Origin of the sequence: Actinoalloteichus fjordicus, assembly GCF_001941625.1 — a bacterium.
GTDB lineage: Bacteria > Actinomycetota > Actinomycetes > Mycobacteriales > Pseudonocardiaceae > Actinoalloteichus_A > Actinoalloteichus_A fjordicus.
In genome coordinates this window covers 5,764,095-5,820,938 of sequence record NZ_CP016076.1, presented here as the reverse complement: position 1 = coordinate 5,820,938, position 56,844 = coordinate 5,764,095, and the positions used below count along the sequence as shown (strand labels likewise).

50 protein-coding genes, 2 pseudogenes and 1 CRISPR repeat array (2 of these 53 running past the window's edge) are annotated in these 56,844 nt (G+C 71.6%); of the genes and pseudogenes, 28 read left to right on the top strand and 24 right to left on the bottom strand.

Annotated elements, in window-relative coordinates:
* Together mptB and UA74_RS24795 are read right to left on the bottom strand one after the other, a co-directional pair.
* Nucleotides 1-1,397: the 5' portion of a polyprenol phosphomannose-dependent alpha 1,6 mannosyltransferase MptB gene (mptB, locus tag UA74_RS24800; RefSeq protein ID WP_083684152.1), read on the bottom strand. 223 nt of this gene lie to the left of the window's left edge; the window shows 1,397 of its 1,620 coding nt (coding positions 1-1,397); the start codon lies at nt 1,395-1,397; its stop codon lies beyond the left edge, outside the window.
* A gap of 143 nt (nt 1,398-1,540) precedes the next feature.
* A complete protein-coding gene (locus UA74_RS24795; protein ID WP_075742397.1) occupies nt 1,541-2,656 on the bottom strand; it encodes a polyprenyl synthetase family protein in 1,116 nt (371 codons plus the stop codon).
* Nucleotides 2,657-2,771: 115 nt separating this feature from the next.
* Here UA74_RS24795 and metF point away from each other — a divergent pair, with 115 nt between their 5' ends.
* Nucleotides 2,772-3,656: a methylenetetrahydrofolate reductase [NAD(P)H] gene (gene metF / locus UA74_RS24790; protein WP_075742396.1), complete on the top strand. Its 885-nt coding sequence runs from the start codon at nt 2,772-2,774 to the stop codon at nt 3,654-3,656.
* 262 nt (nt 3,657-3,918) lie between these two features.
* On the opposite strand, the gene UA74_RS24785 is transcribed toward metF, so the two are convergent.
* Nucleotides 3,919-4,503 carry a DUF3153 domain-containing protein gene (locus tag UA74_RS24785; RefSeq protein ID WP_157434429.1) on the bottom strand — a complete coding sequence of 195 codons (585 nt, stop codon included), beginning with the start codon at nt 4,501-4,503 and terminating at the stop codon, nt 3,919-3,921.
* A gap of 596 nt (nt 4,504-5,099) precedes the next feature.
* On the opposite strand from UA74_RS24785, the gene UA74_RS24780 reads away from it, so the two are divergent.
* Both UA74_RS24780 and UA74_RS32410 read left to right on the top strand, forming a co-directional pair.
* Nucleotides 5,100-6,803, top strand: a complete 1,704-nt coding sequence (locus UA74_RS24780; protein WP_075742394.1) for a DUF885 domain-containing protein — start codon at nt 5,100-5,102, stop codon at nt 6,801-6,803.
* A 448-nt stretch (nt 6,804-7,251) separates the two neighbouring features.
* Entirely contained in the window at nt 7,252-7,485 is a 234-nt protein-coding gene (locus tag UA74_RS32410; protein ID WP_157442324.1) for a hypothetical protein, read from the top strand.
* 61 nt (nt 7,486-7,546) lie between these two features.
* Here the strand turns inward: UA74_RS32410 and UA74_RS24770 are convergent, their stop codons facing one another.
* Entirely contained in the window at nt 7,547-8,059 is a 513-nt protein-coding gene (locus tag UA74_RS24770; protein ID WP_075744199.1) for a GNAT family N-acetyltransferase, read from the bottom strand.
* A gap of 53 nt (nt 8,060-8,112) precedes the next feature.
* Entirely contained in the window at nt 8,113-8,619 is a 507-nt protein-coding gene (locus UA74_RS24765; RefSeq protein WP_075742393.1) for a YbaK/EbsC family protein, read from the bottom strand.
* 198 nt (nt 8,620-8,817) lie between these two features.
* Between UA74_RS24765 and UA74_RS24760 the strand changes: the two genes are divergently transcribed.
* From UA74_RS24760 to UA74_RS24745, 3 genes are all read left to right on the top strand, one after another.
* The gene (locus UA74_RS24760) at nt 8,818-9,210 is read left to right on the top strand and encodes an SAV_6107 family HEPN domain-containing protein (RefSeq protein WP_075744198.1); all 393 of its coding nucleotides are present in this window, start codon (nt 8,818-8,820) and stop codon (nt 9,208-9,210) included.
* Nucleotides 9,207-9,986 (top strand): maleylpyruvate isomerase N-terminal domain-containing protein, encoded by a 780-nt coding sequence (locus UA74_RS24755; RefSeq protein ID WP_075742392.1) that lies wholly within the window; start codon nt 9,207-9,209, stop codon nt 9,984-9,986. The genes UA74_RS24760 and UA74_RS24755 overlap by 4 nt, the downstream gene beginning before the upstream one ends.
* A 276-nt stretch (nt 9,987-10,262) precedes the next feature.
* Nucleotides 10,263-11,033, top strand: coding sequence for a hypothetical protein (locus UA74_RS24745; RefSeq protein WP_075742390.1), 771 nt, complete (start codon nt 10,263-10,265; stop codon nt 11,031-11,033).
* A 244-nt stretch (nt 11,034-11,277) separates the two neighbouring features.
* Here UA74_RS24745 and UA74_RS24740 read toward each other — a convergent pair.
* Nucleotides 11,278-15,573 (bottom strand): annotated as a pseudogene (locus UA74_RS24740) (Lhr family helicase); the annotation flags it as partial.
* 191 nt (nt 15,574-15,764) lie between these two features.
* Nucleotides 15,765-16,551: pseudogene (locus tag UA74_RS34375) on the bottom strand (DEAD/DEAH box helicase); the annotation flags it as partial.
* Nucleotides 16,552-16,828: 277 nt separating this feature from the next.
* Between UA74_RS34375 and UA74_RS24735 the strand changes: the two are divergent.
* A complete protein-coding gene (locus UA74_RS24735; protein ID WP_075765568.1) occupies nt 16,829-18,799 on the top strand; it encodes an Hsp70 family protein in 1,971 nt (656 codons plus the stop codon).
* 416 nt (nt 18,800-19,215) lie between these two features.
* On the opposite strand, the gene UA74_RS24730 is transcribed toward UA74_RS24735, so the two are convergent.
* From UA74_RS24730 to UA74_RS24725, 3 genes are all read right to left on the bottom strand, one after another.
* Nucleotides 19,216-19,410 carry a DUF3046 domain-containing protein gene (locus UA74_RS24730; protein ID WP_075742387.1) on the bottom strand — a complete coding sequence of 65 codons (195 nt, stop codon included), beginning with the start codon at nt 19,408-19,410 and terminating at the stop codon, nt 19,216-19,218.
* Nucleotides 19,411-19,605: 195 nt separating this feature from the next.
* Nucleotides 19,606-19,734, bottom strand: coding sequence for a hypothetical protein (locus tag UA74_RS34070; RefSeq protein WP_257787487.1), 129 nt, complete (start codon nt 19,732-19,734; stop codon nt 19,606-19,608).
* A 300-nt stretch (nt 19,735-20,034) separates the two neighbouring features.
* The gene (locus UA74_RS24725; protein ID WP_075742386.1) at nt 20,035-20,790 is read right to left on the bottom strand and encodes a DUF4383 domain-containing protein; all 756 of its coding nucleotides are present in this window, start codon (nt 20,788-20,790) and stop codon (nt 20,035-20,037) included.
* A gap of 110 nt (nt 20,791-20,900) precedes the next feature.
* Between UA74_RS24725 and UA74_RS24720 the strand changes: the two genes are divergently transcribed.
* Both UA74_RS24720 and UA74_RS24715 read left to right on the top strand, forming a co-directional pair.
* Nucleotides 20,901-21,926 (top strand): NAD(P)H-dependent flavin oxidoreductase, encoded by a 1,026-nt coding sequence (locus tag UA74_RS24720; RefSeq protein WP_075744197.1) that lies wholly within the window; start codon nt 20,901-20,903, stop codon nt 21,924-21,926.
* Nucleotides 21,927-22,115: 189 nt separating this feature from the next.
* A complete protein-coding gene (locus UA74_RS24715; protein ID WP_075742385.1) occupies nt 22,116-22,760 on the top strand; it encodes an MOSC domain-containing protein in 645 nt (214 codons plus the stop codon).
* A gap of 78 nt (nt 22,761-22,838) precedes the next feature.
* Here UA74_RS24715 and UA74_RS24710 read toward each other — a convergent pair whose 3' ends face one another.
* Both UA74_RS24710 and UA74_RS24705 read right to left on the bottom strand, forming a co-directional pair.
* Nucleotides 22,839-23,366 carry a GNAT family N-acetyltransferase gene (locus UA74_RS24710; protein ID WP_075742384.1) on the bottom strand — a complete coding sequence of 176 codons (528 nt, stop codon included), beginning with the start codon at nt 23,364-23,366 and terminating at the stop codon, nt 22,839-22,841.
* On the bottom strand, nt 23,363-24,328 hold the full coding sequence (locus UA74_RS24705) for a zinc-binding dehydrogenase (protein WP_075742383.1): 966 nt from the start codon (nt 24,326-24,328) through the stop codon (nt 23,363-23,365). The genes UA74_RS24710 and UA74_RS24705 overlap by 4 nt, the downstream gene beginning before the upstream one ends.
* Nucleotides 24,329-24,358: 30 nt before the next feature.
* On the opposite strand from UA74_RS24705, the gene UA74_RS24700 reads away from it, so the two are divergent.
* Both UA74_RS24700 and UA74_RS24695 read left to right on the top strand, forming a co-directional pair.
* Nucleotides 24,359-24,610 (top strand): hypothetical protein, encoded by a 252-nt coding sequence (locus UA74_RS24700; RefSeq protein ID WP_157434427.1) that lies wholly within the window; start codon nt 24,359-24,361, stop codon nt 24,608-24,610.
* Between the two features lie 73 nt (nt 24,611-24,683).
* Nucleotides 24,684-25,034, top strand: a complete 351-nt coding sequence (locus UA74_RS24695) for a barstar family protein (RefSeq protein WP_075742382.1) — start codon at nt 24,684-24,686, stop codon at nt 25,032-25,034.
* A gap of 193 nt (nt 25,035-25,227) precedes the next feature.
* On the opposite strand, the gene UA74_RS24690 is transcribed toward UA74_RS24695, so the two are convergent.
* From UA74_RS24690 to UA74_RS24630, 12 genes are all read right to left on the bottom strand, one after another.
* On the bottom strand, nt 25,228-26,001 hold the full coding sequence (locus UA74_RS24690) for a class I SAM-dependent methyltransferase (RefSeq protein WP_157434426.1): 774 nt from the start codon (nt 25,999-26,001) through the stop codon (nt 25,228-25,230).
* Between the two features lie 270 nt (nt 26,002-26,271).
* Nucleotides 26,272-27,111 (bottom strand): class I SAM-dependent methyltransferase, encoded by an 840-nt coding sequence (locus UA74_RS24685; RefSeq protein WP_075765566.1) that lies wholly within the window; start codon nt 27,109-27,111, stop codon nt 26,272-26,274.
* 254 nt (nt 27,112-27,365) lie between these two features.
* Nucleotides 27,366-27,699: direct repeats of the CRISPR family, unit length 28 nt; unit sequence GGAACACCCCCGCGTACGCGGGGAAGAC.
* Between the two features lie 181 nt (nt 27,700-27,880).
* Nucleotides 27,881-28,684: an enoyl-CoA hydratase-related protein gene (locus UA74_RS24680; protein WP_075742379.1), complete on the bottom strand. Its 804-nt coding sequence runs from the start codon at nt 28,682-28,684 to the stop codon at nt 27,881-27,883.
* A 222-nt stretch (nt 28,685-28,906) separates the two neighbouring features.
* Nucleotides 28,907-29,632, bottom strand: coding sequence for a sirohydrochlorin chelatase (locus tag UA74_RS24675; RefSeq protein ID WP_232237430.1), 726 nt, complete (start codon nt 29,630-29,632; stop codon nt 28,907-28,909).
* 149 nt (nt 29,633-29,781) lie between these two features.
* A complete protein-coding gene (locus UA74_RS24670) occupies nt 29,782-30,696 on the bottom strand; it encodes an ABC transporter permease (RefSeq protein ID WP_075742377.1) in 915 nt (304 codons plus the stop codon).
* Nucleotides 30,683-31,669, bottom strand: coding sequence for an ABC transporter ATP-binding protein (locus tag UA74_RS33810; RefSeq protein WP_232237429.1), 987 nt, complete (start codon nt 31,667-31,669; stop codon nt 30,683-30,685). The genes UA74_RS24670 and UA74_RS33810 overlap by 14 nt, the downstream gene beginning before the upstream one ends.
* 24 nt (nt 31,670-31,693) lie before the next feature.
* Nucleotides 31,694-32,791: an ABC transporter substrate-binding protein gene (locus UA74_RS24655; RefSeq protein ID WP_075742376.1), complete on the bottom strand. Its 1,098-nt coding sequence runs from the start codon at nt 32,789-32,791 to the stop codon at nt 31,694-31,696.
* Nucleotides 32,792-32,901: 110 nt separating this feature from the next.
* A complete protein-coding gene (locus tag UA74_RS24650; RefSeq protein WP_083683594.1) occupies nt 32,902-34,281 on the bottom strand; it encodes a sulfate adenylyltransferase subunit 1 in 1,380 nt (459 codons plus the stop codon).
* Nucleotides 34,281-35,246: a sulfate adenylyltransferase subunit CysD gene (gene cysD / locus UA74_RS24645; protein ID WP_083683592.1), complete on the bottom strand. Its 966-nt coding sequence runs from the start codon at nt 35,244-35,246 to the stop codon at nt 34,281-34,283. The genes UA74_RS24650 and cysD overlap by 1 nt, the downstream gene beginning before the upstream one ends.
* Before the next feature lie 8 nt (nt 35,247-35,254).
* Nucleotides 35,255-35,986 (bottom strand): phosphoadenylyl-sulfate reductase, encoded by a 732-nt coding sequence (locus UA74_RS24640; protein WP_083683591.1) that lies wholly within the window; start codon nt 35,984-35,986, stop codon nt 35,255-35,257.
* Nucleotides 35,983-36,321, bottom strand: a complete 339-nt coding sequence (locus tag UA74_RS33120) for a hypothetical protein (protein WP_075742375.1) — start codon at nt 36,319-36,321, stop codon at nt 35,983-35,985. Before UA74_RS33120 ends, UA74_RS24640 begins: the two co-directional genes overlap by 4 nt.
* Entirely contained in the window at nt 36,318-38,003 is a 1,686-nt protein-coding gene (locus UA74_RS24630; RefSeq protein ID WP_075742374.1) for a nitrite/sulfite reductase, read from the bottom strand. The genes UA74_RS33120 and UA74_RS24630 overlap by 4 nt, the downstream gene beginning before the upstream one ends.
* Nucleotides 38,004-38,783: 780 nt before the next feature.
* On the opposite strand from UA74_RS24630, the gene hemW reads away from it, so the two are divergent.
* The 17 genes from hemW to UA74_RS24545 form a co-directional block, all read left to right on the top strand.
* Entirely contained in the window at nt 38,784-40,010 is a 1,227-nt protein-coding gene (gene hemW, locus UA74_RS24625; protein WP_075742373.1) for a radical SAM family heme chaperone HemW, read from the top strand.
* A 306-nt stretch (nt 40,011-40,316) separates the two neighbouring features.
* Nucleotides 40,317-41,339, top strand: coding sequence for a heat-inducible transcriptional repressor HrcA (gene hrcA / locus UA74_RS24620; RefSeq protein WP_075742372.1), 1,023 nt, complete (start codon nt 40,317-40,319; stop codon nt 41,337-41,339).
* A gap of 145 nt (nt 41,340-41,484) precedes the next feature.
* Nucleotides 41,485-42,648, top strand: a complete 1,164-nt coding sequence (dnaJ, locus tag UA74_RS24615) for a molecular chaperone DnaJ (RefSeq protein ID WP_075742371.1) — start codon at nt 41,485-41,487, stop codon at nt 42,646-42,648.
* Between the two features lie 468 nt (nt 42,649-43,116).
* The gene (locus tag UA74_RS24610) at nt 43,117-43,857 is read left to right on the top strand and encodes a 16S rRNA (uracil(1498)-N(3))-methyltransferase (RefSeq protein WP_075744193.1); all 741 of its coding nucleotides are present in this window, start codon (nt 43,117-43,119) and stop codon (nt 43,855-43,857) included.
* 520 nt (nt 43,858-44,377) lie between these two features.
* Nucleotides 44,378-44,761, top strand: coding sequence for a histidine triad nucleotide-binding protein (locus tag UA74_RS24605; RefSeq protein WP_075742370.1), 384 nt, complete (start codon nt 44,378-44,380; stop codon nt 44,759-44,761).
* A 455-nt stretch (nt 44,762-45,216) separates the two neighbouring features.
* Nucleotides 45,217-46,236: a PhoH family protein gene (locus tag UA74_RS24600; RefSeq protein ID WP_075744192.1), complete on the top strand. Its 1,020-nt coding sequence runs from the start codon at nt 45,217-45,219 to the stop codon at nt 46,234-46,236.
* Nucleotides 46,237-46,241: 5 nt separating this feature from the next.
* A complete protein-coding gene (ybeY, locus tag UA74_RS24595; protein WP_075744191.1) occupies nt 46,242-46,829 on the top strand; it encodes an rRNA maturation RNase YbeY in 588 nt (195 codons plus the stop codon).
* A gap of 27 nt (nt 46,830-46,856) precedes the next feature.
* Nucleotides 46,857-48,215, top strand: coding sequence for a hemolysin family protein (locus tag UA74_RS24590; protein WP_075742369.1), 1,359 nt, complete (start codon nt 46,857-46,859; stop codon nt 48,213-48,215).
* The gene (locus UA74_RS24585) at nt 48,208-48,594 is read left to right on the top strand and encodes a cytidine deaminase (protein ID WP_232237427.1); all 387 of its coding nucleotides are present in this window, start codon (nt 48,208-48,210) and stop codon (nt 48,592-48,594) included. The genes UA74_RS24590 and UA74_RS24585 overlap by 8 nt, the downstream gene beginning before the upstream one ends.
* Nucleotides 48,595-49,455: 861 nt before the next feature.
* Complete coding sequence (locus tag UA74_RS24580) at nt 49,456-50,190, top strand: DUF3592 domain-containing protein (protein ID WP_075765564.1); 735 nt, start codon at nt 49,456-49,458, stop codon at nt 50,188-50,190.
* Nucleotides 50,191-50,272: 82 nt separating this feature from the next.
* Nucleotides 50,273-51,181, top strand: a complete 909-nt coding sequence (gene era, locus UA74_RS24575; RefSeq protein ID WP_075742367.1) for a GTPase Era — start codon at nt 50,273-50,275, stop codon at nt 51,179-51,181.
* Between the two features lie 375 nt (nt 51,182-51,556).
* Nucleotides 51,557-52,330, top strand: a complete 774-nt coding sequence (recO, locus tag UA74_RS24570) for a DNA repair protein RecO (protein WP_075744189.1) — start codon at nt 51,557-51,559, stop codon at nt 52,328-52,330.
* A gap of 658 nt (nt 52,331-52,988) precedes the next feature.
* On the top strand, nt 52,989-53,357 hold the full coding sequence (locus UA74_RS24565; RefSeq protein WP_075742366.1) for a GntR family transcriptional regulator: 369 nt from the start codon (nt 52,989-52,991) through the stop codon (nt 53,355-53,357).
* A complete protein-coding gene (locus UA74_RS24560; protein ID WP_075742365.1) occupies nt 53,354-54,232 on the top strand; it encodes an ATP-binding cassette domain-containing protein in 879 nt (292 codons plus the stop codon). Before UA74_RS24565 ends, UA74_RS24560 begins: the two co-directional genes overlap by 4 nt.
* Nucleotides 54,229-54,957, top strand: a complete 729-nt coding sequence (locus UA74_RS24555) for a hypothetical protein (RefSeq protein ID WP_075742364.1) — start codon at nt 54,229-54,231, stop codon at nt 54,955-54,957. The genes UA74_RS24560 and UA74_RS24555 overlap by 4 nt, the downstream gene beginning before the upstream one ends.
* Before the next feature lie 256 nt (nt 54,958-55,213).
* Nucleotides 55,214-55,945 carry a hypothetical protein gene (locus tag UA74_RS24550; RefSeq protein ID WP_075742363.1) on the top strand — a complete coding sequence of 244 codons (732 nt, stop codon included), beginning with the start codon at nt 55,214-55,216 and terminating at the stop codon, nt 55,943-55,945.
* A 48-nt stretch (nt 55,946-55,993) separates the two neighbouring features.
* A protein-coding gene (locus tag UA74_RS24545; protein ID WP_075742362.1) for an ABC transporter ATP-binding protein crosses the window boundary here: on the top strand, nt 55,994-56,844 show its 5' portion. 82 nt of this gene lie beyond the right edge of the window; only the first 851 of its 933 coding nucleotides appear in the window; its start codon is at nt 55,994-55,996; its stop codon lies off the right edge, out of view.

Genomic DNA, 56,844 nt, shown 5'->3' with positions numbered 1-56,844 from the left:
TTGAGCGCCGCCGCCAGCGCGAGCGGCCAGCTGAAGTACCAGGGCAGTGTCGCGGGGGAGAGCAGCGCGAGCGCGAAGAGGGTGATCGTCGCGTGATAGACGGCCTGGGGGCCGCCGTGCCGCGCCTTCCACCACTGCCAGACGGCGACGCCCGCGAACGCCACGAAGCCCAGCAGCCGAGTGACGGTGAGGAAACCGGGCAGACTGGCGGTGACGAACCAGCCGGCCACCAGGTGCGCGATCTGCGCCACCGCCGTGGGCACCGAGAGCCAGTTGACGATGAGCGAGGACGTCTGCAGTGCGCTGATCCAGCCGAGATCGACGCCCGCCACCAGCGTGCACGCGGTGAACACCGCCAACGACACCGCCGTGGTCGCCCCCGCCGCGCGCAGGAAGCGCGACCGGGCCGAGCCGTGCAGCCTCGCCGCCCAGATCCACACCATGAACGGCAGCGCGATCACCGCGGTCGCCTTCATCGCGGCGGCCAGCATGATCAGGACGATTCCCCAGACATGGCGGCGATTCAGGGTGACCAGCACCCCGGCCGCCAGCAGACCCACCATGAGCAGGTCGTTGTGCGGCCCGCCGACCAGGTGAACGAGCATCAGCGGGTTCGCCGCCGCCATCCACAGGGCCTGGTCGCCGCGTCCGCCGAGATGCCGGGCCAGGCCGGGCAGCGCCCAGCACATCAGCACCAGGCCGAGGACCATCACCAGACGCATGAGCAGCACGCCCAGGATCAGGTTCTGCCCGGTGATCATCACCACCGTCTTCGCGACCAGGATGAACAGCGGACCATACGGAGCGGGCGTGTTCTGCCAGACCCAGCTCACGTTGTCGGCGAGCGGGCCGGGCAGCGCGGCAGGCCCCATCTCGTAGGGATCGATGCCGTGCGCGGCGAGGTTGCCCTGCGCCAGATAGCTGTAGGCGTCGCGACTGAACAGCGGCGGCGTGAACATCAGCGGCAGCAGCCAGCCGCCGATCGCGGCCAGCACACCGTGGGTGCCGACTCGTTCGATCCGCACCTCGCGGCCCAGCCGAACCCAGGCCCAGACGAGCAGGCCGAGCCCGAGATAGAGCAGGCCGGTCGCCAGATCGCGCCCGTGTCCGAAGCGGACCCAGCTCAGTCCGGAGCCCGCCAGGAGCGGATCGTGGTTGAGCACGCCCGCCGCGCCGACCGCGCCGAGGGCGATCAGCACCGATCCGGTCGCGCCGATCAGCACGATGCGCAGCGGAACCAGCCTGCGGAAGACGGCCAGCCTGCGGAACAGGCGGAGTCGATCGGGCGAGTTGCTCACGGCGTGTTCTCTCGACGGGTGATTCGGGGGGCTGAGTGCGGTGTGGCCTGCTGCCGAAGTCGTCACGGCGGCGGTACGGGAGGTGTCAGGGCTGCGCATCGCGGCCCCATGGTCCCACAGGCCGCCGGTCGCACTCGGCCTGCCGCAGTCCTGATTCCATGATCGTGTGTCCATCAGTGTCGATATGATCACCGAGGGTGTCGACCCTACGGCTGAACGGGTGAGGGCGTTCGGTACTCCGGTCAGTGGTCACGTCGGGTGGCGCTGGCCGCCAGCCTGGTGAGTCCCTCCCGCGCGTCCGACACGATCGGCGTCGCCGCCAACTCGGTCAGCGCCTGCTCGGTCAACCGGTCGATCTCCTTCTCGACCTCCGCCACAGCACCGAGGTCGATCAACACGGCGCGAGCGGCGGACACGCCGTCCTCGTCCAGCTCGGCATTGCCCACGGCAGCCCGCAGGATCGCCGAGGCCGAATCGTTCACCCGTTCAGCGGCTCGGCGCATCCCGATCGACAGCAGCAGCGTCCGCTTGCCCTCGCGAAGGTCGTCACCCGCGGGCTTGCCGGTGACGGCGGGATCGCCGAAGACGCCGAGCTGGTCGTCACGAAGCTGGAAGGCCACCCCGATGGCCGTGCCGAAGCCGCGCAGCCCGGCGACGACCGCCGCAGGCGCGTCGGCGATCGCCGCGCCGAGGTGCAACGGCCGCTCCACGGTGTAGGCCGCGCTCTTGAGCCGGTTTACCCGCAGTGCGGTCTCCGGGTCCTCGTCCCCGCGTACCTGCGCGAGCATGTCGAGATACTGGCCCGCGAGCATCTCGGTGCGCATCGCCTGCCAGGGCTCGGCCGCCCTGGTCGCCGCCGCCGCCGAGAGCCCCGACTCCCGCAGCATGTCGTCGGCCCAGGCGAGCGAGAGGTCGCCGAGCAGCACCGCCGCAGCCATCCCGAACCGGTTCGATCCCGTGGCCCAGCCCGCCTGCCGATGCCGTTCGGCGAAGGTGACGTGGACCGTCGGCAGGCCTCGGCGCCGGGGCGAGTCGTCCATCAGGTCGTCATGGACCAGCGCGCAGCCCTGGATCAGCTCCAGGGCGCTCGCGGCGCGGATCACCGCGCCCGCCTGGGCGCCCGTCGGGTCGCCGCCCGCCGCCCGCCAGCCCCACCAGGCGAAGGTGGGTCGCAGGCGTTTCCCCCCGCTCAGCACGAGTTCGATCAGCGAGTCCGTCGCGTCGGCGAACTCGCCTGCCGTCGCCCGCTGCACGGCCTGCCTGGTTTCGAAGAACGACACGAGTTCGTGTCGTACCAGGTCGGGAAGGTCGTCGTCGGGGGTGCGCAACGATCGGGGGGAGGAATGCACGACGCCCATCCTCCGAAAGGTAATCGTGGTCACTCCACGCGGGGTCGTGATCGAGTCGAGAAGCGCGTGTGCATCGTCCGCGCCTCCAGTCGTTCACGATGTGGACGCCCTTAGTCTGGAAATCATGACGGCCGTCGTGGATCGATTGAGAGCGCAACGTCCGGTGTTCTCCGTGGAGTTCTTCCCGCCACGCGACGATGAGAGTGAGCGCAGGCTCTGGCGTGCGGTTCGAGAGCTGGAGCCGTTGGACCCCGCCTTCGTGTCCATCACCTATGGGGCGGGGGGATCCAGTCGGGATCGCACCATCCGAACCACTGGGCGCATCGCCCAGGAGACGACCCTGGTGCCGATGGCACATCTGACCGGCGTGAACCACTCGCTGGCGGAGCTGCGCAACGTCATCGGCTGGTACGCGGCCGTCGGCGTGCACAACGTGCTGGCGGTGCGCGGCGACCCGCCCGGCGACCCGCTGGGCGAATGGGTGCCGCATCCCGAGGGCATCACCTACGCGGAGGAGCTGGTGCGGCTGGTCCGCGAGCTGGGGCCGTTCTGCGTCGGGGTGGCGGCCTTTCCCTATGGTCATCCTCGATCGGCCGATCTGGAGGTCGACGCCGACCATCTCGTGCGCAAGATCCGCGCGGGCGCCGATTTCGCCATCGCCCAGCTCTTCTTCCAACCGGACGACTTTCTTCGACTGCGGGACCGACTCGCCGCCAGGGGATGTGACGTGCCGCTGCTGCCCGGTGTCATGCCCTTGACCACTCAGCGCATGCTGACCAAGACCGTCGAGCTGTCCGGCGCGGACGTGCCCGTCGCACTGGCACGCAGGCTGGAGCGACATGCCGACGACCCGGCGGCCTTCCGCGCGGAGGGCATCGAGATCGTGACGGAGCTGTGCTCGAACCTGCTCGCCGAGGGCGTCGACGCGCTGCACTTCTACACGCTCAATCGGGCGACGGCGACGCGGGAGGTGGTCGCCAGGCTCGGGCTGCTTCCGGTCCGGCCCTGAGCGGGCTGTCCGAGGCACGGCGACCCGTCGGCCTCAGGGGACCTGCGGAGTCCTTCGAGGCTGATCGGGTCGTCGCCGTTGCGTCGGCTTCGTGCTCCCGGCGTCGGCACGGCGCAGCGCGGAGGGTGGATCTGGATCGGCCGCCTCGGCACTGGCCGCGTCGCGCCTGGTCCGGGGCCTCCGCCGGGGGGTTCTCGGCTGCTCGGGTGCGCGCCTTCGCCGTCCCGGCAGGCCTGCCGTCGTGCGCTCGCCGGGGCCGTGATCAGCGGTGGATCAGGCGGCGGCTGTACCGATGGGCGTTCAGCGCGAGGATGCCGACCAGCACCGAGGCGCTGCCGGTCAGAGCGCCGACCGTCACGGCCCCCCAGATCCAGGTGTCGCCCGCCCCGCCGTGCTGGAGCGATGCCTGCAGAGTGTTCAGCCCGCCCGCGCGCGGCCGCCAGGTCACGGTCCGCCCCTCGGCGCGACCGTTGGTGTTGTCCACCTCGGCGGGGAAGGTGACGGCGACGCGGATGTCGGCGTTCTCCTTGGTCACCTGGCTCAGATCCATCGTGGTGTTGAACGACAGGTTCTCGCCGATCTGTCGCAGGCTGAAGCGGTAGCGGCTGGCTTGCGGTCCGTTGCCGACCAGCTCCTGGAGCTGTTCGAAGGTCAGGCTGTCGAAGGTCAGCAGGGTGCCGACGTACCCGTCGGAGTCATACGGCTCGACGGTGATGAGCTGGTCCATCCCCGGCGGCACCTGGATCACGGGGCCGACGTCGTCGGGCCGGGTGGGCAGCGCGGCGACGACGAATCGCCCCGAGACGCGGTCCTGGTCGTTGATGTCCATCACGATGTCGAGCCGCATGCAGCCGCAGGCGAACACGGCGACGAACGACAGAATCAGCGCAAGTGCCGACGCCCTTCGACGAGTGGGCGTCACGGGGATCAGCGGGGCCACCGGCTCATCTTCGCAGGAGATTCCGGCGTCTCGCCCGAGATGCGCGGGCGTCCACTCGAGAGTATGAGTATGTCTCGCTTTCTGTCGTCGAGGCCCGTCTGAGCTCGCGCGGGCCGCTCGCCGGGGCTGCCCGGCCTGCCTGCCATGGACGCGGCGGCGGCACCGCGAGGCCGGATCTCGGGTCACCTCCTGGACGGGGGGAGGGCCCTGGTCGCGGACCGGACTTCCGATGCGGACGGTTCGCGCCGAACCACCCGTCGGGGCGAGATCCGACGGTTCGAAGCGGCACGGACTCTTGCTTCGACGCCTGCGGGCGAGACTGACGGGACTGCGGACGGCGGTCGCCGCACCGACGGACGTCTTAACCGTGGCGGCACGGTGTCGGCCTGCGCGATGCGGTTCCTTCCCGGCCGGAAGACGCGGCGCATCACCCCTGCCGCCCGCTTCGTCGGCCGTCACGAAAACCTGCCGACCGCCGACGAGCAAGCAGGTAGCGTGCCCGCATGTCCTCCACTCCTCCTCCGGCCAAGGGCGTCCACGAGATCAGCGATCGATTCGTGGACGACTTCGTCTCCCTCGCTCCGAGCGACGCCACCTTCATCGGCATCTCGGGATACGACGACAAGTTGACCGACTACTCGCCGGAAGGCTTCGCGGCCAGGGGAGAGCTGGCCGCGACGGCGTTGCGGGCGATGGCGGCGGCCGAACCGGCCGATGCGGCGCAGCGGGTCGCCAAGGCCGTGTTCCAGGAGCGGATCGGTCTCGACAGCGAGCTGCATCAGGCAGGGCTGGACTCCGCGGCGTTGAACGTCATCGCCAGCCCGGTGCAGGAGATCCGAGAGGTCTTCGACCTGATGCCCACCGAGAGCACGGAGCACTGGGAGAACATCGCCGCCCGGCTGCGGTCCGTTCCCGACGCGCTCGCGGGACTGCGCGTGTCGCTGGGTGCGGGTGCCGCCGCGGGCCGCTGCGCAGCGTTGCGGCAGGTTGAGAAGGTCGCCGGACAGTGCGACACCTGGTCGGGTGGCGGCGACGTCGACTCCTTCTTCGGCTCGCTGATCGGCGGCGCCGACGGCCGGGCGGACGTGAACGCCACCCTGCGCACCGAGCTCCAGGCGGGCGCGGACGCCGCCGCCCAGGCCTACGCCGACTTCGCCCGATTCCTCCGTGCCGACCTCGCCCCGAAGGCACCGACCAAGGACGCCGTGGGCCCGGAGGCATACCAGCTGTGGTCGCGCTACTTCATCGGCGCGCGCCTGGACCTGGCCGAGGCCTACGCCTGGGGCTGGGAGGAGTTCTTCCGCATCGAGACGGAGATGAAGGAGGTCGCGGGCCGCGTCGTGCGCCCCGGCGCCACGCTCGCCGAGGCCGCCGCCGCCCTGGACGTCGATCCTCGCTACCAGGTGACCGGGCAGGACGCCTTCCAGCAGTGGATGCAGAACCTCTCCGACGCCGCCCTGCGGGAACTGCGCGGCGTGCACTTCGAGATCCCCGACGAGCTGATGAGCCTGGAGTGCCGGATCGCCCCGCCCGGCGGCGGCAACGGCGCCTACTACACCGGCCCCGCCGACGACATGTCCCGACCGGGCCGCATGTGGTGGTCGGTGAACACCGGCCAGGCCGACTTCGCCACCTGGCGTGAGGTCACCACCGTCTACCACGAGGGCGTGCCGGGCCATCACCTCCAGGTGGCCACGGCCGTGCATCTGCGGGAGCGCCTCAACAAGTTCCAGCGCCTGCTGTGCTGGGTGTCCGGACACGGCGAGGGCTGGGCGCTGTACTCCGAGCGGCTGATGCGCGAGTTGGGCTACCTCTCCGACGACGGCGACCTGATGGGCATGCTCAACGCCCAGCTGCTGCGGGCGGCCAGGGTGATCGTCGACATCGGCATGCACCTGGAGCTGGAGATCCCGAAGGGCACCGGCTTCCACGAGGGCGAGCGCTGGACGCCGGAGCTGGGCCTGGAGTTCATGCTCACCAGGACCATCGAGGCCCGAGACCACGTGTACGACGAGGTCGACCGCTACCTCGGCTGGCCGGGCCAGGCGCCCTCCTACAAGCTCGGCGAGCGGCTCTGGCTGGCGGCAAGGGACGACGCCAGGAAGCGAGGCGGCGCGGACTTCGACATCAAGGCCTTCCACCGGCAGGCCCTGGAGATGGGCGCGCTCGGCCTGGACGACCTTCGGGAGCAGCTCGCGCAGCTGTGAGGCGGGTCGCCTCGGCTGTGGAGTCGCCGGGGCGCCTTGGTCGGCTGCTCGCGGGCGGTGACCAGCGCAGGACGTGGTCATCGCCCGCGAGGGCGCCGAGCGCAGAGCCGAACGCCGGGCAGAGCGAATTCCGGGCAGAGCCGAACTCCGGTGCGACGGCCGCGACCGTCGGTTCGGCCCGGTCCCCGCGTCGCTCCTCGGCCTGGCTCGCTTCGGACGGGAGAAGATCGCGAGATCCCCTGCGGAGCCGTTCGATCCGTCGATCCCACCGGACTGAATCGGCTGCCCGCCGGCAGCGCCCGGGCGCGACGGTCCGGGTCCGGGTCCGGGGCGCTCGGCGATTGCGAGTGAGTGGCTAGGCTGGTCCTCGTGCCTGCCGATCGGTTTCCTCTCCTATCCGGAGTGAATGAGAATCCGGTTACCGTCCGGTAAGATCCCAGGTCAGCAAGTGTCCTCCCCGCGCACGCGGGGCTGTTCCGGCGTGCTGCACCGCCGCGTCGGCGGACCGGACGTCCTCCCCGCGCACGCCGGGCCTGGTCCGGAAGCTGTGCTGACGGCGCGGTATCTCGAACTCGCGGAGTCGTCCCACACCGGTGAGGTCGTTCTCGGTCTGGTCCTGATCGGCTCGTTGCCGTCCCTACCTGCCCGGCACGCGCAGCGCCGTCCCACGGTGTCGGCGTGAGCTGCGGAGGCCGAGAATCGGCGATCGAGTCGATCACCGAGCGACCGGGCTGCGGAGCCCGTCAGTCCAGCGGCAGGGTGCGGCCCAGTACCGCGAAGGGGCGGGGGTCGCCCGCGAAGCGGTAGTTGCGCAGGACGTCCTCGAAGCCGACACGGCGGTACAGCCGCCAGGCCCGGCTGGGGCCCTCCGGCGTGGAGAGCAGCACGTTGGCCCCCTCGGCCTGGTCCAGCAGCATCCGCAGCAGCGTCTCGCCGACGCCGTGTCCCTGCGCCGTGGGCAGCACGTGCAGTTCGGTCAGCTCGAAGTAGTCGGGCAGCCAGTGCTGGGCGCCCGCGGCGTGGCCGGTGTCGAGCAGCCCGTGGTTCACCTGTTCGTACCACCACTGGCCGGGGGCGCCGCGATAGCCGTAGGCCACCCCGACCATCGCGCCCCGGTGATCGAGGGCCGCGACGCCGCGCCAGCCCTCGCGGACGGCGTGGGAGAGCCAGGTCGGGCCCCGATGGTGCATGGCGCTGGGGGGATAACGCATCGCGGTGACGTAGACCTGGAGTGCCTCGGTGAGCCTGAGCCGCATCTCCTCGGCGGACAGCTCGACGAAGCGTTCCCAGCCCGCTGCGGCGGCGGCGCTCACCTGCTGGTGCCCCCCGCTTCGGCGACGGCCAGCACCCGGCCGCCGGTCAGTGCGACCAGCTCGGCAAAGGTGATGGGGAACAGTGCTTTGGGATGTCCGCCTGCTGCCCAGATCACCGGGTGATCGGCCAGGCTCGCGTCGATCAGCGTGGTGATCGGCGCGGGATGCCCCACCGGGGAGACGCCGCCGATGGCCTGGCCGGTATGGGTGCGCACGAACTCGGGCGTCGCTCGGCCGACCTTCTCGACGCCGATCGCCGAGGCGAGCAGCGCGGTGTCGGCGCGGTGCGCGCCGGAGGTCAGGGCCAGCAGCGGTGCCGAGTCGGCGTCGAAGATCAGGCTGTTGGCGATGGCGCCGACGTCGACGCCCACCGCCTCGGCGGCCTGGGCGGCCGTGCGGACGTCGGCGTCCAGGACGCGAATGCCCTCCGCCGCATCGGGCAGGCCTGCCTCGGCCAGTGCCGCCGCGACCTTGCGTACACCGGGGTGCTCGATCGAGCTCACCCGTTCATCAGATCACGCCTGGCGCGTTGTCGGCATCTCGGGTTAGTGTGGGGATGTTCGAACATCAGTTCGAATGCAGTCCGACTCGTCCTCGCGAGCAAGCTCCCTTCGGAGGCCGCCGTGTCCGTTCAGTACGACTCCGCCGTGATTCACCCCGGGCCCGCCCATCAGGTCCTTCCCCTTCGGACAGTCCCGGCGATGCGGCCTGCTCCCGCGCCCTCCTCCTCGGCGCTCGCTCTTCTCGACCAGGCCCGCTTCGCGCTGGGCGAGTCCTGCCGCGCGGTGAGCCACCACGACCGCTTCCTGCACTCCTATCTGAGCGCCCTGCGGGCAGGCGCGGCGGTGCTGGCCACCAGGACCCGCCCGGCGCCCGGCCTCAGCAGGCCGCGCAGCGTGTGGTGGCTGCTCTCCCAGGCCGCGCCGGAGTTCGCCGAATGGGCGGGCTTCTTCGAGTCCTGCTCGGCCCGGCGGGCCGCCGTGCAGGCCGGTGTCCTGCGGGTCGTGTCGGTCCGCGACGCCGATGATCTCGAACGTCAGGTCCACCAGTTCCTGGCGCTGGCCGAATCGGCAGTGTGGGGAGGCAGGCGATGAAGCGGGTGACGGCGATCGACTACGAGCGTTTCCTCGACGTCCTGTCCATCGACGGCGAGCGGCTCGCGTCCTGCGTGGGCAGCGCGCCGGGGAACAGCCCGGTCCCCGGCTCCCCGGGGCTGACTCTCGCCGAGACGGTGCGGCGCCTCGGCGACGTCTACCGCTCCACAGCCGACTGGACCCGCTCGCCGGACGGGACGCCCGTCCCGCCTCGCGAGGTGCACATTCCCCGGCAGGGTGACGATCGGCGGCTGGCCGAGTACCTGCGGGCCGGGCTGGCCGAGGTGGCGGGCGAGCTGTCCGCCCATCGGCCGGAGGAGCGCTGCCCGACCTGGTGGCCCGCCGACGCCAGCTTCGGCTTCTGGGCGCGACGGCTGACCCACGAGACGATCGTGCACCGGGTCGACGTGCAGGCCGCCGCGGGCCTGCGGTGCGATCACGTCGACACCGACATCGCGGTGGACGGCGTCGACGAGGTCCTCACCCTGTGGTTCGATCACCGGCTCGGCGAGTTGGCCATCACGGCCTCTCGCCCGGCGACGGTGGCCGTGCGGACCGGGGGGCGGGTCTGGCTGACCCAGGCTGGGGCCGCCGGGACCACGGTGCGGGCGGTGCAGGCGGACGCGGTGCCCGACGTCGACGCGACGGTCTCCGGTGATCCCTTCGCCGTCTACCTCTGGCTCTGGGGCAGGCTGCCGGACTGGGCGGTCACCCTGGACGGCGACGCCGACGCGCTCGCCCAGCTCTGGGTGCTGTTGAACGTGGCCACCCGGTGAAGCCCTGGTCCGGAGCGGCGGTTCCAGCCCGCCGCTCCGGGCCGGGTGCCTGCCTGCGACGGGCAGCGACGGCGGAGGTGACGGCCCGACCCGACCGCCGCGTCAACGGCGGGCGATCCCGCCCGAGCCGGGCTCGGCGCGGCCCGTCGACAGCCCTGCCCTCGGGCTGCCGCGACGAACGGTGCTGCCGTCCGGCACCGATTCCACCGATGCCGACCGTGTCACATCTCCGTCCGTCTCGGGTGTCCACTGCCTCGGATCGGTGATGCTGAGGCCATGCACGCAGCGATTCGACGAACGACGGCAGCGGCCCTGGTGCTCGGCGCCTCGGTGCTGGCCGCAGGCTGCTCTGTCGAGTCGCGGGCGAACGCGGCGGCCGAGAACGCCGCCCTCGCCGTCGCCCAAGAGCTGGGCGTGGAGCTGCGGCACTCCTCGGCGACGCGGGCGGCGGAGTACGGGCGGCGGGCGGCGGAGTCCGTCGATCTGCTTTCCCTCGACGAGGCCCGCGACGGCGAGACCTCCTCGGTGCGGCTGGTGATCCGGACCGAGGGACGTGGTGAGGCTGCGCCTCGACCGCAGATCGTGCCGGGACAGACGACCCAGGTCGCCACCGTCGTCCGCTGCTACGAACTGGTGTTCGCAGGCGACGACGATGAGGACGGCCGGGCGCTTCCGGTCGACTGTCCTGCCGACGCGGAGCCGATCAGCTATCCGCCGCTGCCGCCGACGCCGGAGCTGCCCGAGGAGTTCGCCGATCTCCTGAGCGACGCCCTGGCCGAGGCGGCCGAGAGGGAGGCCGTGTCGGAGGAACAGGTCCGTGCCGTGGTCGACGGGCTGTCCACCGGGGAGGAGTCCACCCGCGACCTCGCCGCCTCGGACGGCGCCGTCGGGCTGGCGTTTCGGGCAGGCGACGACTGTGTGCTGGGGCGGGTCGCGCCCGGTGACTCGGCCGTCTGGACGCCGGCCCGCGTTCAACTCCAACCCGGCGAACTGAACTGCTCGGCGGGGGAGGCCCTGGGCATGCTGGGCAGCAGACCGCCGCACTGAGGCATCGGCTTCCGTGCCTCGGGACACGCCGCTACGCCTGCCCCGTCGTTCTAGCGAGACGATCTTCGGCCGAGCCGTTCTCGGATCAGGTGACGAGGCATCCGGGCGGATCGACTCGTTCTCCCCGCTGCCCGCTTCGGCCGAGGAGAACCGCGAAGGCACCCGGCGACGGCGAGGCCCCGCCGAGTCGACGCAGGTTCGCCGCCGTCGCCTGCCGCCCGCGTGCCGCCCGCCTGCCGCCTGCTCACCCACGCAGCCGCAGGCCCTTCGGCGTGGCGCGGAAACCCGCTTGCTGGAGCACGGCGGCCAGTCGGGAGCCCAATGCCTGCTCCCCGTCGGCCCGCGACAGCACCAGCGGCTCGGTCCGGCCGGAGCGCACGACGTCGACCAGCGCCGCCGTCGCCGTTCGCAGTGCGGTCTCGTCCTCGGTGAACGACAGCAGGGACTTCCCGCCGCGCTCCACGTAGAGCACCGGCTCGCCGTCGACCAGCGCGATCAGCGCCCCCGCCTTGCGCCCCGGCCGATGCCCGCCCGCGCCGATCGATGCGGGCCACGGCAGCGCCGCGCCGTAGGGCTGGGCCGGATCGGCTGCCGCCAGCACCGATGCGGCCGGTCGCCCGTCGAGCCGGCCCGCCTCCCGCGAGAAGGCCCGCAGGCCGTCCACGGCACCCGGCACCGCGAACTGCGCGCCGCCGGGACCTCGGACGAGCAGGCCTCGCCTGCACCGCCCGGACTCCTCCATGGCGCGCAGCACTCGATACACGCCCGCGAAGCCGCCCGGTACGCGCTCGCCCTCCACCGCGCCCCTGGTGAGCACGCCGTGCCGGGCGAGGAGGGCCTCGGCCTGCGCGTGGGCCCGCCGGGTCGGGTCGGTCTCCCGGACCGGCACCAGCGACCAGCGGCCCGCGACGGTCGGCGGCCCGCTCGCGCCCAGCATCGGCCTGCCGTGCCTGCTGACGCGCAGACCCGCGCGCCGTCCTCGGGGAGCCTGCCTGCGCGGGCGGTGCGTCGCCGCGCCGCCGCCGAGCAGGGCACGCAGCGGCGCGAGGGTGTCATTGGTGACCAGCCCCGCCCACACGAGCTGCCACAGCGCGGTGACCAGGTCGCCCTCGGCCTGCCGTGGCTCGCCGCGATCCGTGGACCACGCGGCGATCCGCTCGACGAGCCCTCGGAAGAACAGCCCACCCGAGGCCAGGGCGGTGAGCAGCGCCCGGTGCAGGTCCGTGTCCAGCACCGGATCCTCCGCCGCGGGCGGCGGGAGGATCAGTTCGGCGAGGTCGGCAGGCGCCAGCGCCAGCCAGCCGTCGCCCGCGCCCAGTGGGCCGCATCCGCACCACACGACCTCGCCTGCGGCCGTCAACTCGTCGAGTGCGGCGGGCCGATAATCCGGCAGCCGGGCGCCCAGGATCATCGACTCCACCGCGCTCGCGGGCAGCGGCGCCCCGGCGAGCTGCTCGATCACCGCCAGCACCTCGTCCGGACTCGCTGCATCGACCCTGGAACGGGCGGTGGACGCCGTTCCCCCGCCGTCCGCACCTCGGCCCCGGCGCGCGGCCCCGACCTCGGAATCGTCCGCGCCGACCGACGTACCGTCGAGTCCCGGCGCCGTTTCCTCGGGCCCGGCCGGGAGCGGCGGCGCGGGCAGTACTCCGTGCCAGTCGGGGAGGAACCGCCCGAGCGCGGCGGGCTCCACGGGTTCGACCTCCGCCCGGAGCCGCGCGAGCGAGCCGCGCCGGAGCCTGCGCAACACCTCGGCGTCGCAGTACTCGGTCGGCGTGCCGAGACCACCGGGGATCGCGGTCTCGGCCTCGACCGGCCGCAGCTCGCCCCGCACCAGCCTGCCGCTGACCCGCAGGCGGTCCAGCCGATCCGTCACCGGCCCGACGCCGAGTCCGAACCGAGCCGCCGCCTCCGCCGCGCGGAACGGCCCCCGGCCCCGGGCGAACCGGATCAGCAGATCACCGAGCGCATCGGCGGTCGTGGTCAGCAGCGCGGCGGGCAGCCCGGCGGGCAGCGTCGTGCCGAGCGCGTCCCGGTAGCGGGCGGCGTCCTCCACGGCGATCCAGCGACGTTCGCCCGCCACGATCACCTCGATCGCCCGCCCGGCCGCGACCAGCTCGGTCGCCCAGTCGAGCAGGCCGCCCCTGGCGATGATCTCCTCGCCACCGAGGTCGCCGAGGAAGCGCAGCAGGTCGGCGACGCCCTCCGCATCGGTGACGTGGTACTCCGGGTCGGTGCGCTGCAACGCGGCCTCGACCTCGGTCAGCACGGTCGGATCGAGCAGGTCCCGGACGGCCTCGGAGCCCAGCAGCTCGCCGAGCAGCGTCGCGTCCAGGGTGAGCCCGGCCGCCCTGCGCTCGGCCAGCGGGACGTCCTCGCCGTAGAGGAACATCGCCACGTACCCGACCAGCAGCGCGCGGGCGAAGGGCGACGGCGCCTGCGTCTCGACCTCGACGACCTCGACCCGCCGAGCCGAGGCGTCGCGGAACACGGTGACCAGGCCCGGCAGGTCGTAGACGTCGCGCAGGCACTCACGCATCGTCTCCAGCATCACCGGGAACTGGTCGTACCGGGCCGCCACCGTCAGCAGCTGCGCGGACCGCTGTCGCTGCCGCCACAGCGGGCTGCGCCGTCGCGGATCCCAGCGCGGCAGCAGCAGCGACCGCGCCGCGCACTCCCGGAAGCGGGCCGCGAACAGCGCGGAGGAGCCGACCTCCTGACTGACCAGCCGCTCCACCTCGTCGGGGTCGAAGAGGACGTCCTCGGCGGCCACCGTGTGCTCGCCGTGCTCCTCGGCCAGCTCGGCGGGCAGCCGCAGGACGATGCCGTCGTCGGAGTGCACCAGCTGCGGGTCGACGCCGAGCCGGTCCCGCAGCCGGGCGGCGATCAACAGCGCCCACGGCGCGTTGACGCGGTCGCCGAAGGGGGAGTGCAGGACCCACTGCCAGTCGCCCAGCTCGTCGCGGAACCGTTCGAGGAGCACCGTGCGGTCGTCGGGCACCCGGCCGGTGGCCGCGCGCTGCTCGGCGAGGTAGGCGAGGAGGTTGTCGCAGGCCCACACGTCCAGGCCCGCGGCCTCGGCCCGGCGGCGTGCCGAGTCGGGGTCGGCGGCGACGATCTCGCGGACGAAACCGCCCAGCGCGATGCCCAGTTCCAGCGGCCTGCCCGGCGAGTCGCCCTTCCAGAACGGCATCCGTGCGGGCAGGCCCGGCGCCGGGGTCACGATGACCCGGTCGTGGGTGATCTCCTGAACCCGCCACGAACTGGTGCCCAGTAGGAAGGTGTCGCCCACCCGTGACTCGTAGACCATCTCCTCGTCCAGTTCGCCCACCCGCGCGCCCGGCTCGCCTTCGCCGCCGGGGGTGGTCACGGTGAACAGTCCTCGATCGGGGATGGTGCCGCCGGAGGTCACCGCGAGTCGCTGCGCGCCGGGCCTGGCATGCAGCACGTCCGCCGTCCGATCCCAGACGATCCGCGCGCGCAGTTCGCCGAACTCCTCGCTGGGATATCGCCCGGCGAGCATGTCCAGGACCGCGTGCAGTGCCGAGTCGGGCAGCCCGGTGAAGGGCGCCGCCCGCCGCACCAGCGCGGCCAGCTCGGCCACCGACCACGGCTCCATCGCGACCATCGCCACGATGTGCTGAGCCAGGACGTCCAGCGGGTTGCGGGGAAAGCGGATCTCCTCGATGGCGCCGCTGCGCATCCGCTCGGCGACGATCGCGCAGGACACCAGGTCGCCTCGGAACTTCGGCAGCACCACCCCGGTGGACACCGCGTCGACGTGGTGCCCGGCCCGGCCGACCCGCTGGAGCCCGGCGGCCACGCTCGGCGGCGCCTCCACCTGGATCACCAGGTCCACCGCGCCCATGTCGATCCCCAGCTCCAACGAGGACGTCGCCACCACGCACGGCAGCATCCCCGCCTTCAGCTCCTCCTCCACCTCGGTGCGCTGCGCCCGCGCCATCGAGCCGTGGTGGGCCTTGGCGATCACCGAGGGGGCGCCCGTGGCGACGCCGGACTGCCCGACCGCCTCCGCCGGGAAGCGGACCGGCCCGGCGGGCCTGCCCGCGCCCGCCAGGGCGGCTCCGGCGCTCCCGGGGCGCGCGGCGACTGCCCGGCCGCCCGTCGCCGCTCCGGGTGTCCGCGCCGTCGTCGGCGGGCCGGTCTGCGGGCCCGAGGTCTGGTCGGTGGCTCCGCCGACGTCCGGCGTCTCCGCCGAGGGGCCTGCCGATCCGTCGCCTTCGGCCGCGTCGTCGGGTTCGGCAGGTCCGAGCGCGGCGTCTGGATCGGCTGCCGCACCGGCGCCCGCCCGCCCGTCGAGGTCCGACAGCCGGTCGAGGTCCACCCTGGCGAAGCCCTCGCCGTCCAGCTCCGGACCGGCGAGGCGCGCGCCGTCCTGCGCTGCGGTCTCCTCCGCCACCAGCTCGTTCAGCCGCGCGGTGAGCCGCTCGGCGAGCCGCCGAGAGTTGACGAAGACGATGGTGGATCGATGGGCGCGGACCAGGTCGAGCACCCGCCGCTCCACTGCGGGCCAGATCGAGGCGCTGGGCACCGAGTCGGCGGCAGGCACCGCGGCCGCCTCGCCGCCCGCCGGGGCCTTCGCGCTCGATGTCGCTCCGGACTCCTCGGCGTCCTCGACGGCGGCGCCCACAGCAGGCCGACTCGACCCCGGCCCGGCGCCGCGCCGCCGATTCGCCGGTGCGGCAGGCGGGACGGGCTCGGCCTGCTGCTCGTCGAGCCGCGACATGTCGGCGACCGGAACCTCCACCCGGACCGCCACCTCCTTGGGGTGGACAGGCCGAACGACCTCCACCGGCGCCCCGGCGGCCAGGAACGTCGTGATCTCCTCCACCGGCCGAACCGTTGCCGACAGACCGATCCGCTGTGCCGGGCGGACCAGGAGCGCGTCCAGCCGCTCCAACGACACGGCGAGATGAGCGCCTCGTTTCCCACCCGCCACCGCATGCACCTCGTCGACGATCACCGTCGCCACACCCCGCAGCGACTCGCGTGCCGCCGAGGTCACCAGCAGGAACAGCGACTCCGGCGTGGTCACCAGCACGTCGGGCGGGGTGCGGTTGAACCCTCGGCGCGTCGCCGAGTCGGTGTCGCCCGTCCGCATGCCGACCGTGATGTCGGGGGCGGGCAGGCCGAGTCGCGTCGCAGAGCGACCGATTCCGGCCAGCGGACCACGCAGGTTCCGCTCCACGTCGACCGCCAGGGCCTTCATCGGTGAGACGTAGAGCACCCGGCACCGAGCCCGAGGCTCGGCGGGCGGCCCGGTCACCGCGAGTCGGTCCAGCGCCCAGAGGAAGGCGGCGAGGGTCTTGCCCGCCCCGGTCGGCGCGATCACCAGGGCGTGTCCGCCCCGTGCCGCGGCCCGCCAGGCACCGGTCTGGGCCGAGGTCGGAGCGGGGAAGGTGGTGCCGAACCAGTCGCGAGTGGCGGGGGAGAACAGCTCGAGCCCCCGCTGCGCATCCGCGCCCGCGGGATCGCCGATGCCACTGCCTGGGCTCATCGGACCATCCTCACCCAGCACACCGACGACTTCGACTCGGTGCGAGGCTCGGACGTCGGGTGAGATCGCGGTTAGGGCAAAACCGCCGAATCCGCCGGGACGGCATGGCACCATCTCCACCGGGCCTCCCCGCATCGCCCGTGCTCGCCCGACCCGTGCTCGGCGCCGAGTGCGACATCCTTTCGGACCCGGCGGCCGTCTCGTAGCCTCCGACGACGGGCCGTCTCGTCGCCGAAGGCGACAGCGGGGGCACCGACACAGCGTCGAGGAGAGTGCAGTGCGCGTCCTGTCCGTGGACCTGGGTACGTCGAACACCGTCGCGGTGCTGTCCGCACACGGTCGAGAGCCTCGCGTCATCGAGGTCGACGGGTCCGCCACCATGCCCTCGGCCGTCTTCGCCGACGAGGACGGCACGCTGGTCGTCGGGCGGGATGCCGAGCGCCGCGCGCGGCTCGACCCGGCTCGATACGAGCCGAACCCCAAGCGCAGGGTCGACGAGGGCTCATTGCTGCTGGGGACCAGCGTCGTCTCGGTCACCGAGGCGATGTCCGCCGTCCTCATGCGAGTGGCGGCGGAGACCAGCAGACAGCTCGGCGGCGGGCGCCCCGACGAGGTCCGCCTGACCCACCCCGCCCAGTGGGGTGCGACGCGGCGGAACGTGCTGCTGGCGGCCGCGCGGCTCGCGGGCCTCGGCGACGACCTGGTGCTCGTGCCGGAACCGGTCGCGGCGGCGGCGCACTTCGCCTCCTTCCCCGACCGGTCGCTGCCGCCGGGCAAGGCACTGGCGGTGTACGACCTCGGCGCGGGCACCTTCGACTGTGCCGTGGTCGGAGCCACCCAGAACGGCTTCGTGGTCCTCGCGGAGAACGGGCTGCCCGACCTCGGCGGACTCGACGTCGACCAGGTGCTGTTGGAACACGTCGGCAGGCAGGTGTCCCAGCATGATCCGAGCGGCTGGCAGCGGCTGCTCCGCCCCGAGACGACCAACGATCGTCGGGCGCAGCGGGCGCTGCGCGAGGACGTCAAGGCGGCGAAGGAGACGTTGTCGCGCCATCCGCAGACCGACGTCCCGCTGCCGGACCCCTTCCAGGACGTGCTCGTCACCCGATCAGAGCTGGAGGCGCTGATCCGGCCGAGCATGCTGCGCAGCGTCGAACTGCTCAAGGCGACGATCCGGGCGGCGGGCATCGCCCCGGAGGCGCTGGCGGGCATCTACCTCGTGGGCGGGTCCAGCCGGATCCCGCTGGTGGCCACCCTGATCGCGGAGCAGACCAAGGTCGTCGCGACCAGCCTGGACCAGCCGGAGACCGCAGTGGCGCTCGGGGCGCACCACGTTCCGCGAGACGGCGCGACCATGCGCACCCAGGACTTCGAACCGGACCAGTTCACCGCGTCGCCCGCCACGCCTGCCGGCGGCCGACCTGCCGCAGGCGGTACGCCCCCGGAGGGCAGACCCGTCCCCGGCGGTGGATTCACCGTGCCGCAGCCTGCCTACTCCACGACTTCCCAACCGACGATGACCGGCTATCCGAGCACGGGCGGCCAACCGGCGCTCAGTCAGGCCGGGCCGAGCCATCCGGTGCCCGGCAGGCCCGGTCCGGGCCACAGCGGACCACACGGCGTGGGCACCAGCTACCCCCCGACCTACGCGCTGAGCGCCGCGCAGGGCGGTCCGGCGCCACGGCGTAGGACCGGTCTACTGGTCTCCGCGATCGTCGGCGTGGCGGTGCTCGTGGCGGGCGCCGTCGTCGGCGGAATCATGCTGTTCGGTTCCGATGCGCTGCCCACCGCAGCGGAGTGCTCCTCGGGCGCCGAGACGGACGAGAACGGCTTCACCGCCTGCCTGCGTCAGCTCGCGGGCACGGTCCCCGATCGGCACGACTGCGGACCTGGCGACGCCGAGTCGAGCGGTTCGGGCGAGAGCAGCATCGTCACCTGCCAGTTCAGCCATGCGACGGAGAGCTACGCCCTCGCCTACAACCATGCGGGCTCGGTGGAGGCGGCGGGCGCCACCGCCGAGTCCTGGCTGTCCCACAGCGAGGGCGACCTGGTCGAGGCGCGCTGGGCGGGCAACGGTCTCGACGGCCGCTACCAGTCCGCCGTCAGCGAGGGGCGGGGCATCCTGGTGTTCACCGTGACGGATCGGCCCCTCGTCGGCTTCGTGCTCGCCAACAGCTCCGAGGCCGAGGAGTTCACCGCCGACGCGCTGGCCGACTACTTCGAGGCGAGCATCCAGCCGGGAACCTGAGGGTTCTCGGGTACTTCTGCCAGCGCTGCGGTGCTTCGGCGTCGTTGCCTTCTCGACGCTGCCCGCGCCGTGCCGCCCGGCGTTGCCGACTGTTGCTGGTCTGATCACTTCCGTGCGGGAGCAGACCCAGCCGTCGATCCGGGGTCACGCAAGCAGGGGTCGGATGACGGATCACCACCCCGCGTGTGCTGGGCCGACGCGGCAGGCGGCGCGGCGACGACCGACACCGGCGGAACCATCCCCGCGTGCGCGGCGCCGACACTTTCCGACCTAGGAGTTCTCTGTGCCTGACCCCGATTCCCTACCGCGTGATCCAGGTCGTATCCGGCGGTCAACGCGAGGATCAGTGCCGGAGGTTCGTACTGCGCAGGTGACTCAGGCTTCGGGGTGCATCGGGACAAGCTGAACCGCGCGATTCAGCGCCGTTCTGCCGGGATGTCGAAGGCGTCGCACACGGCACGCCAGGCCTGACGGGGCTCGACGCCCGCTTCCAAGGCCTGGTTGACGGTGCGTCCGCCGAGCTCGGAGAACACGTGGTCTCTGGCCAGCATCTCGGCCCGGACTCGGCCGAACTCCTGGGCCATCGCGGAGCGGAAGGCGGTGTGTCGCATCCCTACCACCGTAGCCCGCCCGCCGAGTCGCACCGCAGGGTGGCCGTGGGCAGTTGAACGCCGACGGCGCCACGCGCACATCGCTCGATGCCGTCCGTCGCCGGTCAGTCGTCGACGTTCTCGACCACTTGCGGCAGCCACGGCTCTCCGCCCGCCACGACATCGAGGCCCAGGGCAGGGAGCGAGGACGTTGCCTCAGCGGTTCCGGTTCCGCCACCACACCGACACGGTGACGAGGACCGCCGCCGCCAGGCCTGCGGCCATGATCAGGCGACCGGTCGTGGACGAGAGGCCGGTGGGGTCCGTCTGCATCAGCGCCAGCACGACCTCGACGCTACCTGTCGATCCTCAGATCCGTCGGCAGACAGCGCGGCGCCGCACGGGCACGCACCCGCCGGGAGCGGACGGCGAGGGCGCCGACGGTGCGGGGATCGGCGGTCCAGCCGTCACCCTGCGAGCTCGACCTGACCCGATGCCCGATCCCGCTGCATCCGAACCCGGCCGAGTGCCTCTCGCCGCCGGACGGGTGCCGCGGAGCCTTGCCTGCACGGCACTCCGCAGCGCCGGTTCGCGCTGCACGCTGTGTCGGTGTGCTGCGCGTCGGTGTGCTGCGGGCCGCACCGATCAGGCGCGGATCGTCGGCGGCCTGCGGTGTCGGCCGCGTGACCCGCGTCGAGACGACTGCCGTTTCCGCTCCTCCTGCGCAGGCACGGTGCCCGCCGCATGCTCGTCCTCGTATCGGCGGTAGGCCTCGCGGCGGGCGATCTCGGCACGCTCCTGCGCGTCGGCGGCCACCAGCCGCTGCTGTTCCGGGGTCGCGGTGCCCTGGGCCACGGCGTACTCGGCGTCGGCGATCGGCTGGATCTCCGCCAGCCGCCTGCGCTCCGCCGTCTCCTCCGCGCTGTGGTCGACGCTCGGGTCCTCGTGGTGCCGGGCTCGGACGAAGGGGTTGTCCTCCCGCAGTCCGCCGCTGAGCCGCCCGTAGAGGCCCAGGAAGAGCAGCAGCATCCCGACCACGAGGCTGAACACCACGTTCTGCATCTCGAAGGCGAGCAGATTGAGCGGGGTCTCCAGCAGAGCGAGGTTCACCAGGCCGGACAACAGGAACAACAGCCCGATGACGACGGCCGTGGTGGAGGCGACGACGCCGCCGATGACGGCCGAGCCGATCAGGATCACGCCCACGATCACCGAGATCAAGGAAAGCAGACCGTTGCTGGACAGGCCCAGGACGCGGTCGCCCTCGATGGAGAAGAAGGTCAGGCGGTTGATGAAGCCGAGCAGCCCGAAGACGATGAGCCCGGCGCCGATCAGTCCCGCGCCGACCCGGTAGATCTTGTTCAGCGGGTGCCCGACCGGCAGGTATTGATTCATTCTCATGTTCCGCTCCCTCGCATGGATGGAGGCGGGTCCGGAAGGTGTCCAGTGTGCTCCGGGTCTCGTCGGGTCGCACGTCCCTCGGCCCCCGAACTGCGACTACGGTGGCTGACGTGGTGAATGAGTTGCGTGTTCCGATCGTCGCGGCGCCGATGGCGGGCGGGGTGAGCACGCCGGAACTGGTCGTCGCCGTGGGCGAGGCGGGCGGACTCGGCTTCCTCGCTGCCGGCTATCTTTCGCCCGATCGGGTGAAAACCGAGATTCATCGGGTCCGCAGCCTCAGCCGATGCCGGTTCGGCGTGAACCTCTTCGTGCCCGGCGAGCCCTCCGGTGCGGACCTGTCGGCGTTTCGCGAGCTGGTGGCCGACCAGGGACGTCCCCTCGGCGTCGCGCCGGGCGAACCCCGCTGGGACGACGACGACTACCGCGCCAAGCTGGCGCTGCTGCTCGCCGAGCCGGTGCCCGTGGTCTCCTTCACCTTCGGCGTGCCCGCCGCCCAGGACGTGCGACGACTTCAGCGGGTCGGCAGTCAGGTGGTCGTCACCGTGACCAGCCCGGACGAGGCGCGACAGGCGGTCGCGGCGGGTACGGACGGCCTGTGCCTTCAGGGCATCGAGGCGGGCGGCCACCGAGCGGTCTTCGTGGACGACGGCCGCTCCGAGGCGGGCGGCCCGACCCACCCGCTGCTCGACCTGATCGGACTGGTCCGCGCTCAGACCACGCTGCCGTTGATCGCGGCAGGCGGCCTCACCGACGGCCGGGCGCTCCGTGAGGTGCTCGCGGCCGGGGCCGGCGCAGGACAGTTCGGCACGGCGTTCCTACGCAGCCCGGAGGCGGGCACGAAGACCGCGCACCGGTCGGCGCTCACCCAGCGCCGGGGGACGGCGCTGACGAGGGCGTTCACCGGCAGGCCCGCGCGCGGCCTGGTCAACGAGATGATGACCGAGCTGACCGCGCACGCCCCGGCGGCCTACCCGGAGATCCATCACCTGACCGCCCCGGTGCGCGCTGCGGCGGGCGCCGCCGAGGACCCGGAGCGGATGTCCGCCTGGGCGGGCCTTGGCGCGGACGAGACCCGTGAACTCCCCGCCGCCGAGCTGGTGGCGGCGTGGGGAGCGGAGATCGGCCGCTCGGCCTGAGCAGACACGGTGTAGCGCCCGCCCGCCTGGCCCGACCCGGTCGTTGGGCCGGTGGGAGACAGCCGCGCACGGCAGGGAACGTCGCTCGGCCCCGGTCGACGGCTGAGCGGCCGCTTCGGGGGTGTGACGACGGACGATCATCCGGAATCCCCTGTACAACGCGGCTGCCGACTCTTTAGCGTTGCCGTCATGGGGACCGTGCGCTCAGTCAACCTCGCCGTGGTCAGGACCGGCGACTGGACCGGGAAACTGGGTCGCACCGGCATCGACAAGCGTCCGGTGGACGGCCGAGTGCACGTCGCCCTCGGCGGCGTCACGGGTGACACCGTGGTGGACACGGCGAATCACGGCGCCTCCTATCAGGCCGTGTACGCCTTCGGCGTCGACGATCTCGCACACTGGTCGTCGGTGATCGGCCGCGAACTGGTGCCGGGCAACGCGGGCGAGAACCTGAGCGTCGCGGACGCCGACGTCAACGACCTGGTGATCGGCCAGCGGGTTCGAGTGGGCGAGACCGTCCTCCGCGTGACCGGCCCGCGCATCCCCTGCCGGGTCTTCGCGGGCTTCTGGTCCGCCCAGAGCCTGATCAAGCGCTTCACCGAACACGGTCGGCCGGGCGCCTACTTCGCGGTGGAGGAACCGGGCGCCGTGTGGGCCGGGGCGCCGATCGAGATCCTGAGCACCCCCGACCACGGCGTGACCGTCGCCGAGGTCTTCGGCGTGCTGCGCGGCCGTAAGCGCGAACTGGACGATCACGTGCGCCAGGCCCTTGGCGATCTCCCCGAGCCCTGGGCCGAGGACGTCAGAAGCCGCATGGCCCTCGCGGCGCGCTGACACGCCGCCGTTCGTCGCTGCGTCGCTCTGCGGTCGTCGTTGCCCGCCGACCGGCTGCCGCTCCGAGTCCGTCCGCGGTCAGCGCATCGGGAGCACGGTCCCCAGGACCAGCGCCCTGCGGCGGTTCACCGTGCGGAACGGGCCGGTGAGCACGCGAAATCCCCGTCGTCGATAGAACTCGCGGGCCCGTCGGTTGGTGACGTCGGCCTGCAGCACGAGCCGGTCCTGCTCGATCCGTTCGCCCAGCGACCTGAGCAGCATCGTGCCGACGCCCGTGCCGTGGAACTCCGGTTCGACGTGCAGCTCCGCGACCTCGAAGGAGCCGGTCAGCCAGGAGGTGTGCCCGGCGGCCGCCAGGGCAGGCTGCACCAGTGCCGCCCACAGGGGGCGGGCTCCGCACGGCCAGCCGACGAGGACGCCGACCAGCCGATCCTGCTGATGCGCCCCCATCGTGAGCAGGCCGGGCACGGGTTCGAGGCCGGCCAGATGACCGGCCGCCCGGTCGGCCCCCGGCTGTCCCACTGCGGCCTGCGCGCGTCTGGCCAGGTCGATCACCGCGTGAACGGTCTCGTCCAGTCGGATCACCTCGACGCGCGCCGGACTCATCTCGTGAACACGATCTTTCCTGCCGTCTCCCCGCCGAGCATGGCCGTGAAGCCTGCCGTGGCCTGTTCCAACGGCAGCGTCAGCCCGATCTGCGGGCGGACGTCGTGCAGGCGCAGGAACGACACGAGATCGACCAGCTCCTGTCTGGTGCCCATCGTCGAACCCAGGACGCGGAGCTGGAGGAAGAAGACCCGCTGGAGGTCGGCGCTCGGGTCCGGGCCGGACGTGGCGCCTGCGACCACCACGGTGCCGCCCGGCTTGAGCGACTTCAGCGAATGCGACCAGGTGGCCTTGCCGACGGTCTCGAAGACCGCGTCCACTCGTTCGGGGAGTCGGACGCCGGTCTCGAAGGTCGCGTGGGCACCGAGGCTCGACGCCAGCGCACGCTTCTCCTCGGTGCGGCCTGTCGCCCAGACGCGGGCGCCTGCCGCGCTCGCGAGCTGGATGAGCGCCGTCGACACGCCGCCGGAGGCGCCCTGCACCAGCACCGTCTGGCCCGGCCGCACGCCTGCCTGCACGAAGAGCATCCGGTACGCCGTGAGCCAGGCGGTGCCCAGCGTCGCGGCCTCGACGAACGACAACTCGGCGGGTTTGGGGACCACGTTGCCCGCAGGCACGACCACCGAGTCCGCGAAGGTGCCCTGATAACGCTCGGTGAGCAGTGTCCGCTTCGGATCCAGCGTCTCGTCGCCCCGCCAGCCCGGCGCGTTGATCACCGGGTGGATCAGCACCTCGGTACCGTCGGCCAGCACGCCCGCGCCGTCACAGCCCAGGATCATCGGAAAGGACTCGGCCGCGATGCCCACGCCGCGCAGGGTCCAGACGTCGTGCATGTTCAGGCTGGCCGCCCGCACGTCGACCCGCACCCACCCTTCCGGCACCGACGGCTCCGGCCGTTCCCCGATGGTCAGCCCCGTGAGCGGGTCGTCGACATCGGGCGCACTGGCGTATACGGCGAACATGCTTCGAACCTACCGCGTAGGCTCGCAGGCGTGGTGTCTTCGATGACCGGGTGGTGGGACGGGGTCGAACTGTGGCTCGTCCAGTCGCCGTTCGTCCTCCAGTTCGCGCTGGTCATGTTGATTCTGGCGCCGCTGTGCTGGCTGGCCGCGTTCCTGATCGATCGTGGCGTCGATCGAGTCTCCGCCTTCTTCGCCAGGCGCAGCGGCCGGACGCCGCAGCCCGACGACGTCCGCGAAGTGATCGACACGGGTGTCCGTCGAGCGTCGGGAGGCCCGGCGTGAACTCTCCCCGTCGCATCACGCTCGTCCTGATCGGACTGATCCTGTTGGTCCTCGTCGCCTGGCTCGTGCAGCGATGAGCTGGGACCTGGTCGTCGAGGCGATCGAGCAGGCGCAGGCCGACGGCGCCTGGCCGCACGTCCTGGACGGTCGAGAACTGGCGGACTCCGCCGAGGTCATCGACGCGATCGCGCGCCTGCTCGGTTTTCCCGAGACCTTCGGCCACAACCTCGACGCCCTCTACGACTGCCTGACCGACCTGTCCTGGCTCGAAGAGGGCGAGCACCGGCTCGTCTGGGTCGACCCGGCGGGCTACGCCGACCGTGATCCGGCGGGCTTCCCTCGGATTCGGCGTGCGGTGCTCGACGCCGTCGAGCAGGACGAGCCGGGCGACCGAAAGCTGTCCGTCGTCTTCGTCGAGGTCTGAGCCGAGTCGCCGCGGTGCTGTTGCCGTGAGCACGCTTCGTCGTTCCGGGGCTCACACTCGGCGCCGAGATCTGACGAGCGGCGGACCTGGTGTGATCCGTCCGGTGTCCTCGAGCAGCCCGGCATGTCGCTTCCGCCCCGCCCCAGCCCCGCCCCGCCCCGCCCATGCCGCAGGCCTCCCAGGCCCACGGTGATCAGCGCCGTCGGAGGCGCAGGACGTCCTGGGTACAGCTCATCCGGTAGCCGCCGTCGTCGAGCCGATGCCGGTCGAGCTGCCTGGTCAGCTCCGCGCGGGTCCGGGCCGGGCGTCGTTCGTCGGTGGGAACGCTGGTGATGCCGCTGAGGAAGAAGCGGAAGATCATCAATGCCGTGTCGAGATCCGGTGCGGCGAGGATCGACGGCACCGTGTCCAGGACCACGGACCAGCCCGAGTCGCGCGTGGCGGGGAGCAGCTCGGCGAGGTCGAAACGCCTGCCGGTGAACCGGTGGAGCAGCCGCATCAGGTCGCTGTCCGGATTCTGCAGCAGCACGACCAGTTCGCCCTCTTCGGACAGCCAGGATGCCATTCGGTTCAGGCAGGCCTGCCAGTCCTGCCGAGGCACGTAATAGAGGATGTGAGAGCAGAGCACCAGGTCGGCGGGCAGGCGGGGCTGTGCCGTGAGGATCGAGCCCCCCAACACCTCGGCATCGGGCGCGGCCAGCGTGATCCGGTGATGCAGCTCGAGATTCGGCTCGATCGCGACGACGTGCGCGAAGGAGTCGACGAACCAGCGCACCGTCCGGCCGAAGCCCGCACCGACGTCGATGAACTCCAGCCGCTCCGGCAGACTCGCGACGATGCGATCCAGCCGGGGCCTGGTCACCGCCGCCTCGTCGCTGTGTGCAAGGTAGGCGGCGAAGGCCTCCTGATAGCCCTCGCCCGCCGGATCGAGCGCGGGCAGCGTGCTCATGATCTGCTCTGATGACACGGGGACCTCCTCGTCCCGAAGTCGTGGTCGGGCGCCGGGCGTCTGACGTCGGGCAGGCACGGTCGCGGGCGGTGGATCGCCGGTCGAACCAAGGCCGTCAGCCCGGCTGATCAGGCCCGAGCGCCGAGCTATTGTCGAGTCGCCGCACCCTGCTGGCGCTGCGCCGACGCCCAGGCGGGGGGCGGAGTCTGCCGAATCCGCCAGGGCCGCCGTCCCGTCGTGCGTTCCATGAACCGCCGGGCGGACCTCGGCGACCCGCAGCCTGCCCGATCAGGGGCGTCTGAGCCGCAGGAAATCCTGGGTGCAGTCGATGGTGTAGGAGCCGTCGGCGGCGACGAAGTGTTCCTGCACGTACTCCGACACTGCGGCGCGTTCGGGATGTGCCTCCACGGGCGTGATGCCCAGGATGAACTCGGCGATCGTCGTGGCGGTCTCCAGATCCGGAGCGCGTACCCGCGCCGGGCTCGTCTCGACCCGGACGACCCACCGCCCGCCCGCATCGCCGGTGATGAACTCCTCGGCGGCGGAGGTGAGGTCGAAGCGATGGCCGGTCAGGTGGCGGACCATCCCCATGGCGCTGCTGTCCGGGTTCTGCAACACGACGATCAGCTCACCGCGTCGGGAGATCCACGACGCGAGCCTGGCCAGCACGGCCGGCCACTCCGGCCGGGGGATGTAGTAGAGGACGTGGGAGTTGAGCACCAGGTCGCCTCGCGCGTCCGGCGTGGTTTCCAGGATTCGGCTCGGCAGCACCGTCGCGGTCGGACAGACCATGTGCAGCCGCTTCCGGAGCACGGAGTTGGGCTCGACGGCGATGGTCCGCCGGAACGAGCCGCTCAGCCACGCCGTTGTGCCGCCCTCGCCTGCCCCTGCGTCGATCAGCACGTCGTGACGCGGCAGATCGGCGACGATCGACTCCAGATGCGCCCACATCTGACGCTTCTGATCGGTGTGTGCGAGGAAGGCGGCGAACGCCCGCTCGTAGGCCGGGTCGGACGGGTCGGCGGCGCCCGACGGCCCCGGTGTCTCGGACGGATCGACCGGGAGGACGACCCCGGCCTGCTCCGGCTGATCCCTCGACTGACGCATCGCCACCCCACCCTCCGTCATCGCTAGGACACCCAGTGTAGGAGACACGGCCGATTCGACGGCGGTTCGACAGACCGAGCGGGCCTGCCGAGTCATGCGGGCGGGCGGTGGCGGCGAGCCGGGCGGGCGGGTATCGGCGTAGCCGACGGGATCGGTGTTCCTGGGTGCGACACGGTGCGTGCGCGCCGGTCAGGGGCTCGCGTTGGATCGGCCTGTCGGATCACCCGGCGTTCACGAGGAAGCCCCGAGTGTCCACAGCGGGAACAGGGATGGCAGGAACGCCCTCGCGTACGCCGGGAAGATGTCGCCCGCCCGGACTTTCGGATGCGGCAGCGGGGGACACCCCCGCGTACGCGGGGAAGATCCGGTCGACGGTGCTCCGGAGGGCCTGCTGCCGGGAACACCCCCGCGTACGCGGGGAAGATATCGGCGATGGCGGGCAGCGCGGGCTCACCGTGGGAACACCCCCGCGTACGCGGGGAAGACCTGGGAGTGCATCGACCATCGCCGCCGCCCCCTTGGAACACCCCCGCGTACGCGGGGAAGACGCCGTGCCCCTCATCACGCCGTTCCACCACATGGGAACACCCCCGCGTACGCGGGGAAGACCCTTGCTGACCTGCTGGTCTACCGGCGGGTAACCGGATTCTCGTTCACTTCGGATGAGTCTCGATGTCGATCACATTGCCGGGACGAACGCGACTGATAGACGACGTCTCGCTTGCCGCCTGCATCCCGGCGGTCTCGCGCCGATCGGGGAAGTCGACCGGCCGCCGTCCCGCCGGGGCGCTCAGCCTCGCCCGGCCGCCGAGCCCGGCGGCCCGTCGGCGGGCACCCAGGACGGCGGGCGCTTCTCGGCGAAGGCCCGCATGCCCTCCTGCCCCTCCGCTCCTGCGAAGTGGCGTGCCGAGAGCGCCAGCATGTCGGCGAACTCCTCCGTGAGCCGGCCCGATCGAGGGCTGCGCAGCATCGCCTTGGTCGCGGCCAGCGCCGCCGGTCCGCCCGCCGCCAGCATGCGCGTCATCCGGCTGACCTCGGCGTCGAGATCCTCGGCGGCCACGGCCGAGTTCAGCAGTCCGATGTCGACGGCCCGCGCGGCGTCGAAGGTCTCGCCGGTGAGGAACAGCTCGTGGGCGGCCCTGGCCGCGAGCCGAGGCAGGACGGTCACCGAGATGACGGCGGGCACCACTCCGAGTCGCACCTCGGAGAAGGCGAAGGTCGCCGTGTCGGCGGCCACCGCGATGTCGGCGGCGGCCACGAGGCCGACCCCGCCTGCCCGCGCCGGTCCGGCGAGTCGGGCGACGACCGGCGTGGGGCTGGTCCAGATCAGCTCCAGCAGCTCCGGGAACTCGTTCACGCCCTGATCCGCCGCGCCCGCACCCCTGGACTCCCGCAGGTCCATGCCGGAGCAGAACACCGGGCCGGTGTGGTCGAGCACGATGACGCGCACCGACTCGTCGGCGATGTCCGCGATCAGCAGGTCACGCAGTTCGCGACGCAGCCGGGCGGACAGCGCGTTGCGGTTGTGCGGGGAGTCCAGGGTGATCGTCGCCGTGCCGTCCGCGACGCGATGCCGCACGAGGTTCTCGGTCATCTGGCCGACCCTAGGCGACCGGGACGTGCTCTCGGCAGGAGTGCGTGGCGACTCGGGGACGCCGATTCGTCGATCTCCGCAGGCGTGGTGGGCGGCCTACCCCTGAACCTCGGACTGCTCGGCCGTGCCCGAGCCGTCGAGCCCCTCCAGCCTGCCGACAGCCGACAGCCGCCCCGAGCAGCCGCGACGGCGGGAATCCGAGCCGGTGACACCCGTCCGGCCTCAGCCTGACGAGCGAGCCGCCGCCGCGTAGCGGTCCAGGACCAGGTCGACCAGCTCCGGTGCCGCGCCCATCGGCTCGGCGAGCACGGCGGCAGGCTCATCGGCCCGGACCCCCTCGATCACCCGGTTCAGCAGCAGTCCTGGGGCGAGGAACCACGGGGCGACCGCGATCCGTTCGGCACCGGCCGCGCGCAGCTCGGCGACGGCCTCGGCGGCGGTGGGGCCGGTCGCCGAGGCGAATGCGGGCACCACTCCTGCCCAGCCGTGGTGCCGTGCCCAGTCTTCGGCCACCCGACGCACCAGGGAGTTCGACTGCTCCTGCGAGGAGCCCGCGCCCGCGAGCACCACGCCGACCTCCGGCGTGCCCGGCCGGATGCCCGCCTCGGCCAGCCTGCGCAGCGCCGCCGACTCCAGCCGCTCATCCGGCCCGAGGACGTCGGCGACCGCCACCCGCAGCGACGGTCGACGGCGGCGGGCCCGCTCGACGGCGGTCGGGATGTCCACCCCGGCGTGATAGGCGTGGCCCAGCAGCAGGGGCACTAGCACCGACTCCGTGTCGACCTCGTCGAGCACCTCGTCGAGCGGCGGCGCCGACAGTTCGAGGTAGGCGGGCAGCACCGGCATGGAAGGCCGTGCTCGGCGCAGACCCGCCACGAGGCTGTCGATCGTCGCGGGCGAACGAGGATCTCGGCTGCCGTGCGCCACGGCCACCAGCGTCGGACTCACAAGCCTCGGCCTTCTCTGCATCGGACTTCTCGGTGTCGGACTTCTCTGCGTCGGACCTGGCGGTGTCGACCCTGTCGAGCCGTCTCCGCCTCGAACACGTCAGCGCCGGGCAGCCCGCCGCGTCCGGTCCCCAGACGGCACGGCCTCGACTACACCACCCCCGACAGGCCCCTGGCGAGCAGTATCCGACGCTCCAGCGGCCGGAACACCAGCAGGTCCACGCTCACGCCCACGAGCAGGATCAACAGGATGGCGGCCAGGACGCCCGGCATGTCGTTGAACGAGCGGGCCTGCTCGAGGGTCTGGCCGAGGCCGATGCCGAGCTGCGGCGAGGCCGCGATCAGCTCGGCGGCCATCAGCGAGCGCCAGGAGAACGCCCAGCCCTGTTTGCAGCCCGCCAGGTAACCGGGCAGCGCCGCCGGGAGCAGGATGTGGCGGGCGCCGGAGATCCGGCCCGCTCCCATCGCCTGACCGGCCCTGGTCAGGATCGGCGGCACCTGATCGACGCCCGCGACCAGGCCGTTGATCACCGAGGGCACCGAGCCGAGCAGGACCACCGCGAAGATCGTCGTCGGCGTCAGCCCGAACCAGAGCACGGCGGCGGGCACCCAGGCCACCGAGGGCAGGCTCTGCAGGCCGGTGATCACCGGGCCGACGGCGGCGCGGACCACCCGCACCCTGGCCACCAGCAGCCCCAGCGGGGTCGCCACCGCGACGGCGATCAGGAAGCCGAGGATCGCCCGATGCAGCGAGGTCCACAGCACCGGGAAGATCTCCCCGGTCCGCACCATGCCCCAGATCTCGGTACCGACCGCAGCGGGAGCGGGCAGTCGGAACTCCGGCCACAGCGCCAACGCCCATAACCCCTGCCAGATCGCCAGCAGCAGGCCGATGGCCACGAGCGGCGGCAGCACCCCGGACAGGGCCCGTCGCCAGGCGGGCGGACGGCGCTCCGCCGGGGTGTCGAGGGCGTCGAGACCCGCGCCGACCCGGCCGAGGTCGATCGTCTCCACCGGCGAGCGATCCGACGGGCCCGGCCGTTGGTCGATGTCAGGCTCGGGCATGGCTGGAGATCACCTCCCGGAGCCGGTCGGTGATCTCCTCGACCAGGGTCTCGCTGCCGTCGGAGGACCACTCCTGCACGACCCGACCCGGCCGCGAGGACAGCAGCACGACCCGCTGGGCCAGCCGGACCGCCTCCCGCACGTCGTGCGTGACGAACAGCACCGAGGTGCCGGTGGCTCGCCACACGCGGAGCAGCTCCGCCTGAAGCACGTCGCGGGTGATGGCGTCCAGGGCGCCGAAGGGCTCGTCCATCAGAAGCAGCCGATGCGCCGCGACCTCGGCGGCGCCCGCGTCGTGGCCTGGGCGGGCCGGGCCGCTGCCCGATCCCGCCGGGGCCGCGCCTGCCCGGCGCCCGCGGACGCCGTCCCGGTGAACCGCCGTGCTCTGCGCTCGCCCCGGCGCCCCGGAGCCGTTCGGCGTGCCCGAGGTCGCGCCCCCGCCTGCTGAGCCGGTCGGGACGACCCCGTCGGTCGACCCGTCCGGGGCGTGGCCCGTGGAGGCCAGCGCCCTGGCCAGGGCAACTCGCTGCCGCATCCCGCCGGACAGCTCATGCGGGCGCTTGTCCCCCTGCCCGCCCAGCCGCACCAGTTCCAGCAGCTCCGAGGCACGGGCCCGCCTCGGCGCCGCCCGCATCCCCGCCAGCCGCAGCGGCAGCTCCACGTTGCGTCGCGCCGTCAGCCACGGCATCAGCGCGGGCTCCTGGAACATCACCGCAGGCCGCGAGGTGTTGATCGTGACCGTCCCCGAGGTGGGCTGGTCGAGCCGCGCGAGCAGGTTGAGCAGCGTCGTCTTGCCGCACCCCGAGGCGCCCAGCAGGCAGACGAACTCGCCCGGCGTCACCGTCAGGTCGACCCCGTCCAGGGCCACCACCGCGTCCTGGCCGTGCCCGAACTGCTTGACCACCTTCGACACCGAGACCGCCGGTCGACTGTGGGCGTCGAGGTCCGTCTCGTCCGTGAGCGTCACCGTCATGCCTGCTCCTCGATCCTTCTCCGATCAGGACTCGTCGTCCAGGCCCGCGTCGTCGACCGGTTCCTCACCCAGTTCGGCCAGGACTCGGTTGAGCGGCCGCAGGTCGCTGAAGGCGGTCAACTCGGGTGCCTCGTCCAGCAGGCCCGCGTCGACGGAGTTCTCCGCGAGCTGCGGGAAGCCTGCGGCGTCCGGGTCCCAGGTCGGCTCGATGTTCTCCCAGGCCCGGTCCACCACGGCCTCCTCCAGCGGGTTGCCGGTCAGCCGCGCCAGCTCCTCGTTCGCGGCGTTCTTGGCCTCCTCGGGGTTCTCCCGCGCCCACCGGACGGTCTCGACGTGGGCCCGCAGGATCGCCTCGACCGTCTCCGGGTGCGCCCGCAGGAACTCGGTCCGGGCGATGATCACCGTGGTGGGGAAGCGGCCGTCCGGCCACTCGTCCCGCTCGTCCACCAGCACCTCGGCGTCGGCCTCGATGACGAGGCGGGACGACCACGGCTCCGGCAGCCAGCCGCCGTCCAGCTGGCCGTCGCGGAACAGCGCCAGCGTCTCCGCGTTGTCCACATTGGAGACCTCGATCTGATCCGCGCCGGGTCCCTGCTCGATGTCGTTGTCGAACAGCCATTTCTTCGCCGCGACGTCCTGAGTGTTCGCGAGCTGCGGGGTGGCGATCGTGCCGCCGCGCAGGTCGTCGACCGACTCGATCTCCGGGGCGACGACGAGCTGGGCGCCGCCCGAGGTGACGCCCGCGATCAGCCGGGTGTGCGTGCCGTCGGACTGCTCGTAGGCGCTCAACGGCGGATTGGAGCCGATGAACTGGATGTCGAGGGAGTCGCCGAGCAGACCGTTGACGGCGTCCGGACCCGCGTTGAACGTGTGGGTCTCCAGCCGGGTGTCGCCCAGCGCCTCCTCGAAACGGCCCTCGCTGACGCCGATCAGCGCCGACCAGTGGGTGATGTTCGGGAAGTACCCGAGGTTGACCACGTCCGCCGGACCTTGATCGGCGGCTCCGGCGGTCTGCTCGGCGGGTTCCCGCTCGAGCCGCGAACACCCGGACAGGATCAGTGCGATCGGCACCACCAGCGCGGCGGAGACCGCGCGGCGCAGGCCTGGAGGAGACGGGTCCATCTGTCAGCCTTCCCTGATCCTGTTGAAGCCTTCGCCCTCGCGGCGAAGGGGCGTGGAATCGGCTCGCCGCCGACGGTTCGGCGGCGAGCACGTCTCCGATGTGGTGTCTGTCAGCGGCTCGCAGTCGCCCGATCGGCGTGTTCAGCACCCGTCACCGGCTCGTCGCGGAGCCCCGGCACGGCAGGCTCGGCGGCGTCCGCCGTCTCCTGCAGGGCTCGCAGCGGCACCCCGACGAGGCCCGCGGCCAGCGTGTTCCCCTCGGCGGGGTCGATGATCAGCAGCGCCCCGGTCCGCCTGCTGATCGCGTAGTCGTCCACCGGCAGCGGATCGGCCGTGCGCAGCGACACCCGGCCGATCTCGTTGAGCCGCAGCTCCTCGGGGGCGGCCACCGACACCAGCCGCTGTTCGTCGAAGCGGACGACCAGCTCCGAGACCACCGCCTGCGTCGTGCGGGCGCCGTGCTTGACGAGCACCCGCGCGCCGGGTCGCAACGGCTTCTCCGCCAGCCAGCACACCGTGGTGTCGATCTCCGTCACCGCCTGCGGCGCCTCGGCGACGTCGCTGATCAGGTCGCCCCGGCCGATGTCCAGCTCGTCGGCGAGCAGCAGCGTCACCGACCGGCCAGCCACCGCCTCGTCCAGCGGCCCGTCCGAGGTGTCGATGCGGGTCACGCGGCTGCGCAGCCCGGCAGGCTGCACACTCACCTCGTCACCCGGCCGGATGACGCCCGCCGCGACCTGGCCCGCATAACCGCGATAGTCGGGATGTTCCGCCGTGCGGGGGCGGATCACGTACTGCACGGCGAATCGGAACGGCACGTCGTGCGGGTCCGGCGCCACTGGCACCGTCTCCAGGTGATCGAGCAGCGTCGGGCCCGCGTACCAGGGTGTTCTGGTGGAGGCGGTCACCACGTTGTCCCCGACGAGCGCGGAGACCGGGATCGACACCACCGCGTCGGAGGCATAGCCCAGCGCGGCGGCGTGGGCGGCGAACTCGGCGCTGATGGTGCGGAAGGCGGCCTCGTCGTAGTCGATCAGGTCGATCTTGTTCACGGCCAGCACCAGTCTCGGGACGCCCAGCAGCGCCACCACGGCGGCGTGCCGACGGGTCTGCTCGACCACGCCCCGGCGGGCGTCCACCAGCAGGATCGCCAGCTGGGCGGTGGACGCCCCGGTGACGGTGTTCCGCGTGTACTGGACGTGGCCTGGGGTGTCGGCCAGCACGAACGACCGGCGGGGGGTGGCGAAGTACCGGTAGGCGACGTCGATGGTGATGCCCTGTTCCCGTTCGGCCCGCAGGCCGTCGACCAGCAGCGACAGATCCGGCTCGGCCAGACCGCGCGCCGTGCTCACCCGGTGGACCGCCTCGAGCTGATCCGCCAGCACCGACTTCGTGTCGTGCAGCAGCCTGCCGACCAGCGTGGACTTGCCGTCGTCGACGCTGCCCGCCGTGGCCAGCCGAAGAGAGTCGATCTGCTCGCCGGCGCTCATCAGAAGTAGCCCTCTCGTTTCCGGTCCTCCATCGCGGCCTCCGACATCCGGTCGTCGGCCCTGGTGGCCCCGCGCTCGGTGAGCCTGCTCGCAGCCACCTCGGCGATCACCTCGGCGACCGTGCTCGCCGAGGACTCCACCGCGCCCGTGCAGGAGCCGTCGCCCACCGTGCGATAGCGGATGAGGCGCTCGACGACCTCCTCGTCCGCCCGAGGGCCGCCCCACGGCCCGGCGGCCAGCAGCATCCCGTCGCGGAGGTGGACCTCGCGGCGGTGTGCGTAATAGATCGAGGGCAGCTCGATGCCCTCCCGCTCGATGTAGTTCCAGACGTCGAGCTCGGTCCAGTTCGACAGCGGGAACACCCGGACGTGCTCACCGGGCCGATGCCTGCCGTTGTAGAGGTTCCACAGCTCCGGGCGTTGTCGGCGCGGCTCCCACTGGCCGAAGGCGTTGCGCAGGCTGAAGATGCGCTCCTTGGCTCTGGCCCGCTCCTCGTCGCGCCGCCCGCCGCCGAAGACGGCGTCGAACCGCTGCTCGGCGATGCTGTCCAGCAGCGGCACCGTCTGGAGCGGGTTGCGGGTGCCGTCGGGCCGTTCGGTCAGCCTGCCGTCGTCGATCCAGTCCTGGACGTGGGCCACTTCCAGCCGCAGCCCGTGCTCGGCGACCAGCCGGTCCCGGAACTCGATGACCTCGGGGAAGTTGTGGCCGGTGTCCACATGCAGCAGGGCGAAGGGCACCGGCGCGGGCCAGAACGCCTTGCGGGCCAGGTGGACCAGCACCGTGGAGTCCTTGCCGCCGGAGAACAGCACCACCGGCCGGTCGAACTCGCCTGCCACCTCGCGGAAGACGTGAATCGCCTCGGACTCCAGCGTGTCCAGCCCGGAGAGCGTCCTGTTCGGCGTCGCCGCCCGAGCGTGCACCGTCTCGGGCTCGGCGGTCGTCCCGGTCGTCGGTGCGGTGTTCATCTGCCCCCTCATCCGTGTAATCCGCACTCGGTCTTGGTGCTGCCCGCCCACCGGCCGCTGCGCGGATCGGCACCGGGCGCGGGCCTGCTCGTGCACGGCTGACAGCCGATCGAGGGATAGCCCGCCGACACCAGTGGGTTCACCAGCACGCCGTTCTCCTCGATGTAGTGCGCCATGTCGTCGTCCGACCACGCCGCCAGCGGATTGACCTTCACCAGGCCGTGCCGCTCGTCGAACGTCACGAGCGGGGTGTTCGCCCTGGTCGGCGCCTCCACCCGACGAACGCCGGTGACCCAGGCCCGATACCCGGCCAGCGTTCGGCGCAGCGGCTCGACCTTGCGCAGCGCGCAGCAGCGATCCGGGTTCGACGCGAACAGTCGAGGGCCCTCGTCGGCGTCCTGCTCGGCGACCGTCCTGCTCGCCGTGGCCTCCACGATCCGCAGCGGATACACCGAGGCCACCGCGTCCCGGGTGCCCAGCGTCTCGGCGAAGTGGTAGCCGGTCTCCAGGAAGAGCACGTCGACGCCGGGGCGGGCCCTGGTCGCCAGGTCGATCAATACCGCGTCCTGCATGTTCGAGGCGACGATCCACTCCGCGCCGAACGTCCGCGCCGTCCAGGCCAGTGCCTCGGCGGCGGTCGCCTCGGCGCCTGCTCCGCCGCCCGATCCGGCAAGCAGTTCGGCCCCCTCAGCAGCCAGTCGCCTGCCCTGCTCGATTCGTCTCTCGGTCTCCACACTCATCCCGACGACCTCGCCTCTCTTCGAGCCTGTCCTCGGTCCGGTTCCGTGTCGTTCGTGCCTGCCTGCCCGGCGGAGTCGCCCGCCGCCGAGACCGTCGTGTCGGTCGGTTCCGGCGAGCGGCCGTCCCGGTCCTGTTCGGCGACCGAGGGACCCGCGCCGCCGCGCGGCCGCAGACCCACCATGCGGACGACGAACACCCGCCGACAGCCCGCGCAGAGCCAGGCGCCAGCGGGCTCCTCCTCGGGAATCAGGTCCTCCTCCGCGCAGTACGGGCAGTGGAACGGCACCGCCCGGCCCTGGCCGCCGACGGCCTCGAACGGCGTGTCGGCGCTCACCGGAGTTCGGCCTCCTCCGCGCGCAGCACCCACTGCGCGAAGCGCTCACCCTCCTGGCGCGCGGCCAGATACCGGCGCACCAGCCGTTCCACGTAGTCGGTCAGCTCCTCCGAGGTGACCTTGTGGCCGCGCAGCTTGCGGCCGAAGCCGGAGTCGAGCCCCAGCCCGCCGCCCAGATGCACCTGGAAGCCCTCGACCTGCGCGCCGTCGGCGTCGGTGACGATCTGTCCCTTGAGGCCGATGTCGGCGACCTGCGTGCGAGCACAGGCGTTCGGGCAGCCGTTGAGGTTCACCGTGACCGGATCGGTGATGCCCGCCTGCACGTCAGCCAGCCGTTGCTCCAGCTCCTCGACCAGCCGGATCGCGCGCGCCTTGGTCTCGACGATGGCGAGCTTGCAGAACTCCAGCCCGGTGCACGCCATCACGCCCCGCCGCCACGGCGAGGGATCGCTGTGCAGCCCCAGACTCGTCATCTCCTCCTGGAGCGAGGCCAGTTCGGCCTCCGGGACGTCCAGGACCAGCAGGTTCTGATGCACCGTGGTGCGCACCCGCCGTGATCCGACCCGCTCGGCCGCCTTCGCCACCCCGACGAGCGTGGAGCCGGAGACCCGGCCCGCGGCCGAGGCGAAGCCGACATAGTGCTGTCCGTCCCGCTGCCGGTGGATGCCGAGGTGATCGCGATGCGCGTCCGGCGTCGGCGGCTCCGGGCCGTCCAGCAGGCTGCGCCGCAGATACTGCTGCTCCAGGACCTCGCGGAACCGCTCGGCGCCCCAGTCGGCGACGAGGAACTTCAGTCGCGCCCGGTGCCGCAGCCTGCGATAGCCGTAGTCCCGAAAGATCTGGGCGATGCCGTGCCAGACGTCCGGCACCTCGTCCAGCGGTATCCAGGCGCCCAGCCGGACGGCCAGCTTCGGGTTGGTGGACAGCCCGCCGCCGACCCAGAGGTCGAAGCCCGGCCCGTGCTCCGGGTGCTCCACGCCGACGAAGGACACGCAGTTCGTCTCGTGCACCACGTCCTGGCGGGGCGAGCCGGAGATGGCCGACTTGAACTTGCGTGGCAGATTGGACAGCGTCGGATCGCCGATGTAGCGCCGGGTGATCTCCTCGATCGCCGGGGTGCCGTCGATGATCTCGTCGTCGGCGACGCCCGCCACCGGCGAGCCGAGGACCACGCGCGGGCAGTCGCCGCAGGCCTCGGTGGTGGACAGCCCCACCGCCTCCAGAGTGGACCAGATCGCGGGCATGTCCTCGATCCGGACCCAGTGCAGCTGGATGTTCTGCCGGTCGGTCAGATCGGCGCTGTCGCGCGCGTAGGTCTGCGAGATCTCGCCGATCGCGCGGAGCTGGGCGGTCGTGAGCAGACCGCCGTCGACGCGCACCCGCAGCATGAAGTACTCGTCGTCGAGCTCCTCGGGTTCGAGGATCGCGGTGCGGCCGCCGTCGATTCCGGGCCGCCGCTGGGTGTAGAGGCCCCACCAGCGGAAGCGGCCGCGCAGGTCGCCGGGGTCGATGGAGTCGAAGCCGTTCTTAGCGTAGATCGACTCGATCCGGGCCCGCACGTTGAGCGGGTTGTCGTCCTTCTTGGACCGTTCGTTGGGATTGAGGGGTTCGCGGTAACCGAGAGCCCACTGCCCTTCACCGCGCCTGCGGCGCACCGTGGGAGTCTGCGGCGTGGGAGTCATCGGCTGCGACCTCCGAGGTTCGAGGCGCCGCGCTGCGGTCGGGGACTACCCGTCTTCGATGCTGGGGTGGGTGACCCGTCGGCGCGCTCGGCGCCGAGTGTGGTGGGAACACGACGGCGGAGCTAGCGGTCGCCTCGGCACAGCGCGCTGGCGACGCGCTTGTAATCGACGTGACGCCGTGCCACGAGTCGAATGCGCCGCGCTGTCATGCCGTCGAGCCTGCCACGCCACGCCGAGATCGGTCCAGGTCTGACCGGATGCTGAGACGCGCGGCGGAAGATCGTCACAGTTCAGGCCGTTCCCGTCCGCCGACTGGTATTCGCGTCGTAGACGCGATGCCGTCGTTGGCGCGATCTGGGACGACGGATCTGGGACGACGGATCTGGGACGACGCCCCGGTGCAGGCAGCGCAGGCGCGACAGCGGCGCGGGGTTCGGGCTGCGGTGCCCGGCGGGTGGGCGTCCGGCGGCGGAGCGTCCGCCCTGCGCGTGCTGCCGCCTGCCGGGTCGACGTCGCCGCGGGCGACAGCCGGGGCCGCGCCGCTCGGCCGCCCCGCGTCCTCCGCCGCCGGAGTCGCCACAGGCTGGCGCAGCCGCAGGCCGGGGCCGCGCAGCCTGCGGCTGCCGGTCCGGCCGGGACGGAGACCGCGGTGGAGGGTCGGCCGATCGCCCGGGCGAGGGTCGGCATCGCCGGGCCTCGATCGCCCTCGTCTCCGGCGACTGCGACCCGTTGCCCGGCCCGGCCTCGGGGGCGACAGGGACGGCAGGGCACCCTGGACGAATGCCCAGCTCACTTCCCGACGGGGAGCCGATGCCTGCGGACGGCGCGCTGCCCGCGTCCGCCCTCGACGGCCTCGGCCGCAGACCCTTCGGCGTCTACGTGCACGTCCCGTTCTGCGCGACCCGATGCGGCTACTGCGACTTCAACACCTACACCGCAGGCGAACTCGGCTCCGGCGCTGGTCAGGACTCCTGGGCCGAGGGTGTGCGCCGGGAGTTGGAGCTGGCCGCGAAGGTCCTCGGCGCGCCACCGAGGGTCGACACGGTCTTCGTCGGCGGCGGAACTCCCTCGCTGGTGGGAGCCGAGGTCCTCGGCGCCGTGCTGTCGGAGATCGACGGCGTGTTCGGCCTGGCCGACGACGCCGAGGTGACCACGGAGGCCAACCCGGAGTCGACCTCGCCGCAGTTCTTCGCCGACCTGCGTGCCGCAGGCTTCACCCGCGTGTCACTGGGGATGCAGTCCGCCTCTCGGCACGTCCTGGCGGTACTCGACCGAACGCACACGCCCGGCCGGGCGGTGGCGGCCGCCAGGGAGGCGACGGCGGCGGGCTTCGAGCACGTGAACCTCGACCTGATCTACGGGACGCCGGGGGAGAGCGACGACGATCTGCGTGCCTCGCTGGACGCGGTGGCGGCCGCCGGGGTCGATCATGTCTCGGCCTACTCGCTCATCGTCGAGGACGGCACCGCGCTGGCCAGACGGGTGCGGGCAGGCGAGTTGCCCGCGCCGGACGAGGACGTGCTGGCTCGACGGTACGAGCTGATCGACGACGTGCTCTCGGCGGCGGGACTCGGCTGGTACGAGGTGTCCAACTGGGCATCCCTGGCAGCAGGCGAGGCCGCCTGGTGCAGGCACAACATCGGCTACTGGTCCGGCGGCGACTGGTGGGGCCTAGGACCCGGTGCCCACAGCCACGTCGGGGGCGTCCGCTGGTGGAACGTGAAGCATCCGGCCCGCTACAACGCCGTGCTGGCGGCGGGTCGCAGCCCGGGCGCGGGACGCGAGGTCCTGGACGTCGACGCCCGCCGGGTGGAGCGTGTCCTGCTGGAACTGCGGCTGGTCGGCGGGCTGTCCACCGAGATCCTTGACGAGGCAGGCCGCCGCGCCGCCCTCCTCGCGGTGGACGACGGACTGCTGGCGGCCGACGCACTGGCCGCCGGGCGCTGCGTCCTCACCCGACGCGGCAGGCTGCTGGCCGACGGACTGGTCCACCGCCTGCTCGGCTGAGCCTGGACCGCCGCAGAGCCCTCGGGAGCCGTGAGAGGCGTCACACCGCGCGCCCGACGTCGCTGCCGCGCCGCTGTGTCGGATCTGACAGCCTGCGGCGGCCATCGGCGCCGGAGACCGGTTCGAGGGAACCTCGGGGCCCGCAGGCGGGCGCGCCGTGGACGGAGGATCGGGAGACGCCTCCAGCACCGCACTAGTCGGACGGGTAGGGAATGCGGCATCCGAACCGTAAACTCAAGACAGTGGCGGAGATCGAGACGATCCCCGCGCGGGCTTGAGTCGAGTGAGGAGCGGAGGTGTCAGACGGTGAGTGCCGACGATCGTCGGTTCGAGGTGTTGCGAGCGATCGTCGCCGACTACGTCTCCACTCACGAGCCGGTGGGGTCCAAGGCCCTCGTCGAGCGGCACAACCTCGGCGTCTCCAGCGCCACGGTGCGCAACGACATGGCGGCCCTTGAAGACGACGGGCTGATCACCCAGCCGCACACCAGCGCAGGCCGCGTGCCGACGGACAAGGGCTATCGGCTCTTCGTCGACCGGCTCAGCGAGGTCAAGCCGCTGTCCGGGGCCGAGCGCCGAGCGATTCACAGCTTCCTCGAGGGCGCATTGGACCTGGACGACGTGCTGCGCCGCAGCGTGCGGCTGTTGGCCCAGCTCACCAGGCAGGTCGCGGTGGTGCAGTATCCGACGCTCACCCGCGCCACGGTCCGACACCTGGAGATCGTCCGGATCACCCCGGCACGCCTCATGCTCGTGTTGATCACCGACACGGGTCGGGTGGATCAGCGGATCGTCGACCTCGGCGACGTGATCGGTGACGAGGACGTCGCACGGCTGCGCGGCCTGTTGAACTCGGCCATGATCGAGCAGCGGCTGCCCGAGGCCTCCGCCTCGGTCGCCGAGCTGCCGGAGAAGGCGGCTCCGGAACTTCGCGACGTCCTGACCAGGGTGTGCAGCGTGCTGATCGAGTCGCTCGTCGATCATCCGGAAGAGCGACTGCTGCTGGGCGGCACGGCCAACCTGACGCGGAACGTCGGGGACTTCCCCGGTTCGCTGCGGCAGGTGCTGGAGGCGTTGGAGGAACAGGTCGTGGTCCTGCGCCTGCTGGCGGCGGCGCGGGACCCGGGAACGGTACTGGTGCGCATCGGCGTCGAGAACGAGGCGATGGAGATGCGGGACACGTCGGTGGTCTCGGTGGGTTACGGCTCGCGGGGCACGGTCTTCGGCGGGATCGGCGTCGTGGGTCCGACGCGGATGGACTATCCGGGGACGATGGCCGCCGTGCGGGCGGTCGCGGCGTACGTGGGGGAGATCCTGGCCGGGCGCTAAAGGCCCGATCGGCGAAGAGAGCATGATGTAGGCAGGGCAGGGTCCGCTCGGACCCGACATCGACGATGAGAATGCGTGCCGACGGCGCGCGGGCGAATGAACGCCGCGGTTCGGCGGGCGGGCTGCGGCAGGAGGACCGGAGAAAGTGGCCAGGGACTACTACGGCTTGCTCGGCGTGAGCAAGGACGCCAGCGCGGATCAGCTCAAGCGGGCTTATCGGAAGCTGGCACGCGAGCTGCACCCCGACGTCAACCCCGATCCCGCTGCCCAGCAGCGGTTTCGCGAGGTGACCACGGCATACGAGGTGCTCACCGACCCCAAGAAGCGGCAGGTGGTCGACCTCGGCGGTGATCCGCTGGAGAACGGCGGCGGCCGATCGGGCGGTGCGGACCCGTTCTCGGGCTTCGGCGGGCTCGGCGACATCATGGACGCCTTCTTCGGCGGCACTGGCGCCTCGGCGGGTCGAGGACCGCGCAGCCGGATGCAGCAGGGCTCTGACGCGCTGATCAAGCTGCGCATGAGCCTGGAGGACTGCGCCACCGGCGTCAGCCGGGAGATCACCGTCGACACGGCCATCCTCTGCGACACCTGTGCCGGAACCGGCTGCCAGGAGGACACCACGCCGTCGGTCTGCGACACGTGCGCCGGTCGCGGCGAGGTCCAGTCGGTGCAGCGCTCGTTCCTCGGCCAGGTCGTCACGGCGCGTCCGTGCCCGACCTGTCGGGGTTACGGCGAGGTCATCACCGACCCCTGCGGTCAGTGCAGCGGCGAAGGCCGGGTGCGCTCGCGCCGCACGATCACTGTGAAGATCCCGGCGGGCGTCGCCGACGGCATGCGGGTGCGGCTCTCCGCTCAGGGCGAGGTGGGCGTCGGCGGCGGGCCCGCAGGCGATCTCTACGTCGAGGTCGACGAGGTCGAGCACGACACCTTCACGCGCGACGGCTCCGACCTGCACTGCACCCTGATGATCCCGATGACCTCCGCCGCGCTGGGCACCGTCCTGCCGCTGGAGACCCTGGACGGCACCGAGGAGATCCGGGTCGAGCCCGGGACTCAGCCGGGCACTCGTCTGCTGCTGACCGGGCAGGGCATGCCGAGGCTGCGATCCAACGGCCGGGTCAGCGGACGCGGCGATCTGCACGTCCACCTCGAGGTGGTGGTGCCGACGAGGCTCGACGGCAGGCAGACCGACCTGCTGCGGGAACTCGCCGCGCTGCGCGACGAGGAGTCCGAGCTGGCCGCGAACGGCAATGGACGGGTGAATGGCGGGCTGTTCTCGCGGCTGCGGGACTCCTTCGGCTCCCGCTGAGCCGCCGGGGGTTCGCGACCGGATGCGGCGGGCGCGGGCGGGCCGCCACGGGGCGGCGGCGCCGAGCCGGGGCCGCGTTCCGTTCGGTGTTCGTCGGCTCGCCGCATGGCCCGTCGCGGGCGGCCGGAGAGCGGCGGACGGTGCGCCCACGGCCCGTGGAGGCTGACCGGATCTCGGAGGTAGGCGTCTGACGTCCCCGCACGAACCCGCCTGCGATGGACTGGTCGGCACCCGCCCTCGCCCGCGCCTGCGGGTGGCTCGGCCGAGTCTTCGGGCGGAGGCGGGCCGGGTCCTGCCCGGTCGCCGACGACACGGTGCGCGCCGGGACGCCGTGCTCGGCGGGCAGTCGGCCTCGGTGATGTCTCGACGACCGCGGTGGCTCGGCCGTCGCGGAGCGGCGGCCTGACGGCGAGGGGCGAGAACCACGCCCATGACGTGCTGGAGGGGATGACGATGACGACCTCGCCGATGGCAAGGGGCGGCCTGCCGCTGTTCCTCACGGAGCTGCCCGCCGGGGCGGATCACGTGGTGCTGAGCGGACCGGAGGGGCGACACGCGGCCACCGTGACCCGACTGCGGGTCGGCGAGCGACTGCTGCTCGCCGACGGTCGCGGCGGCATCGCCAGGGCCGAGGTGACCTCGGTCACCAAGGACGAGCTGCGCGCGGACGTCCTCGAACGGGTTCAGGAGCCCGCGCCCGAGCTCCGCGTGACGATGGCTCAGGCGCTGCTCAAGGGCGATCGAGCCGAGCTGGCCGTCGATCAGGCCGTGGAGGTCGGCGTCGACGCGCTGGTGCCGTGGCGGGCCGCCCGCTGCGTGGCCCGCTGGGACGCGGGACCGCGCGGCGCCAAGGCGCTGGACCGGTGGCGTGCCACGGCCCGCACCGCCGCCAAGCAGGCGCGGCGATCCTGGCTGCCGCCCGTGCACGAGCCGACGAGCACCGCCGGGCTTGCCGAGCGGGTCGGGTCGGCCGCCCTCGCGCTCGTGCTGCATGAGTCCGCCTCGACTCGGCTGACCTCGGTGGACCTACCGACGACGGGGGAGCTGCTGCTGGTGGTGGGGCCGGAGGGCGGGATCGACGAGACCGAGCTGGCGACGCTGACCGAGGCGGGCGCCCGCCCGGTGCTGCTGGGCGACACGGTGCTGCGAGCCTCCACCGCGGGCGTCGCCGCGCTGGGTGCGCTCGCGGCTCGCACGGGCCGGTGGTGAGTCGGAGTCGGCCTTGCGCCGAGGGCCGTCCCCGAGTCCGGCTCGAGGCACCGTCGCCTGTCGACTCCGGGGCTGAACTCGGGTCGGCAGGTCGTGCGGTCTGATCGGCCTGCGCCTGATACCCGGCGCAGCAGCCTCGCGGGCTGCTGCGGGGCGCCCAGCCTGCCGGACACCTCGCCGGAAGGACGGGACCTGGTGCGGGCGGGGCGTGGTGAGACGTCCGGCACGGTGAGACCTCCGGCACGTCGTCTCGACGCGCTGAGGTGCCGTCCGACCAGGCCAGGACGGTGCGGGCCGCGCTGGTGGGGCACGCCTGCCAAGGCCGCCCACCGCAGTCCGGGGAGCCGATCCCGCCCTGGAACAGGTCGCCGTCGGCCTTGAGAACGGCGCGATCCTCGGCTTCCGAACGTCACCGCGAGGTTGCCCCGCGTCACCATCGCTGCGCCGGACGGGTTGTTGCCGGGCGCCGTCGAGGACCACCTCGCGCCCCGGTTCGTCATCGAGGTTTAGCCTGCACGTCATGAGTGATTCGGAGTCCGACTGTCTCTTCTGCAAGCTGCTGGCGGGCGAGCTGCCGTGCAGCGTGATCCGTGAGACGGACACCACTTTCGCGTTCCGCGACGCCAATCCGCAGGCGCCCACCCACGTGCTTCTCGTGCCGAGATCGCACTATCCCGACGCCGCCGCCCTCGCCGCCGAGGACCCGGCCCTGTTGGTCGACCTCTTCCATGTGGCGGCCGACGTCGCCGAGGAGGAGGGCGTGGCCGAGAGCGGGTACCGGCTGCTGTTCAACACCGGCGCCGATGCGGGCCAGACGGTCTTCCACGCGCACCTGCACCTGCTGGGCGGGCAGCCGCTGGGGCCGCTCGTCGGTTCGCCCGCGGGCGTCGCTCGCAACGGCTGAGAGCCTGCGGTCGGCGGTGCGGTCCGGGAGGCGACGTACGTCGTCGCCTGTGTGGCTCCTGCAGGGCAGGCGGATGATCTCGGCACAGGACGGACTGCGGGACGCGGCTCCCGCGCCGAGCACCCGGCGCCGCGCGGGCACGGCCGCCTCCGGGGGCAGGCCGCCTGCGCCGCCGACATGCCGCTCATATCAGGAGTGCGTTCCGTCGTGCGGTGCGGCTAGCATCGAGGTGTCGAAGAGACGGCCTGTCCAAGGCAGGCCGAAGCCGTCAGCGTGACAGCGCAGAAGGTGGGCCGGAACACACCGTGGCAGGAACCGCAGCGAGCTCCGCTCGCAGTGCCGATTCAGAACGACGAGCAGCGGGCAACGGCACCACACCGCCCGAGGGCGGCACTCCGGCCGCCACCTCGTCGGCCCAGGCCGCTGCGGCTGCTGCGGCAGCCGTGCAACAGGTCATGGCCAAGTCGAACATCACCGTTCCGGACACCCTCGTGCTCAACCTCCTCGGATCTCGCGACGAGAACCTGCGGGCGGTCGAGGAGCTGCTCAGCGCCGACGTGCACGTCCGAGGCAACGAGATCACCCTGACGGGCAAGCCCGCCGAGGTGGCCTTCGCCGAGCGACTGTTCAGTGAGCTGCTGATCCTGGTCGGGCGCGGCCAGCAGTTGAGCGCGGACGTGGTCCGACGCACCGTGGGGATGCTCTCGGCCGACGCGGGCGAGTCCCCTGCCGAGGTGCTCAGCCTGGACATCCTGTCTCGGCGCGGCCGGTCGATCCGACCCAAGACGGTGAACCAGAAGCGCTACGTCGACGCCATCGACAAGAACACCATCGTCTTCGGCATCGGCCCGGCGGGCACCGGCAAGACCTACCTGGCGATGGCCAAGGCCGTGCAGGCCCTCCAGGCCAAGCAGGTCAACCGGATCATCCTCACCCGGCCTGCCGTCGAGGCGGGCGAGCGGCTCGGCTACCTGCCCGGCACCCTCTACGACAAGATCGATCCGTACCTGCGGCCGCTCTACGACGCGCTGCACGACATGGTCGACCCGGAGTCGGTGCCCCGGCTCACCCAGGCGGGCACCATCGAGGTCGCGCCGCTGGCGTACATGCGGGGCCGCACCCTCAACGACGCGTTCATCATCCTGGACGAGGCGCAGAACACCACGCCCGAGCAGATGAAGATGTTCCTCACCCGGCTGGGCTTCGGCTCGAAGATCGTGGTGACCGGTGACATCACCCAGGTCGACCTGCCCGGCAGCACTCGCAGCGGCCTTCGCGTCGTCCGGGAGATCCTGGGCGACGTGGACGACGTGCACTTCTCTATGCTCACCAGCCACGACGTGGTCCGGCATCGACTGGTCAGCGACATCGTGGACGCCTACGAGCGGTGGCAGGTGGTGCAGGAGCACTCGGACGCCGCCGCTGAGGAGAGCTCCGGTGCGCGATCCGGTCGTGGCCGCCGACAGGGACGGTGAACACGGTGAGTATCGAGATCGCCAACGAGTCAGGCGTGGCGGTTGAGGAGACCTCCATCGTCGCCGCAGCTCGCTATGCACTGGATCGGATGGGCGTCAGCGCGCTCGCCGAGCTCTCGGTGCTGTTGGTCGAGCTGGAGGCGATGGCCGATCTGCACGAGCGGTGGATGGACCTGCCGGGTCCCACCGACGTGATGGCCTTTCCGATGGACGAGTTGGACTCGGCCCGCAGGCCCGACACGGCGGCTTCGGGGCCTGCTCTGCTCGGTGACATCGTGCTGTGCCCCGAGTTCGCCAGGGAGCAGGCGAAGAAGGCCGGTCACAGCCTCATCGACGAGCTGCATCTGCTGACGGTGCACGGCGTGCTGCACCTGCTCGGCTACGACCACGCGGAGCCCGCCGAGGAGCGGGAGATGTTCGGCCTGCAGAACCGGCTGCTGGCCGACTTCAAGACCACGGTTCGCGAGGAGCGTGAGACGGCGGCACGCGAGGACGCCGACGCGCGAGTGCTCGGCGTGGTCGGCCTGGAACGCACCGGCACCGAGAAGCAGGGCGGCTCTGCTGCCGCACCTCCGCCGGAACCGGGTCGGTGATCCGGACCCGGTGACTCGGACTCGTCGATGGGGAGCCCGTTCATGATGCTGTCCTTGGCCGCGCTGCTGGTCGTCTTCGCGGGGGCCTTCGCCGCCGCGGATGCCTCCTTGAGCACGGTGTCGCGCGCCCGAGTGGACGAGCTGGTCCGCACCGGCCGCTCGGGTGCCAAGACCCTGGCGGAGGTCGTCGCGGATCGACCCCGACACATCAACCTCCTGCTGCTGCTTCGCCTCGCCTGCGAACTCACGGCCACGGTGCTGGTCACCGTCGTCGTGGTCGCCACCTTCGACTCGGACGGACTGGCGGTGCTCATCGCCGTCCTGATCATGCTCCTGGTGTCCTACGTGCTGGTGGGTGTCGGACCGAGGACGATCGGCAGGCAGCACCCCTACGGAGTGGGCTGCCTGGTGGCGGGCCCGGTGAAGATGCTCGGCCGGGTGCTCAGCCCGCTCGCGCGGCTGCTGATCCTGCTGGGCAATGCGATCACACCGGGACGCGGCTTCCGGGAGGGCCCGTTCTCGTCCGAGGTCGAGCTGCGGGAGCTGGTCGACATCGCCGAGCAGCGCGGGGTCGTCGAGGCAGGCGAACGGCAGATGATCCACTCGATCTTCGAGCTGGGCGACGCGGTCGTCCGCGAGGTGATGGTGCCGCGTACCGAGGTGATCTGGATCGAGCAGGACAAGTCGGTCCGGCAGGCACTGGCGCTCTGTCTGCGGACCGGGTTCTCCCGAATTCCCGTCATCGGCGAGACCGTGGACGACGTGGTCGGTGTGGTGACCATCAAGGACCTCGTCCGGTCCTGGACCGACGGGGCGCCGGGCGGGCCAGGCGAGCGGGTGGACGTCCAGGTCGACACGCTGATGCGCCCTGCCGTGCTGGTTCCCGACTCCAAGCGCCTCGTCGAGCTGCTGCGGGAGATGCAGGTCTCCCGGAACCATCTCGCAATCGCGGTCGACGAGTACGGCGGCACAGCGGGCCTGCTGACCATCGAGGACATCCTGGAGGAGATCGTCGGCGAGATCACCGACGAGTCGGACATCGGCGAGCGTCCCCCGGTGGAGCGGATCGACGAGGCCTCCGCGCGGGTCAGCGCCCGCCTTCCGGTGGCGGATCTGGGCGAGTTGTTCGGCGTGGAGATCGACGATCACGACGTGGACACCGCAGGCGGTCTGCTGGCTCGCAAGCTCGGTCGGGTGCCGCTGCCCGGTGCCGAGGCCGAGATCAGTGGTCTGCGGCTGCGGGCGGAGGGCGGCAAGGACGGTCGTGGGCGGATGCGGATCAGCACGCTGCTGGTCAGCAGGGTGGCCCCGTCGACAGCCGAGGATCAGGACGCGGAATCCGAGTCGGTCGGCCGCGCGCAGGAGAGGAGCACGGCCGGTGGCTGAGTCAGCGAAGGGCGCCGTGGAGCCTGCGGCCTCGTCGGCCGAGGCCGTCGTGCTGGACGGCGAGGACCAGAAGATCATCACGCTCGCCCGCGCGAGCCGGGCACGGATCGGGGCCGCCGAGGGGGCGGCTGTGCGGGACACCGACGGCCGAACCTACTCCGCCTGCACCGTGGCCCTGCCATCGCTGAGTCTGACCGCGTTGCAGGCCGCGGTGGCCGCAGCGGTGGCCAGCGGGGCGACCGGGCTGGAGGCGGCCGCCGTGGTCACCGAGTCGCCTGCGGTGGACGAGGCGTCCGCCGCCGCAGTGCGTGACCTGTCGCCCAACGCGCCGGTGTTCCGCGCCGACGCCTCGGGTCGCCTGCTCGACACGCTGCGCTGAGCAGGCCTGCCGCCGCCGTGCGCATGGGGGCGGCCCGGCCTGCGGGCGCCGGTCTGCGGGCGCAGGCCGGGCCGCGCTCCCGATGAAGTTCCCCGATCCCAGGATGGAGCAGCACCCGCCGGTGACTCGGGCATCTCGAATCCGAGTCGGCGGCGGCATTCTGCTCGGCCCGCGCGAAGACCATGTCGCGCCGCCGCGAGCCGCACCGGGTTTGTGGGCGCAAGCCGGTACCGGGCACTGACGCAAAGCCGCGATGCCGACGTCGGCCCGCTCCGATGTGGTGCCCCTCCGATGTGGTGCCGCCGGGCCGATTCCCCATGGGGAATCCTCCACCGACAGCGCCGACTGTTCGGTGCCCGACGACTCGACCGTCTTGCCGACTTCTGTCGCTGAAACCATCGATATGGTGGGATAAATCGTTTACACGGACTTCGGTGCGGCGGTATCTTCCCGGGTTCTTCTCGGACGCACTCCGGAGCCGGAATTCTCGCCGAGGGTTAGGCGTGTTCTCTTCGCTCCGTCGGGCCCTCGGCGGCGCGGTTGCCACCGGGTGCCTGCGGTGTGGTCGGCGGTGAGACCGTCCTGGCGGGACCGTATACTGTCGCGTCGCGATCGGCGGAGTCCGCGCCGTTCTAGGCGGTTGACCTGGTTGGATTCGTCCGCTGTTCGTCATGGCATTCTCTGTTCGATTTATTCTCGATTCTTCGCGGAATCCCGATGGAGTCCCCCTTGGCGTGTTCGCCGATTTCTCTCCAGGGTGATGAACGCCTTAGCATGTGGATCATGGTCAACCGCGATGTCGATGCGGCTTCTGTCGCTAGGCCGATTTCTCTCCGTAACGGACTTTCGTTCCTCCTGGCCTTGCTCGGCCTGGTCGGCTTCGCGCTGCTCGCCTATCAGCTGGCGGGTGTCTTCACCTGTTCTTCTGCGGAATGGGAGACGTGCATCGGTGACACTCCGTTGTCGGACCGGGCCCCGATCACCGTCGGGCTCTTCGGTCTGCTGCTCGTCGGCGGCCTGCTGGGCGCCGGTCGGCTCCGCTCGTCGATCCTCCCGCTGGGCCTGGCCGTCGGCGGCGCCGCCCTCCTGTCGGTCTGGTGGCGGCTGCCGATGGGCGATGATCGTCCGTGGCTGGCAGGTCTGGCCGGCGCGCTGTTGTTCCTCGGCGTCGTCCTCGGCTGTGTGCAGTGGGGCGTCGCGCTGCGCTCTCGCCGTCAGACCGCCGACAGCGTCTCGTTGATGCGACTCGGCACGCCGGTGGCGGGGCGGATCGCCTCCGTGCAGATCACCGACGACGAGATCAAGGGCGCACCGCTGGTGGTGATCACCGCCGAGTACTCGGGTGAGGACGGGGCGGTGCGCAGGCAGACCAAGAAGCGAGCCGTCCCCGTCGCCCATCTGCCCAGGACCGGGGATCAGACCGTGGTCTGGTACGACCCGGAGCACCCGGACCAGGTGGAGTTCGCGCACTCCTCCGAACAGGGCCCGCTGGACGACCTGGTCGACCGGGTGCTCGGGCGCAGGCCGGGTCTCGCCTCGGGAAGTCCGTACCTGGAGCGGGAGGAGACTGAACGCGATCTCCGGCCCCGAGGCTGAGGCGCGCCTGCGGGGGAGACCTCGGGCGGGCCGGACGACGGCTGGACTGAGCCGTACACGTCGTGCTTGCGACAATGCGGGGATGAGCAGCAGCCCCGCCGATCATCGATCCGGTTTCGCCTGTTTCGTCGGTCGGCCGAACGCAGGAAAGTCCACGCTGACCAATGCGCTGATCGGGACGAAGGTCGCGATCACCTCCAGCAGGCCGCAGACGACCCGACATGCCATCCGAGGCATCGTGCACCGGCCGGAGGCCCAGCTGATCGTGGTGGACACGCCCGGCCTCCACCGGCCGCGCACCCTGCTGGGACAGCGGCTCAACGACGTCGTGCGCGAGACCTGGGCCGAGGTCGACGTGGTCGGTTTCTGCGTGCCCGCCGATCAGAAGATCGGCCCTGGCGACCGGTTCATCGCCGCCGAGCTGGCCAAGGTGGCCCGGCGGACTCCGGTGTTCGGGGTGGTCACCAAGACCGACCTGGTGCCTGCCGAGCGAGTGGCACAGCAGCTCATGGCCCTTCAGGAGGTGATGGACTTCGCCGAGCTGATCCCCGTCTCGGCGGTGGACGGCTACCAGGTGACGACGCTTACGGACCTGCTGATCGGCAGGCTGCCGGTCGGTCCTGCCCTGTACCCGGGCGGAGAGCTGACCGACGAGCCGGAGACGACGCTGGTCGCCGAGCTGATCCGGGAGGCGGCGCTGGAAGGAGTGCGCGACGAGCTGCCGCACTCCATCGCGGTCACCGTCGAGGAGATGGTGCCGCGCGAGGGCCGGGACGACATGCTGGACGTGCACGCGGTGATGTACGTGGAGCGCCCCAGTCAGAAGTCGATCGTCATCGGCCGCGCGGGCGAACGTCTCAAGCACGTCGGTTCCGAGGCGCGTCGCCAGATCGAGGCGCTGCTGGGCAGCAAGATCTTCCTCGACCTGCGGGTCAAGGTCGCCAAGGACTGGCAGCGCGACCCGAAACAGCTTCGCAGGCTCGGCTTCTGAGCCGCCCGTCCGCACCGGGGTCCGGCGGGGACAGGACTCGGCGCGGCCCAGGATCGCCCGCACTCCTCGGGAACGGTGGGCGGACTGATCACGGACCCGCCCACCCGCCTCGGCTCCGCTCGGTGTCCTGAGCCGTCGCCGTACCGGACGGTCGCCGGTGAGACTCGACGACCCCGGCATCCCGAGGGGCGGCCCCGCGCCCGGCGAGTCGCGGACGTCGATCGGGCGAACGGCGTCGGCGGCGAGCCGATCGACGACCGTGCGGACCCGACGTGGCCTCGGCGCCAGGGCCGTCGCCGCCTCGTGCGACGGGGGGCAGCACAGGTCCGGCGGGCAGCGGATGACCGTGTCGGGCGCGGGTGGCACGATGACGCGATGGCCCTGTACCGCGATACCGGTGTGGTGCTGCGGGTGCAGAAGCTCGGCGAGGCCGACCGGATCATCACCCTGCTCACCCGCAGGCACGGCAAGGTGCGTGCCGTCGGCAAGGGCGTCCGGCGGATGTCCTCCCGCTTCGGCGCCCGGTTGGAGCCCTTCGGACACGTCGACGTGCAGTTCTACACCGGGCGAACCCTGGACGTGATCACCCAGGTGCAGACCATGGACGCCTTCGGCGCGGGTCTGGTGCCCGACTACCAGCGGTACACGGCGGGCTGTGCCGTACTGGAGGCGGCCGACCGGCTCAGTGCCGAGGAGGGCGAGCCGGTGCTCCGGCTGTATCTGCTCGTCGTGGGGGCCCTGCGTGCGTTGGCCGACGGAGTGCGGGACCCGATGCTGGTCATGGACGCCTTCCTGCTCCGGGCGATGACGCAGGCGGGCTGGGCGCCCGCGTTGGCCGAGTGCGCGCGATGCGGACGGCCTGGACCGCACCGGGCCTTCAACGTTCCGGCGGGCGGCACCGTGTGCGAGACCTGTCGGCCCCCTGGCTCGGTGTCGCCCGCCCCGGAGACCCTGACGCTGCTGGCCGCCCTGCTGCACGGCGACTGGCCCGCCGCCGAGGCCGCCGACCAGCGATCCCGGCGAGAGGGCAGCGGGCTGGTGGCTGCCCACCTGCAATGGCACCTGGAGCGCAGCCTGCGCTCGCTGCCCCTGGTGGACCGGCGTGGCGGCGAGCCCGACGGCGTGACGTCGGCGTCGGCGCCGGCCTGATCGACGCGGCGCGGTGCCGGACCGGACAGGTCCCGGACTGTCGGGCGCTGAGAGGCCGGACACCGAGAGGCCGGACACTGAGAGGCCGGACACCGAGAGGTCTGCTGCCTGCGTGCCGGGCGCGCGAAGGCCTCCCAGGCGGCCGCGCGGAGCCTGCACCTGTGCGGTCGCGGTGCCCCGGCCTGCGAAGCGGCCACCGAGCCGGGAGTTCGTCGTCGAGATCATGCCGTTGATCGTGGCCGGTCGAGTTCGCCGCAGGTAGTAGCAACTGTCATGAGTTCTCATGACAACAGTCAGTGATCCGACGTGACAGTCGTCATTGTCGAGTGCCCGGCCCCGCGACGAGTCCGGAACGCCGGTCGTCCGGTCTCGTCGCGGAGTCGTGATCGAGGCCTGCCGGTTCGTGGGCCCGCAACTCGACGAGGTTCGTGATCCGCCTCGGTCCGGTTCGTCGGTCTGGCAGTTGGCGGCCGGGACCGACGAACCTCCCCGGCGGGCCTGTGCCGCGAGCCATCCCGACAACGGAGAATTTTCAGGCCGCTGACCAGCGGTGATGCCTGCTGGGGTCGGCCGGTGTCGCGGCGGCGTGCTCGCCGCGAGGTTCGCTGGTGCTATGGTTCATTACATGAGTAATGAACCAGCGAACTAGGGGGCCGAGGTGTTCGACGACCGAAGCCCGATCTATCAACAGATCGCCGAGCGGATCAAGAACGACATCCTCGGCGGCGAACTGGCTGAGGACGCACAGGTCATGTCGACGAACCAGTACGCCGCCTTCTACCGGATCAACCCCGCCACCGCAGCCAAGGGTTTCCACCAGTTGATCGAAGAGGGCGTGCTCTACAAGAAGAGGGGTATCGGGATGTTCGTCAGTCAGGGGGCGCAGGAGACCCTGCGGGCTCAGCGGCGGCAGCGCTTCTTCGAGGAGGTCGTCGACGCGATGGTGACCGAGGCGCGGATCGTCGGCATCTCCCTCGACGAGGTCGTCCAGCGAATCCAGGAACAGCAGCAGAGGAGTGACCGATGACGTTGGACATCGCAGTCGAAGGGCTTCGCGTCGACTACGGCAGGTTCACGGCCGTTCGGGATCTCAGCTTCACCCTCGCCGGGGGCAAGATCCATGGGCTGCTCGGTCGCAACGGATCGGGCAAGAGCACCCTGTTGTCGGTGATCGCGGCCTTCCGCAAGGCCTCCGGCGGTGTCGTGCGGGTCGGCGGGCAGGAGCCCTTCGAGAACGCCGAGATCGTCCGGCAGATCTGCTTCATCCGGGAGAGCGGTGACACGGCGGGCAGCAGTGTCAAGGCGACGCTCGACTTCGCCGCCGCCTTCCGGCCGAACTGGGACGCCGACTACGCCGAGCGGCTGCTGGAGCGGTTCGAGATTCAGAAGAAGAAGTCGGTCGACGCGCTGTCCAGGGGAAAGAAGTCGGCACTCGGCGTGACGCTGGGGATGGCCTCGCGGGCGCCGCTGACCATCTTCGACGAGTCCTACCTCGGCATGGACGCCCCGTCCCGGTACGCCTTCTACGACGAGCTGCTCGACGACTACCTGGAGAACCCCAGGACGGTCATCCTCTCCACGCACCTCATCGAGGAGGTCGGCTCGCTGTTCGAGGAGGTCGTGATCATCGATCGCGGCGGCCTGGTGCTGCACGAGGAGACCGAGACACTGCGGGAGCGCGGTGCGGCGGTGACCGGCCCCGCCGAGACGGTGGATCGCTTCACCGCGTCGTTGACCGTGCTCAGTGAACAGCAGCTCGGCGGCACGAAGTCGGCGACGGTGTACGGCGCACTCACGGCAGACCAGCGCGATCGGGCCCGCGCCGAGGGGCTCGAACTGGGGCCGGTCGGGATTCAGGACCTGTTCGTGCACCTGACCGGGTCCAGAGAGGCGGAGCGATGAAGACCCGTGCGGCCCCGGCGACCGGGAGCATCCTCACGGCCCTGATCGGCGGCCTCCGCGCCGTGCTGATCGGCTACTGGGCCGTCCTGATCATCGTCGTGATCGTGATCTGGGTCGTGGCGAACGTCCTCGGCGCAGGTGATCCGACGACCACCGCAGGCTGGTCGTTCTCGAATCCGCCGAGGTACTTCCTCTTCGCGATCGGGATCATGCTGCCGACGCTGTTCCTGCCGATGTTCGTGACGCACGGTGTGACGCGCCGGAGGTTCGTGGCGGATGCCGGGATCTTCGCCGTGCTCATCTCGGCGGCCTTCGCACTGATGCAATGGGGCGGGCTGGTGTTCGAGGGCTTCCTCCTCGGCACCATGTCCGTTGATCAAGAGGTGAACGGGGCACACCTGTTCACGTCGCGGGAGCAGGTCCTGCTGGCGATCACGGAGTTCGGCGTGCTCGGGCTGGTGCACCTGCTGGCAGGCGCGGTGATCGGTGCGGGCTTCTATCGGTTCGGCTGGCTGCGCGGCCTGTTCCTGATCCCCGTCGCGCTGGTGCCCGCTGTGGTCACGGAGTTCGCCATGGCCACCGGCTGGGTCAGCAGGGCCGTGGCGGCGCTCGACCTGTCCCGGCTGTCGGTCGCCGTCGGCACCCCGATCGTGGTCCTGTCGGTCCTGGCTGCGGCGGCGGGCTGTCACCTGCTACTCCGCGACATCCCGATCCGAACACCCTGACCTGCGCGTTCGCCGAACCGTGCCCGGCCGACCCCGACCCGCAACATCCCCCGACCGCAGCGCCCGACCGCACATCCCCGACTCGCCCGTTCTCTGCCCGCGGTTGCGTGCGGGCGAGGGGGCTCGGTCAGGCCACGCGCATCGCCGAGCGCGGCCGAGGACGGAACCGCCGCGGCTGGTCCGGCTGCGGCGCACCCCAGGGTGAATCCGGCGAGACACCCCGCGTCGTCCCGTCGAACCCGGAGAGAGATCAATCATGGTGACCACGAGAAAATCGATTCTGCCCACCCTCAGCACCCGACTGCTGCGAACTCAGAGCTCGTGGCTGGCGATCTTCTGGGCCATTGTGCTCGTCGCGGTCGCCATCGTCAGTGTTCTCATCGCGATCTTCGGGCAGCTTGAGTTCAGCGTCGCGGACTGGATCGTCCCGTATTCGATCAAATACGCGCTGGCAGGCATCGGAATGGGAATGCTGACCGTTTCGCTGCTGCAGTCCGTGGCGACGGGAATCACGCGCGGTGAGTTCCTGGCCGCCTGGCGAGTCGTCGCCGTGGCCATGGCGCTCCTGCTCGGAATCGGCACTACGGTCGTTCTCTGGGGCGAGCGCCTCATCCACGACGCCGTCGGGCTCCCGGCTCAGCTCAGCGGCGCCCACCTGTACGGATCGATCGAGCAGGTGCATCTCATCCTGGCGGAGAACCTCGTCATCGGCCTGGTTCACCTGGTCGCGGGCTGTCTGATCGGCGTGATCTTCCATCGCGGGAGCGGCCTCGGACGGTGGCCGCTGCTCGCGCTGCCGGTCATTCCGGTGGTCATCGTCGAATGGGCTCTCATTCGATTCGGCGGCAGCGCTGCCAGCGGCTTCCCGGGGTCCGACGCGACCTCCGTCGCGTGGTTCCTGGGAATCGGCGCGGTGTGTGTCGCGATACCTGCGGTGGCCACTCATCTCCTGGCGCGGGAGATTCCGTTCACCGCCGCCGCCGAATAAGTCTGCCGTTCTCGTCCCAAGAATTCAGATCATCCACGAGGAGTACCCGTGTCTGTCATCGAAGTGCGAAACCTGCGCAAGAGCTATCCGAATCACGTCGCGGTGCACGACGTCTCCTTCACCGTGGAGGAGGGCGAGATCTTCGGAATCATCGGTCCCAACGGTGCCGGGAAGACCACCACGGTGGAGTGCATCGAGGGCCTGCGGGCCCCGGACGGCGGCAGCATCGAGGTGCTCGGTCGGCATCCGAGGCGGGACCGATCGGAGCTGCGCCAGCTGATCGGGGTGCAGCTCCAGGAGAGCGCGCTGCCGGAGAAGGCGACGGTGCGCGAGTCGTTGGAGCTGTACAGCTCCTTCTACCGCACGCCGGTCGACTGGCGGCCCCTCGCCGAGGCCCTCGGCCTCACGGACAAGCTGAGCAGCCGTTACGGCAAGCTCTCCGGCGGCCAGAAGCAACGGCTGTCCATCGCGTTGTCACTGGTGGGCGGGCCGAAGATCGCCTTCCTCGACGAGCTGACCACCGGGCTGGACCCGCAGGCCCGGCGGGACACCTGGGAGGTCATCGAGGGCGTCCGGCGGCGGGGCGTCACGATCGTGCTGGTCACCCACTTCATGGAGGAGGCCGAGCGCCTCTGCGACCGCATCGCCTTGATCAACGGGGGCCGAGTGGCCGCAGTGGACAGTCCCGGCGGGCTGATCGCGAACGTCCAGGCCGAGCAGCGCATCCGCTTCCGCCCGTCGGCCCCGATCGACGACCGCGTCCTCGCCGCACTGCCCGAGGTCACGTCCGTGGAACGACAGGGCGACCGGCTGCTGGTCAGCGGCTCGGGAGACCTGTTGCTGGCAGTGACCACCGGCCTGGCCGCCGTCGGTGTCAGCCCCGTCGACCTGCGGATGGA

What these genes read in the sequence shown, in the direction of transcription:
- UA74_RS24795 (WP_075742397.1), bottom strand. Translation starts at nt 2,656, where the DNA reads ATGGGCGTCGTGCATTCCTCCCCCCGATCGTTGCGCACCCCCGACGAC.
- metF (WP_075742396.1), top strand. Translation starts at nt 2,772, where the DNA reads ATGACGGCCGTCGTGGATCGATTGAGAGCGCAACGTCCGGTGTTCTCC.
- UA74_RS24785 (WP_157434429.1), bottom strand. Translation starts at nt 4,503, where the DNA reads ATGCGGCTCGACATCGTGATGGACATCAACGACCAGGACCGCGTCTCG.
- UA74_RS24780 (WP_075742394.1), top strand. Translation starts at nt 5,100, where the DNA reads ATGTCCTCCACTCCTCCTCCGGCCAAGGGCGTCCACGAGATCAGCGAT.
- UA74_RS24770 (WP_075744199.1), bottom strand. Translation starts at nt 8,059, where the DNA reads ATGCGGCTCAGGCTCACCGAGGCACTCCAGGTCTACGTCACCGCGATG.
- UA74_RS24760 (WP_075744198.1), top strand. Translation starts at nt 8,818, where the DNA reads ATGCGGCCTGCTCCCGCGCCCTCCTCCTCGGCGCTCGCTCTTCTCGAC.
- UA74_RS24755 (WP_075742392.1), top strand. Translation starts at nt 9,207, where the DNA reads ATGAAGCGGGTGACGGCGATCGACTACGAGCGTTTCCTCGACGTCCTG.
- UA74_RS24745 (WP_075742390.1), top strand. Translation starts at nt 10,263, where the DNA reads ATGCACGCAGCGATTCGACGAACGACGGCAGCGGCCCTGGTGCTCGGC.
- UA74_RS24730 (WP_075742387.1), bottom strand. Translation starts at nt 19,410, where the DNA reads ATGCGACACACCGCCTTCCGCTCCGCGATGGCCCAGGAGTTCGGCCGA.
- UA74_RS24725 (WP_075742386.1), bottom strand. Translation starts at nt 20,790, where the DNA reads ATGAGAATGAATCAATACCTGCCGGTCGGGCACCCGCTGAACAAGATC.
- UA74_RS24715 (WP_075742385.1), top strand. Translation starts at nt 22,116, where the DNA reads ATGGGGACCGTGCGCTCAGTCAACCTCGCCGTGGTCAGGACCGGCGAC.
- UA74_RS24710 (WP_075742384.1), bottom strand. Translation starts at nt 23,366, where the DNA reads ATGAGTCCGGCGCGCGTCGAGGTGATCCGACTGGACGAGACCGTTCAC.
- UA74_RS24705 (WP_075742383.1), bottom strand. Translation starts at nt 24,328, where the DNA reads ATGTTCGCCGTATACGCCAGTGCGCCCGATGTCGACGACCCGCTCACG.
- UA74_RS24695 (WP_075742382.1), top strand. Translation starts at nt 24,684, where the DNA reads ATGAGCTGGGACCTGGTCGTCGAGGCGATCGAGCAGGCGCAGGCCGAC.
- UA74_RS24685 (WP_075765566.1), bottom strand. Translation starts at nt 27,111, where the DNA reads ATGACGGAGGGTGGGGTGGCGATGCGTCAGTCGAGGGATCAGCCGGAG.
- UA74_RS24680 (WP_075742379.1), bottom strand. Translation starts at nt 28,684, where the DNA reads ATGACCGAGAACCTCGTGCGGCATCGCGTCGCGGACGGCACGGCGACG.
- UA74_RS24670 (WP_075742377.1), bottom strand. Translation starts at nt 30,696, where the DNA reads ATGCCCGAGCCTGACATCGACCAACGGCCGGGCCCGTCGGATCGCTCG.
- UA74_RS33810 (WP_232237429.1), bottom strand. Translation starts at nt 31,669, where the DNA reads ATGACGGTGACGCTCACGGACGAGACGGACCTCGACGCCCACAGTCGA.
- UA74_RS24655 (WP_075742376.1), bottom strand. Translation starts at nt 32,791, where the DNA reads ATGGACCCGTCTCCTCCAGGCCTGCGCCGCGCGGTCTCCGCCGCGCTG.
- UA74_RS24650 (WP_083683594.1), bottom strand. Translation starts at nt 34,281, where the DNA reads ATGAGCGCCGGCGAGCAGATCGACTCTCTTCGGCTGGCCACGGCGGGC.
- cysD (WP_083683592.1), bottom strand. Translation starts at nt 35,246, where the DNA reads ATGAACACCGCACCGACGACCGGGACGACCGCCGAGCCCGAGACGGTG.
- UA74_RS24640 (WP_083683591.1), bottom strand. Translation starts at nt 35,986, where the DNA reads ATGAGTGTGGAGACCGAGAGACGAATCGAGCAGGGCAGGCGACTGGCT.
- UA74_RS24630 (WP_075742374.1), bottom strand. Translation starts at nt 38,003, where the DNA reads ATGACTCCCACGCCGCAGACTCCCACGGTGCGCCGCAGGCGCGGTGAA.
- hemW (WP_075742373.1), top strand. Translation starts at nt 38,784, where the DNA reads ATGCCCAGCTCACTTCCCGACGGGGAGCCGATGCCTGCGGACGGCGCG.
- UA74_RS24610 (WP_075744193.1), top strand. Translation starts at nt 43,117, where the DNA reads ATGGCAAGGGGCGGCCTGCCGCTGTTCCTCACGGAGCTGCCCGCCGGG.
- UA74_RS24605 (WP_075742370.1), top strand. Translation starts at nt 44,378, where the DNA reads ATGAGTGATTCGGAGTCCGACTGTCTCTTCTGCAAGCTGCTGGCGGGC.
- UA74_RS24600 (WP_075744192.1), top strand. Translation starts at nt 45,217, where the DNA reads ATGGCCAAGTCGAACATCACCGTTCCGGACACCCTCGTGCTCAACCTC.
- UA74_RS24590 (WP_075742369.1), top strand. Translation starts at nt 46,857, where the DNA reads ATGGGGAGCCCGTTCATGATGCTGTCCTTGGCCGCGCTGCTGGTCGTC.
- era (WP_075742367.1), top strand. Translation starts at nt 50,273, where the DNA reads ATGAGCAGCAGCCCCGCCGATCATCGATCCGGTTTCGCCTGTTTCGTC.
- recO (WP_075744189.1), top strand. Translation starts at nt 51,557, where the DNA reads ATGGCCCTGTACCGCGATACCGGTGTGGTGCTGCGGGTGCAGAAGCTC.
- UA74_RS24560 (WP_075742365.1), top strand. Translation starts at nt 53,354, where the DNA reads ATGACGTTGGACATCGCAGTCGAAGGGCTTCGCGTCGACTACGGCAGG.
- UA74_RS24555 (WP_075742364.1), top strand. Translation starts at nt 54,229, where the DNA reads ATGAAGACCCGTGCGGCCCCGGCGACCGGGAGCATCCTCACGGCCCTG.
- UA74_RS24550 (WP_075742363.1), top strand. Translation starts at nt 55,214, where the DNA reads ATGGTGACCACGAGAAAATCGATTCTGCCCACCCTCAGCACCCGACTG.